Here is a 57,671-nt window from a genome sequence, read left to right as displayed (position 1 = left end):
TTTGATTCAAGTATTGTTCATAATAAGCTCTTAGCATTGTTTGAAATAAATTTTCTGGTATTGTTTGAATTTGTTTAACATAAACTAAGTAGTGTTTACTTTTTTCAACTTGCTTATTTTCGATTAACATACCAATATAATTTAAGAGCAAACTATAAAAAATTGTTTGCATTTCACTGGATTTTTGGTTTAAATCAAATTTTTTTAGTACTTGATCAACCATTAATCCTGCTGATTTTTCATCAAAAAGATGGATAATATTTGTTAACAACGTTAATTTCATTTTATCCCAGTTTTCATGACAAAATAATTCTAATTTTAAATAATCAATTTCTATTTTTGAAAGCAGATCTACCTGATCCAAGAGAATAGCTATAAAAACTTTTGTAAGGGTTGCGCTATATTTTTGCGCTGGATCTTTTGATAGTCTTTTATATACGTCCTTTAATTTGTCGATATCCCCTTGATAGTAGTACAAATGAACATCTTCCGAAATTTTACGATTATTTTTCTTTATTAAAAAAAAATCTTCTAACGAAATCTCATTTTTTTCAAGTAATAACAATAAATCCTCTGCACTAATTCTACTCTCATTATGTTCGACCTTAGAATAAAAAGAAACAGAAATCACTCCTCCACAAAATTCGCTTTGTGTCTTGTTTTTCATTTGACGATAATATTTTAGCGCTTCCCCAATATTCATTCTACTCCTCCTATCTAATTTTCATATATGAAAATTCGGCCCACATCCAACTATTTCTTATTATGATTGATTATAACAACGAATAGGAGGGAATATATATGTCTATTTTTATGAACAATAAGAATTTTCGGCTACTTGCAACATCTAATTTTGTTTCAACAATTGGTGACAAACTATTTTATATTGCTTTACTAACGTATGTAAGTACGTTTTCCAACTCTACTCTGGCGATTGGACTCGTCTCTATCTCTGAACTGCTTCCAACGGTTTTAGCCTCTTATATTGGCTATCGAGCGGATCAAACAAAACGACGTTTTTCAAGTCTTTGTCTAAGTAGTATTATTCGCTCTGGTCTTTATCTTTTGATTGGTCTTAGTTTTGTTTTTGTTAGAGGTGAATGGACGATTTTGCTGATTGCTATCATGTTTAATTTTATTTCTGATTTGTTTGGGCAGTTTACAGCGAGTGCTCTGATTCCTTTGACCGTGATCAGTGTAGGAAAAGAACAGTTTAACGAGGCTATTGGCTTTACAAATGGGATTAGCCAGCTCATTAATTTGTTTGCTCAGTTTTTTGGCGCTAGCTTGTTATTGTTCCTTTCTTATCAAAATTTAGCATTTATCAATTCTGGTACCTTTTTATTTTCACTCATGTTTTTATTAGTATTTTTCAAGCAAAATAAAGCGTTGCGCGTTAATCAGTTACACGAGGTTGATAAATCCGAAAAAATGCCTTTTCTTGCTACTTTAAAAGTAAATTTGATTCGATTGAAAAAGGAACAAACTCTTTTTCCAGTCGTTTCATCTATTATTATTTTAAATGCTTGTTTGACGAGTATTTCATCACTATTGCAAATGCTGATTGCGCTGAATACGTCAATGGTTATTGGTACTTATAGCTTTACAATTGCGATCATCGGTTTTATCACCACAAGCGGCATGGCTTTAGGCAGCCTTATAGGCACGAAACTTTTAAAGAATTTGCCACTGTCAAAACTATTGATTTGGGATTTAACTTTACTGATCAGCTTTTTCTGCTCCCTATTCTTGACGAATCTTTACCTTAGTTTAGGCTTGTTATTCCCGATTACTTTTTTCATCGGTGTTGTGATCCCAAAGCTATCCGCTTGGGTCGTTTCAATTGTTCCACAATCTGAGTTAGGTAATTCGATTGGGATTGTCAATTCTCTACTCACAGCTGCTACTCCTTTGTTTTCTTTGATCATCATTAGTCTAGCAAGTATCTTTAACTTGTATCTCGCGATTGCTTTTGTAATCTGCCTTTCTTTCTTTGGATTAGCTTTGATGATTAGAAATTTAAGAGTTGAAAAAACGATCATCCAGAAAAAAATAAATTGATTCTAATAGTCAGACTCTTTAGCTTATAATCTACTACTTTTGTTACGAGGCTGAGATGTGACTCGCAGAGTTATGGTGCAGCCTCAGAAAAGTAGCTATTTAGTGCCCGATCCTATAGTAACTTTTTTTGAAAGTGACTTATATTTTAATCAAAAAAACGATTTTTACTCTTAGGGCGAAGAATCGTTTTCACTGATCTTTCTTCGAAGTCGAACCGCGCTATTGTTGTCTCACGTCTATTCCTTTCTCTAATAGTATCTTGCATATTAATGAGCACTGATTTTACTATTTCTTTCAATTTAAGGATAGAGGTCTGATTTGCTTTGTAACCTATTCTCAGACTGAGCATAACTTCTGCTACATCTTCATCTGAAAAATCATTCTCGATGATCTCTTGATAGATCGGCTCCAGCTCATAAACTTGTTGCAAATCCACTTTAAAAACAGCTGATTTTAAACAACTTAAAACGATCTTTTCAATTTCTTCAGGTAATTCAGCTAAAAGTTTTTCATAGCTTTGATTTGCCAGCATATTTTTGGCTAAATAATCTGCTTGTCTGTGCTTTTGCTGAATCATATTTTTAGCTTCTTCATACAGATTCACTTTATATTTCGGAATCAGTGACCATTTTTCTTCTAGAAGCTCATCTTTAATAGGCAATGCAGAGATAAACTTGCTTAAATGACTAAGCAGATTTTCTGTATAGGCTTCTGAAACCTGTTGAGCATCTGCTGTCATTGTATTAAACATCAGAAAAGTAAATTGTTCATCGGCAAAATAGGTATAAAAAAAGAAATCACCGATGTCTCGATTGAGCAATACACGTTTCAACAATTGCTTTTGTTGGTCTGTAATGGCGTTGACTTGATTGATTATTTTAGGGAAAAAGTTATCTATACAATAGTACTTTACTGCTCTGATAGCTTCATTTTTATTGATATAGCTATTATATTTTTTACTGCTATTTTCTAACCAGTGCTCAAAATCTTTTTGATTGAACTGCTCATCTTTCAGTAATCTAGCTGGCAGTACCTTATGTGCATAAAATTGCCGTTTCAGCCCATTTTTCTTGAAGTTCAGATAAGCATTATAGCCAACACCTGCTAATAAAAGTGTAACTGCTGTCAACACCAGCCAAAAAACTTGCTTATCCTGTTGTATTTTCAGCTTATTTTCCTTTAGCCTATCACTTTCTTGAACAATCGTAGCCAAGCCTTTTTCAGTATACGCTTTTTCTACATATTGATAGACATAGTCGGATACCTTAATAACTGCTTCATCATATTTATCCGCACTGATCAGCTCTAATAGTTGCTCTTTCAATGCCTTGTCTTCATTCAGTGGTTCAAACAAAGAAGCAAACTTTGCTCCATGGGCAAACCAGATCTTCCCTTGATCCAAAACAAACACAGTCACTATATTTACTGGTGCTTCGCTATTTTTAAAATCGAAATTCCTAAATTTATTTTCTATATGCGTCTCGATTTGATTGCCAGCAGGATCTACATCTCGAGTGATCGATATACCATACTCTGGACTGTCTTCCAAGATCGAAAATTTTTCTTTGTTTAATTTGGTAATATAATCCTTTGTTTCTTGATTGAGTTTTCCTGCTTGGTCTTCGACATATGACTCAGCATACCCGATTTCACTAAGCGAAAAAAATACTGTACTCGTTAAAAATACTGAAAGTAACCAACAACCTGCTTTTTTCATTTAACCCCTGTTCCTTTTTTTACTTTTATTGTAACACAGCCTGACCGTAAAAAAAGATGGTGTGAAACAAAACGCTATTCGTCTTGTTTCACACCAATTTTCTGTAGCTACTTATTGTTGTTTTTCAAACAGCATTTTATTTATTTTTACTATATTCATTCTCTTCAACAAATTCAACCGGCTGAAAAATGGTCTGTCTTTCTTCTTTATGGTCATATTCATCAAATGGTGTAAAGATGATTTTGTTATCGTCCCAGTAGGCTTTGGATGTTGTGCTGAGTATTTCGTCACGTAGTTTAAATTCTTCACGAAATTCATTGCCAGTCATCGTATACCCGAGTATTTGTGGGTCTTCTCCTGGTGGTAACTCTTCCCCAGTAGCACGATTTAATTCGTTTAATGCTTTTCCTGACTGCTTATCAAATGTTATGATTTTCCGTTTTTTGTCTGTAAAAATATGCACCTGTTCAACCGTTGTTTGTATGTCTTCCTCATCCATCCCGATATACAGTAACACCCAGTTATATTTTATCAAATCTTCTTTCGTCACTTGTGGTCCATGCTCTATTTGGATTGGTCTAACTAAGCTATTTTCTTTATATTCAACCACATTTACTTGTGTTTTAGCCTCATCTAGCAATTCCGTTGGACCATCAGAAATTTTATTGGCCTTCGCTCCGCCAGAATCATCTGCTTGTACTTCTTGCGTTGTATGAATAAATTCATAAGAAAAATAGCCAATCAATGTACAGCATATCACCCCCATTATTACGCTAATAAAACCAACTTTGCTTTTATTTTTCATTTTAAGAAGACTTATTTATTAGGTTTGAGCAGTGTCACACTTTCCTCAGCGTATTCTTTTCTATCTTCTGATTTTTGCAGGGAATTAGAAACCGGCCAAAATACAATGTTTTCTCCATCCCAATACATATCTGCACCGACCTTATAGCCGCCATAATTGACTAAAATATGATTTCCGTTGACTTCATAGGTCATCGTTAGCCAACTATCCTCCCCATCGATCTTCTCTTTACGAATAAATCCATCAAAAGTTACCGTACTATTTAGCCCATCATTGCCTTTTATAATGGATGTCCATGAAGAATAAGCTGTTAAATCTGGCTCATTGGCTGGTCTAAGCTTCTTGAGTGATTCTTCTGTATACGGAAAAATTTCTTCGTTGTGAGGCTCTAAAACCAGTCGCTTTACCTCAGATAATTTAGGTTCTAATATCAAGTTCGAGCCGTCCATTGCCACTTGATAGGAATGAAGTTCCGCTATCACCTCATTATTATCATCAATCACTTTTTCATAGATATCCAATTGATCATCTCTAAAGGTATATTTGGGTGCAAACCATGTAAAATAATTGATTATCATACGAACGTCATCATTACTAAAACTATAATATTTGTCTTCATTTGCAATTTTCCAATACTTAGTCGCTTGTAAAATGTTCGCCGGAATTTTTTTAGGTTCCTCAGTTGATACTGAACTGCTTTGATCACTGATTTCCTTCGTCTTTGGCCACATCAAAGTTCCGATAAAAAACAAACATATGACGACTACACCAGATAAGAAAATTTCGCCCCATTTGTAGTGAAATTTACGAACTCTACTTTTTCTTTGATTGGCATCTACATCTAGGGCAGCTAACGCTTCTTCTTCTGGGACTTCGATTTGTCCCATCACTTTTCGCAAAATTTTTTTCTCGTTATCAGACATAATAATCCTCCCCTAATACTGTCTTTAGCGCTTCCCTCCCACGCTTTAAATTCGTTTTGACTGTTCCTTCTGGCATCGTTAAAAGTTCACTGATTTCTTTGACTGAAAAATCTTGGTAGTAAAACAGTTGCAAGACCAAACGATACTTATCTTCTAGTGACATTACGGCATCCAGCACATCGATAGATTGATTTTTATTCTTTGAAAGATCAGTTGGTTCTTCAAATTCGGGATTGTTTTGTAACTCACGGATTTGGATTTTTTGATTGATCAACTTACTTGCTTGTCTGGCCATGATCGTGCAAAACCAAGTTAAAAAATAACTTGGCTCTTTCAATGTATGGATCGATTTTATTGATTGAATCGTCGCTTCCTGCATAATATCCAGCGCATCTTCTTTATTACCGATATAGATATAGGCCATTTTGTATAGATATATATGGTTTTTACGTAAAACTTTCCCTAAAGCAACCTTATCCCCTTTAATTGCTTTTTTGATTAATGAAAGTTCTAAATAACTAAACTTCCCCATTTTCTCACCTCTTCACTCCAATAGTGTAAAAAATTTGCGATTAGGTTTCAATAGATTGATTATTTATTTACAAAAAAAGAAACTAAGCCAAAACTCACTCAGTTTTGGCTTAGTTTCTTTCAATAAACCTGTATTATTTCATTTTTTAATTTTGTTGACTAAATCGTGAGATATTTACCGGAATAAACAGTTTGGGATTGATTTTAAGAAGTAAGAGCAAAACAATTGAGGTCGTAATTGCTGTTGTAATTCCGCTTAACCCATTCATTACAAATGAAAATAGCCATGGATTCATCCCCCACATAGCAAAACTTCCCCAAAAAATAACTCCTGCAATAAAGTGCCAAAAATAGCGCATTAACATACCAAAAAACGAAGCATAAATAATAATTCGACTGCTTTTCCCATATTCTTTATTGCTGATTGCCTGCTGTAGCTGATGACTGTAAACTCCTGCAAAACCTGCAAAACCAAATGCTAAAATATATTCAATAATCACTTGTGCAGGCATTAAATAATACACTTGAGCTAGCGGGAAATGCAGCAATCCCCAGATAAAAGCTGAAAAAAAACCCGCCTTAGTTCCCCTTCTCAAAGCATAAAGCGTGATTGGGATCATACCTAGTGAAACCGAAAAACTACTGCCAATGCTAGTTGGTATCAAAGACAGCACCATTGCGATTGCCGCAACGATCGTTCCTTCGATCCAAATTTGTAATTCTGCTTTTCTTTGCATAAAAAAATCCTCCTTATAGAACGACCGAGTCACAAAGGAGGAGTAAAAGTTGCTATTTACTCCATCACAATTCCTACGCTCGTACTAACGAACAGGTTCGAAGGGTTTAGAGTTATTACTCATTCTCAGCCATGGCTCCCCTTTGTGATGGGTTCTATTTAATTTTTAGTGGCTATCACTCATGATAACAAGTAAAGCGTAACATGTAGTTCAAAAAAAGTAAAGAAACCGCATTTAGAAAAAGGTGGTCTTCTTCCCTATTTATGCGATAAAATAGAATTAGGAAAAGGAGGACTAGCATGAAAAAAAAGGGTAAAAAAATTGGTTCTATTTTAATTTCACTAATTTTAGGAGGCATAGGTGGTTATTTTGGCGGATATCTGATTGGAAAAAATAATCCCCATTTATCAGGATTAGACATCCTCACTTTTATTTTTGCATTGGTTATTTCTTATCTGCTCCATATCATTATCCATGAAGCAGGACATGGATTTTTCGGAAAACTATCCGGTTATAAAATGGTGAGCTATCGCGTTTTCTCGTTTATGTGGGTTTGGCAAAAAGATGGTACGATTGCGTTCAAACGTTTCAAAGTCCCTGGAACACTGGGGCAATGCCTGATGGCGCCCCCAACTTATGTAAAAGGAAAATTTCCGTTTCGCCTGTATTTATTAGGAGGCGTTTTGGCGAACGTAATTGCTTGTGGAGTGATTGGCATTTTATTTGCATTTCATCCGTCAATAGCTACAGCGTTTATCATTGTAGGACTTTTTACAGCCGTTACAAATGCTGTTCCAATAGGGTTTAATGATGGCATGAGCATTAAAGTAGCGTCTGCTAGCGAAGAACAACAATATCTATTATACATGCAATTTGAGGTGAACTATCAATTAAATCAAGGGAACAGTTATCTTGATTTACCAAAGTCATTTTTTGAATTAGTCCCTGCAAAACCAACACACACCTATTTTAATGACTCACAACAATTTTTAAGAGTAGCTCGATTTCTTGAAGAACAGGATTGGACACAGCTAACCGAACAGCTGGAATCATTGTGGTCGCGATTAGACGAGCTGATTTCATTGTATCAAGTTGAACTCAAAAAGGAATTGCTTTTTTGTTTATCTATTACTAAACCAGATGATCCACGTCTTGTCCAATTATGGTCAGACAAACAAGTAAAAGCGAGCTTAAAACAACCTCTGATGGGTAATAAACGGATAGAAGCTGCTTATTATTATTTTGTTGAACACGAGGATAAGACTGCTTTAAATTGTTTAAATGCTGGAAATGATTTGGTAACTAGAGCACCGAATCCCGGTGATGCAAAAGCTGAACTAAAATTGAATCACTGGTTACAAAAGCGCATTCTAAACAATAGTGACGTTTAATTAGATTAATGCTATGAAAAGACTAAAGAAAAGCTTGATGAGTTTTTCTTTAGTCCTTATTTTATAATTTTTTTACTCAATTGATGTGGCTGCCTATCATAAATTAAAAATCTAAACTTAGTACTCACCTTTAATCACAAAGAACGACCCACGGATCGTTCCAGCTAGTTTTGATTTTTGACGGGCAAATTTAAATTTCCCTTCAAATTCAGCCGGAATTTCCATGCCATCAGATAATTTAAACCCAACCGCTCGTTTTCCACCTGGTTCAAGAGTATACATAACATTGACTGCTAAGCCGTTTTCATAAAAGACGTAGGCCATCTTAATACCATCTACTTCAAAACTTGAAATTTCTAATGGTTTATATGGAAATTTCATATCACGTTCTGCTAAAATTTTTTCAACCCACGCTAAGGTTTCAGGATCATCATTTGCGGGTATAGTCACAAATTCATGTTTGTATTTATTCCAATAATAACGAGCTTCATTTGCTCGTAATCCTGCTAATGCTTCAGCTACCGGAGACGTTTCAAGCCCAACTGTTGAAACAGTTTTAAAATCCACTTTATAAGTCATTTTTGCTTCCCCTTTTCTTTTTGTATAGGCATATTATAGGTGAAGTGGGAATTGGTGACAAATAATAAAGACTAAATGATATTCTTCACAAAATATGAGAATTTACTTTTCAATCGTTAGGATTAGGGTGTATATTATAGAAGAGCAGACACTCTGCAGCTCCACAAACGCGGTGAGCTCTGGTGCGCTTGTATTTTAAGGAGGTTTTAACATGAACATTATATATATTTCAATCTCTGGTAACACACGTTCCTTTGTCAAACGTTTAGCGGCTTATGCTGCTGATAAATATGATACACAAATCACCCTTAAGGAAATCCACGAAAATTCCGTTTTTGACGATGAGCATGCTCCTTTTTTCACATTTGTCCCAACTTACTTAGATGGTGGAAATGGAGTTGATAATGGCGATACGGAAATATTGACTGAAACAATGCGGGAGTATTTAGATCATGATGACAATCATCGTTATTGTCTAGGTGTAGTCGGTAGTGGCAATAAAAATTTTAACCATCAATATTGTTTAACTGCCAAACAGTATGCGCAAAAATTTGGTTTTCCATTTTTAGCTGACTATGAACTTCGTGGAACACAGGAAGATTTAGAGCGTGTTTATACTATACTAGCTGAAGCAGTAAAACATTCACCAGCCTCATTTTGAATAGGTTGGTGAATGTTCTATTTATTATTGACACTTTATTGATCCTTACTCTCTGTATTATATAGATTTACCGGTCCTATCTATCACATGGATACTGAAACCTTTAATTGCATAAAAAAAGAGAATGTTATGGCATAACATTCTCTCCAACTTCTCTATAAAAAATTACAATAATTCTTTTCTTAACTCTTCATCGGTCCGATCAGATAAATATTTAGGCGCAATATCTAAAACGGTATATGCCCCAAATTGTTTTTCCTTTGCTAAACGAACACAAGCTCTTGCATAGGCGACTAACACACTCGCAGTAAATTCTGGGTTACTTTCTAGTTGTAATTTATATTCAATCACTTGTTTGGTGTTCTCATGCGTGGTTCCAGTGTGCAGAACCGTTCCACCATGCGGCATTGCTTGATGGTTTTGATCTAATTCAGCCTGAGAGATAAAATGAACCTCTGTATCGTACTCAGCAAAATAATTAGGCATCGAAACAATTGCTTCGCGAATCTTGTCTGCATTTGCGCCATCATCTAGCACCACAAAGCATTCTCTGAAATGTTTATCACGAGTCGTCAGATTTACCTGCTCACCAGCTTTAAGTTTTTCGATTACGTCAGTATTTGGAACAGTATACTGCACTGCATCTGCCACGCCATTGATTCGACGTAAAGCATCAGAATGTCCCTGACTAACGCCTTTACCCCAAAACGTATTCGTTTCTCCAACTGGTAAAATACTTTGCGCATATAAACGATTCAAGCTAAACAACCCTGGATCCCATCCCGTTGAGATAATTGAGGTCGTTTGATTTTCTTTTGCCACTTGATCCACTTTAGCAAAATGTTCTGGAATCTTAGCATGGGTGTCAAAACTATCAATAGTATTAAATAAATGCGCCCACTCTGGTGTTTGTGTCGGTAAATCTGTTGCTGAACCGCCACACAAAATACAAACATCGATCTCACCTTTTTTATCTTTGAGCTGATCCATTGTAAACGCTTGTGCCCCTTCTGTTTGGACGGTTTCAGGCGCTCTTCTTGTATACACACCCACTAACTCCATATCTTTATGTTGTTTTAGCGAACGTTCAACGCCGCGTCCTAGGTTCCCATACCCAATGATTGCCACTTTTATCATACTTACATTCCTCCACTTCTATACATCAGATTATAGCAAAAGAAAAAGCAGTCTGACAATCGGAAGTTGCAAAATAAGAAGTTAAAAGAATCTATTTACGGTATAGCCAATTGGTGTTTTAATTCTGTTATAACTTTTGCCTTTTCTTCATCTGAGATACTTTGATAGGAAATACCTTCTTCGCCTGTGTAACCATCTCCAGTAAATCCTTCACCTTGCATTTGATAACTTTCAATATTCTCTAAAGCTTTCTGATAGTTTTTCATCAATAGCATCATTTGATCCAGCGTCATATCCGTTTGTCCATTTTCCCCAATTACATCAAGCAACTCTTGGTAACGAAGGACATTTTTCACAGAAGTTAATTCTTTAGTAAGCTGAATCGTTACCTCACGCTGTCTTTTTTGTCTGCCATAATCACCTAGTGGATCTTCATAGCGCATTCGTGCATATTGTAACGTTTCCCAACCACCTAAATGTTGCTTTCCTTTTGGATAATGAATCCCTTCGGCGTCAAATTCAAAATCATTATTCACTGTCACACCACCGACAGCATCACTCAAAGCCGCTAAACCGTCCATATTAATGACAAAATAATGATTGATTGGAATCTCTAAATAATGCTCGACGGTTTCGATCATCATCTCATCGCCACCGAAAGAATGTGCGTGATTGATTTTGTCATAAACGCCATCTTTACCGATAATCTCTACATATGCATCTCGTGGAATACTAGTAATCGTTGTTTTCTTCAATTGATTATTGACAGTTGCGACCATTATCGTGTTTGCTCGAAAATCTGTTTTTCGCTTTGAATCATTTGCAATACCTAAAAGTAAAAAACTAACTGGCTCACTCTTGCCTAGCTCTACAGATTTGGTTTCTCGATTTAGTGGTTGATACATTTTATCCGCTGTCTGTTGAACGTTTTTGAACACGTTGGCACCATATACTGAGGCCCCGGCAACGATTAGTAAAAGGAACGTTAAAAATCCTAAAATTGTTTTCTGAATAAATCTTTTTTTAGAATCCGTTGTTGCAAATTTTCTGCTTAGATAAAATCTTTGCAGGCAAATATATGAAAGACTTACCCAAGCATAACTTAAAAGAAAACCGCCAATTACATCACTAGGATAATGCACTCTTAAATAAATTCGACTTAAACCTATCACAAGAGCATAAATGATCAGTCCATTTTTTAATAATCGATAATTTGGGGATTTTGTTTTGTAAATCGCTTGGACACTCAACAGAATCGAACATACCAAGCACATCGCCAAAAGAGAATGCCCGCTTGGAAAACTATAGGACGTTTTTTCAACCAATTGTGTGACATTGGGTCTTGTTCGGGCAACCAGATGTTTGATAATAAAACCTAAAGCACTGACAACTAAGACATTGCTGCTCATCCAAATTGCCAACAATTTATGTTTATTTCGCCATAAACCAAATGAAACGAGCAAACTTATGATAAAAACAGGAACAATCGTTGCAATTTTAGCAAAGACGATCACAAAATCAGTGATTCGCTCATTGGGTTTCCAATCAAATCGATAAATCGCAGCATCTAAATTGTTAAACCATGAGACATTTTTTACCACTAATAAGGTTAGTACTGAAAAGAATACAATGCTTAATATAGTAGGCGTAAATGTTTTTTCTTTCAATTTATTCATGTAATAAATCCCTTCAATCTTATATTCAATCTGATCATAAGCTCACAATTAGTCTACTTGAATATCTAGCAACAATAGTGATAAAGTAAAAACCGCTGGAACTTATTCTCCCAATAAATAGCAGCGAAGTATTCAGCGATTATTTCCGTCAAAGAGCACTCCTAAAAAACGCAGGCAGATAACTAAGACGTTAAAAATGAAGGAAATAGACAGGCTATTTACTAAAATAAAAAAAGTCAAACATTTTTTCCTAAGACGTTTGACTTTCAATCAATCTCATCGTCTGAGTTTTAGCACTATACAACGTAAAGAAAAATTCTTAGCTATTTTATGAAAAGCCTTAATTCGACAATTCTTGTTTTACACATTGGCGTCTTTCGACGTTTCTGCGCAATAGCCTATGTTTGTATAGGAGCCTCACCTAACAAGGTTATTTATCTATTTATTTTGTATAAAGAATACCGCTGGAAAGAGTTTTATTCAAGTTATTTTAAGCGTCTTTATTTTTTCTTAATTTAAAATTAAGTAAATTTATGGCACCATTTTTTTGAGTAAAGAAAAAAGCACTCATCAAAATAATTTTGACAAGCGCTTCTTTTAACTATTTGTTACTCGTCTAACTCTTCAAACTGAGAGTTATAAAGTGACGCATAGTAACCACCTTCAGCAAGTAATTCTTCATGTGTTCCTTGTTCTTTGATATCGCCATCTTGCATATACAAAATCTTATCTGCATCTTTGATCGTTGATAAACGGTGAGCGATAACAAATGACGTACGACCAGCCATTAAGTTATTCATGGCCCCTTGGATCAAACCTTCTGTTCTTGTATCAACAGATGATGTTGCTTCATCAAGAATCAAAATCGGTTTGTCCGCTAAAATAGCACGAGCAATGGTTAACAATTGTTTTTGACCTTGGGAAATATTTGACGATTCTTCATTTAATTCCATGTTATAGCCGCCAGGTAATGTTTGGATAAAGTGGTGAACATGAGCGGCTTTAGCCGCTTCATAAACTTCTTCATCCGTGGCATCTAAACGACCATAACGTAAGTTTTCCATAATGGTTCCTTTAAATAACCAAGTATCTTGTAAAACCATCCCAATATTTTTACGTAAATCTGCACGGTTAAAGTCTTTGATATTATGACCATCGATTTTAATTGCACCCGAAGTCACATCGTAAAAACGCATCAATAGTTTAACCATTGTTGTTTTACCTGCACCAGTTGGTCCAACGATTGCCACTGTTTGGCCTGGATCAACATGTGAACTGAAATCATTGATAATGATTTTATCTGGCGTATAACCAAAACGAACATGTTCAAAGTCGACCATTCCTTTGGCTTTATCGATTTTAACTGGATTTGGTACTGTTTGCGCTTCTTCGTCCTCTTCAAGGAATTCAAAGACACGTTCAGCCGCTGCTGCCATTGATTGAAGTAAGTTAGATACTTGAGCCAATTGCGCAATAGGTTGTGTTAAGTTACGAACGTATTGGATAAACGCTTGGATATCTCCAACTGTAATCGTTCCGTTATAAGCTAAAATCCCACCAAAAATTGCTACCGCAACATACCCTAAATTTCCAACAAAGTTCATGATCGGTTGCATCAAACCAGAAAGAAATTGTGATTTCCAAGCTGATTTAAATAAAACATCATTTTGTGTTTTAAATTCTTCAAGAGAGTTTTCTTCATCATTGAATAAACGTACGATATTGTATCCGCCGATTGTTTCTTCGACTTTACCATTAATCACCCCAAGATATTCTTGTTGTGTTTTAAAGTATTTTTGCGAATTTTTCACAACAATTAAAATCAAGATCATTGAAATCGGTACGATCAAAATAGCAATCCCTGTCATTTGCACGGAAATTGATAGCATCATCACGATAACCCCAATGATGGTAAAGACTGATGTAATCAATTGTGTGATTGATTGGTTTAGGGATTGCCCTAAGGTATCGACGTCGTTGGTGATCCGAGATAACACTTCACCTGTGGTCCGACTTTCAAAATAATTCATCGGCATACGATTGATTTTTTCTGAAATTTCTTTACGCATACGATACGTGATTTTTTGCGAAATCGTCGACATGATCCAACCTTGTATGATTCCGAAGGCTGAAGCCACTAAGTAAAGTCCTAGCATGAAGATTAAGATTCCACCGATTTTATTGAAATCAATACCGCCAGTTCCTTGGTATTTTTTAATCAAGCCATTAAATAATTCTGTGATTGCTTGTGATAAGATTTTTGGACCCCAAATATTAAACACGGTTGAAGCAATTGCAAAGATCATTACAAAGAAAACGGGTATTTTATAAGCACCAATATAGGAGATTAATTTTTTTAGTGTTCCTTTAAAATCTTTGGCTTTTTCCACTGGAGCGCCATTCCCAGGTCCGCGTCCGCCACGAGGGCGATTTTGTGTTTGTTCTGCCATTATTATTCGCTCCTCCCTACTCTGCTTCTTCTATGCCTAATTCAGCATTACTCAATTGTGATTGGGCAATTTCTTGATAGACAGTGGATGATTTCATTAATTCGTCGTGTGTTCCATGATCTACAATACGGCCTTCATTTAATACGATAATATTATCCGCATGAAGGATCGTCGAGATTTTTTGAGCAACGATAATTTGTGTGGCACCTTTGATATTTTCTGATAAGGCCTTACGTAAGGCTACATCCGTTTTATTATCAAGTGCTGAGAATGAATCATCGAAGATCAAGATTTTAGGATTTTTCGCTAAGGCACGAGCAATGGATAAACGTTGTTTTTGTCCACCAGAAACGTTCGTTCCGCCTTGAGAAATTTCACGATCATAACCTTTTTCATTTGAGTCGATGAATTCTTCAGCTTGGGCAATTTCCGCTGCTTTGCGCATTTGTTCATCAGAGATATTGGCATCACCAAACTTGATGTTTGATGCGATATCACCTGAGAAGAGGATGCCTTTTTGCGGCACAAAACCAATGATTTCATGTAATTTGTGCAAGCTCATTTCACGAATATCGATCCCATCAATTGTAATTCGTCCACCAGTTACATCAAACAAACGCGGAATCAAGTTAACGATCGTAGATTTACCTGAACCAGTTGAACCGATCAAGGCAGTTGTTTGACCTGGTTTAGCTACAAAGTTGATATGATGCAAGACATCTTCATCAGCATCGCCATAACGGAATTCTACTGCTTCAAATTTCACTTCACCTTTAAAGTCATGATCATCTTTCGGATGTTCTGGATCTTTGATTGTTGGTTCTGTTTCAAGGACTTCTTCCACACGACCAGCAGCAACATTGGCACGAGGTAGAATGATTGAAACCATTGATAACATCATAAAGGCCATCACGATTTGCATCGTATAAGTGATAAAGGCCATCATATCCCCAACTTGTAGTTGACCGTTATCCATATTATGTCCGCCGACCCAAACGATCAAAACAGAAATACCATTCATCAATAACATCATGACAGGCATCATAATAGACATTGCACGGTTAACGAATAATTGAGTTTTCATTAAATCAGTGTTGGCACCATCAAAACGTTTTTCTTCAAATTTTTCACGAGAAAAAGCACGGATAACAGGTAAACCAGTAATGATTTCACGAGAAACCAAGTTCACTCTATCGACTAAGTTTTGTAATGCTTTAAACTTAGGCATCGTTGTTAATAGTAGACTTCCCACTAAAACTAAAACAGCGGCTACTGCTACACCGACGATCCAGCCCATACCTGTTCCTGTTTGATAGACATTGTAGATCCCACCAATACCTAAGATCGGTGCGTATAACACGATACGCATGATCATCACGATCCCCATTTGCATTTGTTGGATATCATTCGTATTACGTGTGATCAATGAAGCTGGAGAGAATTTCTCCATTTCAGTATTTGAGAATTGTAATGTTCGTTCATATTGACCCACACGCAAATTTCGACCGACTGATGCAGCCACGAGTGAAGCAATCAATCCAACAATAATTGCAGCTACTGCAGAAACAAGGGTTAAGAGAACCATTTTTGTTCCTGTTTTAACCATATAATCAGTTTGAATTTGTTGTGTATCCATGTCTAGTGCTTTGTATTCACCCAGCGTTAATTGAATCCCCACGGTTTTCATTGAATCTGCACCTAGATCACCTAAGCCTTTTTTAGTTGCTTTACGAGCTGCTTCAACTTTAGCTGGCATAGCGTTTGTCGTTGTTTTGATTGAATCAGCTAAAGCTTTGGCTTCAGCACCTTTTGTTTGCGCTTGAGCCGCTAGGTCTTGGGCTTCTTGGCCTTTTTCCATGGCTGTTGCAGCATCTTTTGCTGATGCAGCCACTGCACCGGCCGCTTTAGCTTGTTCGCCTAAGGCTGTTGCTTCTTCACCAAGTTGTTTGGCTTTAGCGGCATCTTCGCCAATGTTTTTATACTCTTCGATGATTGCTTTGGCTTCACTTCCGCTTGATGAATCCTTTGATTGAGAAGTTGCCAGCATCATCATTGGCAGATTAAAAATATCTGCTAGTTTGGCTTCTGTCATACCGTTTTGAAGATTTAACTTATAAACTTCAACTTCTTTTCCATCGATTTTTTCAGTCGTTAGTTTATAGTTGTCTTCAATTGTTTTTTTCTCATCATCTGTCATGAACATTTCAATTCCCTGAAGAGTTGTTTTCCTGATTTTTTCAGGTGTGGAATATTCAAGCCCTCCTTGTTGGATACCGATATCAACGATACCCGATGTTAATTTTGGTAAGCTTAAATCACTATTTGCCTGTACAACTAAAAGCACAAGAACTGCGATGACCGCATACCAGTATTTGCCGAGATATTTAAAAATCTTCACTATTGGTCACCTTCCTCTTTCTGGGAAATTTGTTGGGAGTAATCTACGAATTTCGCAGTCAGCTTAATGAACTGTTTCGTATCTGTTTCTCCCATTAGTTTAAAAATCTGCACAATTTTATCACGCATTTCTTTCTTTTGCAGCTTAGCGGCTTTTTTACCGCAGTCTGTTAAAGTAACGTTGATCCGACGGCGATCATCTGGGTCCATTTTGCGTTCGATTTGCCCTTTTTTTTCTAAACTGCCCAAGACGACAGCAATACGAGCGCTAGACAGATTCAGTGATTCAGCTAGATGTTTGGGACTAGTGGGTTTATTGTATCGTGCGAGAAATTTGATGACAATACTTTCACCTTGATTACTTTTTTCTAGTCTGCTAAATGCACTATGCCGATTTCGAACCATTAGTCGCATCAGTTCTTGTTCAGCCTCTTCTGCGTATGACATATGACTCCTCCTTTTTTCAAAATAATTACTTACACCATTAATAGCTAACAGTGTTAGTAACTAATGCTGTTTGATATTAACGCAAATAGGCTTTAATGTCAATAGAGTTGGTTTAAAAAAATATATGAATGCGGTTTTATTTCAAAAAATTAAAAAAATGTTCAAAATTTACTTTTAGTTATTAGTATTTTGATTAAATAAAAGAGCCTGAGACAAAACTAAAAATCAGTTTTATCTCAGGATCTAAATCCGAATAAACGGCGAGACAAAAGCAGCTCCTTCGGAAATAAGCTGAAATTCACAAAAATTTGAAGAATAATTTCCGTGAATTCCTTCTTATTTCTCGGAGTTAAACGCTTTTGTCTCGACCTCATTTTTTTGCATTCCTAACCACCGAATCTACACTACAACGCGCCCATTTTGAGACTACTTCAATAAATTCTTTTAATCGTTTCTGATTAAAGTGAGCAACAACGAGATAACAGGCATGACCACTTACTTTGTAAAACGTATCAATTTCTTCAAACCTGTTGATCATGCTTTCTATAGCAGAGAACTGATTATTCTCCATAAAAATACGAATGAACTGTTTTTCTGCGTGTTTGATTGTGATTGTATAGTTTTCAATGATTCCATTGTCTTTTAAATAGGTAATCCGTTGACTGACTGCTTGTCCAGTTAGATGTACGATTGCTCCGATTTCTTTATTTGTTAATTTAGCATTTTTAGTTAGCAGTTGTACTATCTGTTGATCTAAATCATCCATTTTGTATTTCCTTTCAGTTTGAAACTAATTGGGTTTTTATTCTTTCACCAGATTATGTCTCTTTCCTTCTAGGCTTATTATAATAGATTCATTATATAAAATCGAGGTGTTAAACGATGAATCAGAGATATTTCAATAGTCAAAAACAAAAAATCGAGGCTTTATCGATCATTGGAAAGCTTGTCGATACATTAACTAAACTAGAACAGCAACCTTTACGAACAGTACTTATTGACCATCAACATAAATTACTTTCCCCACTGTCTGATCCAATTATTTTAAATACGTTAAGTATAAAAATTTCAACCTGTCTCATACAGTATGAAATACTTTTATCCGAATCGGAGAGTTTGCTGTTTAAAGAACTGTTTCAGTTGATTTAGAGCAATGTCGCTGGCTTATTCAATAATGGATTTATTCTGCATTTAATGCTGCCATTGTAATATAGTTATACGGCTGATTAAAATGTGGTAAAAAGAATAGATCTAGCAGTTTCAGTTCATCAATGGTCAGACTTTTTTGGATTGCGAGCGAAAACATGTGAATCGCCATTGAAATATCTGTACGTGATGACATCTGTGCACCAACGATGCGACGAGATCCTTTTTCATAAACGATTCGAATCGCAACCGAATGATTATCGGTCATAAATGCTGGTTTTTGTAAATCGGTGTAATCCGTATATAGCACCTCCAGTTGATGCTTTTGGGCTGCCTCTAATGACAAACCCGTAGAAACCATATTTAAGCCAAATATAGAGATGCCATTTGATCCTTGTACGCCGATTGATGCAAGTGGGGTTCCACCGACATTATGTCCAGCAACAATACCAGATCTTACTGCATTTGTTGCTAAAGCAATATAAGTAATTTTTCTTAATGCGTTGGAGTACAGTGTCGCGCAATCTCCTACCGCATAAACAGAAGGATCACTTGTTTGTTGGTATTCATCAACAAGATAAGCACCATTGCCAAAGAGTTCTAGATGAATTTTCCCTAAGTCATTGTTTGGTAAAAAACCAATCGCATTAATAACTAAATCAACTGCATATTCACCTTTGTTCGTTACAATTGCTTCGACTTTTTTTGAACCTTTATAAGCTGTGGCGATTTCATCGAAGTGCAGCTCAATACCATTTTCTGACAAATTAAGATCCATTTCAGCTGTAAATTCAGGATCATAGTAGCTAGATAACGAACGTGGTGCGCCATCAAAAAGCAAAACGTCTTTTCCACGTCGTTTGATTGCTTCTGCAATTTCAACACCGATATAACCCGCTCCTATAACAGCGACTTTTCTAACAGAAGGTATCCCTACTAATTGGTCAACTGCTTGTCCATCTTGAAACTTCTTTAAAAAATGAATATTTTCTAGAGTATTTCCAGGTATTTGTGGTGTGATTGAAATTGAACCTGTTGCTAAAATCAACTTATCATACTCTTTGCAAAAATGTGTACCATTATTCGCTTTACAAAAAACTTTTTTGGCGTAAAAATCGATTCTCTCAACAGCAGTTTCTAAATAAACTTTAGCTCCTTTGGCCTCAAACTCTTCTTTCGTCGTATAAAAAAGTTGTTCATATGATTCAATTTGCCGTCCTACCCACAGTGCTGTTCCACAGCCTAGATAACTCAGATTAGAGTTTTGATCAATCATCGTGACTTCTTGATCTGGATAGTTTTCTAATAATGTATTAGCCGCCGCAATTCCTGCATGATTTGATCCAATAATAATTGTTCTTTTCATTCGTATCCTCCATATTAAATAAAAAAGGCGAAACACATTATTTCTAGCAGTGTTCCGCCCTTTTCAGAATTTCATTTATTATGCTTGCGAGATAGGCAAGATATTTTCAACTTCTGAGTGTGGACGAGGAATTACATGGACAGATAATAGTTCACCAACACGTTGTGCTGCCGCTGCACCTGCATCTGTTGCTGCTTTAACAGCACCCACATCACCACGTACCATAACGGTCACAATGCCACCGCCAACTAATTCTTTTCCTACTAATGATACATTAGCCGCTTTGACCATTGCGTCTGCAGCCTCGATTGAACCGATTAATCCTTTTGTTTCGATCATTCCTAGTGCATCTGATTTCATTATTATTTCCTCCTAAAATTCTATATGTTATTTTTTTTGATCACGATTTCCATATTGGGTGTTATGCCAAGTGCATTGGCTTCTTCAGTATCAATGTGGCATTCTAAGCCAGAATTCTCAACTGCGCGGATGACAACATTCGATAAGCTGCCGCCCCGTTCCCCTAAAATCTCAACAGTTACTGCTTCACCATCACGGACGCCGAATAAAACGGCTTCTTCTGGCAGCATATGGATATGACGTTTTGCAACGACCACACCTTCACTTATTTCTGCCGATCCTTTTGGTCCGATTAACGTTACACTGCCTGATCCAACTAAATCTCCAGATAAACGCAATGGTGCTTTAACGCCCAATTTAAATGAATCACTTTGTAAAATTTCGACCTGTGTTTGTTTTCTAGCTGGCCCTAAAATGCGAACTTTTTCGATTACTCCCTTAGGTCCGCAAATCATCAAGGTTTCTTTACAGGCATATTGTCCAGGCTGAGAAAGATCTTTTAATTTTGTTAATTGGTATCCATAGCCGAATAATTTATCGATATCTTTTTGGGATAAGTGGATATGACGATTGGAAATACCCACTGGAATTTTTGGGTTACTTGATGAAATTGTTGTTTGACCTTGATTTGTTGCGGCCAGCTTTTCCAACAATTTTGCCAGTAACTCTTCATAATTATCCATCTTCATCACTCCTTTCTCAGTTAATTCATACTTGCTAAAACTTGACGAACCACATTTGCTAGTGTTTCAACATCCGTCTCGTTGATAGACTTTGATTCCACAGTCTGAGAAGATGAAATCGAATGTTCTGTAGGCTCTTGTGCCTCCATCTTTCCATAGGTAAATGTTGGATCATCTTGCACTAAAGTAGTGACATCTTTCAATCCGTATGCAACCTTTTTAATATTCAATAGATGTTTTGGACCAACGTTTTCTGAAACGGAGCTTCCGCCAAAGGTCCCACACCCTAAGGTAAATGAAATCGGTAATCCGGTACTGATCCCTGTCCCCCCTTGACTTCCACCAGTATTGACTAAAATTCGTGATGCGGGTTTGGCTGCAAATTTCAGTACGATATCACGACTATTCGTATGCAAACTCATCGTATGCCCAATGCCATTTTGCAATAGTTCAATACTTAGATCACAGGCTTCTTCCCAATTATTTACAACATAAAAACCTAAAACTGTCGTTAACTTTTCAAACGATAACGGATAGCCTGCACCAACGCCACCTTGTGGACCAATCAAGACTTTCGTCTCAGCAGGTACGGTAATCCCAGCCGCTTGCGCGATGACTGTAGCACTGCGCCCAACAAATTTAGCATTCATTGCGTAACCATTTTTAAATAGTAACTTACAGACTTTATCCGTTTCTGCTTCTGACATAAAATAACCGCCCTGCGCTTTTAACTCCCGAATAACAGCCTCTTTATTGATTTCTTCACAGATGATTGATTGCTCTGAGGCACAAATCGTTCCATTATCGAATGTTTTTGATGCTATGATTTTTGCTACAGCCTCTTTGACATCTGCCGTTCGTTCAATGTAAGCTGGCGAATTTCCAGCACCCACACCTAAGGCTGGTTTTCCTGAACTATAGGCAGCCTTCACCATGCCTGGTCCACCAGTCGCAATAATCAAGTTGACTTCTTTTGCATGCAATAATTCATTAGTGCCTGCCATCGTTGGAATCGACAGACAACTAATGATTCCCTCTGGTGCTCCCGCTGCTACTGCGGCACGATTCAATAAATCTGCAGCTTTTTTTGTACAGTTAACGGCTGTTGGATGTGGTGAAAATACAATGGCATTTCTTGATTTCAGCGCGATCATCGCTTTAAAAATAACTGTTGAAGTTGGATTGGTTGAAGGAATAATCCCTAAAACTAACCCGACTGGTTCTGCAACATCAAATGTGCCCTTTTCAGTATTTTCTGCTATGATCCCGATGGTTTTCTCATTTTTGATCTCGTCATATAGTAATTGTGAGGCCGCATGATTTTTATACGTTTTATCTAAGACTTTACCAAAACCCGTCTCTTCTACTGCCCGTTCGGCTAAGCCAACAGCATATTTACTTGCTGCATTCTTCATGCTTTGTAAAATTTGGTCAATTTGTTCTTCCGAAAAAGTAGCGATTTGATTTGCAGCAACTTTTCCTTTACGCGTCAAATCACGAGCTTCTTGAACAGAACGTAAATCTTTATCGAACATTTCCATTTGTATTCCTCTATTCATTTATTATTAAAATGTCAGTTAATGCTTTTACCAATTTCTCTTTGTTTGTCCGGTGGATATTTTTGTGTGGAATGCTAATATTTGGTTGCTCTTTCGCTAATTTTCTCAATTCTGTCACTTTCATTTGTTGAAGTTCGTGAAGTAATTTTTCCTTTGGATCGGGTTCAATCGTCTCTGTCGGTTCTTTTATTTCGATTGCTTCAACAACAACTACTTCTGGTTCATTTTCCTCTGGTTCTTCCGCTATGTTCCCGGCGTCCACAAAAGCTTTCGCATCGATGGCTGGTCGAGGAATTACATGGGAAGCAGTTAAAAGTCCTTCACCTAAACGTTGAACACTTACAATAGCTGCTTGGATGGCCGTTTCAACAGCTGCCACATCTCCCGTAATCAAAACCGTATTTAACCCACCGCCAACTTGCTTTTTGCCTAAACAATGAACTTCAGAGGATTTTACCATGGTATCTGTGGCTTCGATCAAGGCTAATAATCCTTTGGTTTCAATCATGCCGATTGCTTGATTCATTTTCTACCCCCCACTTTTCAATTTACCTGATAAAATAGTGACTTTGTTTGGAGTAGACCAGTTAATAGCTGAATGCTGCGGGACAAAAATAATATCTCCTTTGTAAGCCTCAAAGCTCGTTTCATCAATAGTCACTTGAAGTGTGCCATCGACCACATAATTTACTGACTCCAACGTGTCTTCTTCATAGAGATGACTATTATTTATTGCTAAAATCCCCAGCTTAATTTCGCCTGCTTGTGAAGATAAAATTTCCTGATAACATACATCTTCATCTGTATCATTTAAAGCAGAGAGCTTAACTGTAGAGCCTCGGATAATTTTTAACCCACTTGAATGAGTTTGACATTCAAACGGCTCCTCTTCAAAGCCTGTGATTCCAGCTTCATTTAACAGATTTTTTAACAAGGTCACTAAATATTCTTTGGTGATTTCCTGTGAATCAAACACAGTATTTACACTTTCAGATTCACTTTTTTTTAATAGCATATGATACTCCTCTGCCAAGTCTTTAGCAGAAGGCGTGATAATCGTTTGTTTATTGATCAAGATAACTTGATCTCCATTGTTATGAAGCGTTTCGATATCTTTTGCACAAATTAGCTTTTTCATTTTGTCACACTTTCTTTAAACAGATTCACAACTTTCATCAATGATCCCTACTACTGCAGCATCTACAGGAACGGTATCATCTTCTAGCATACGTCTGGCCGCTGATCCTGTGGCAATGATGACCCGATCGCCGATGCCTGCGCCGATCACATCACAGACAATCATTCGTTCACCTTCTCTGGAGCCTCCGGTAACTTCTGCGAGCATTAATTTTAATCCGTTTAGTTTTTCTGATTTTCGGGTTGCCCAGATTGTATCCATTAGTTTAGCAGTTACCATAAGCGATCATTTTCCTTTTTTTTGATCTCTTCCATCGCTGCAATAACGGAGGCAGTATCACCGAAAATAGCTAATAAAATCATATTTTGCGGACAACTTCCCCGAATGTCTTCAACGGTCACACCAACGGCTTTTTCAGCGATATCGGCAGCACAAACCATTTCTATTAGTTTTCCTTGAACCAATCCCACTGCATCAGGTACACCCAAATTATCTTTCGACCCTCTTCGACGATTTAAGATCGCTAAGGTTCCTTCGCCTGGCGACTTAATAATACGACAATCCATTTTGATTCCCCCTATGTTAATACTTGATTGGTACAGCTGACAGCAATCCCCAAAGGCGTAACAAACATTGGATTCGTTGGTTTATAGGTTGGGATTCCTGTCGTTTTTTCAATGATCGTTTCAATATTTTTGAGACAAGCTGTACCACCTACCAAATAGATTCCTTCAACGTTATATCCTTTTGTTTGCTGAATAATAATAGAAGAAATCTTCTCAATTACTGGCTTCAAGACCGTCAATAACTCATCATGATGCTGTTCATTTCGTTTATATTTTTCAGCGGCGTCAAATGCGAGCTTATACGCTCCTGCGATCACCAGCGATAAATGTGTACCACCGGTGGCTTCATCAGCTACTTTAACAACTTGGCCTTTTTCTACAATGGAAATGCCTGTCGTACCACCGCCAATATCTACTACAGCGCCGTCGGTTATTTTCAATAATTGATTGGCAGCTGTCGGTTCATCTAACAGATTAGTCAATTCAAAGCCAGCACTTTGGACAACATTTTTGATTGCACCGCCATCCAATTCATCTGTTCCAGGAGGTAATGAAGCTGCAGCATAGATTAGTTCTGTCTTTAGTTTTTGCTCCAATTCTTCTTTAAGCTCACGAACAAGTTCAACAGCGCCAATATAATCAACGACCATCCCATCCCGTACAACATCAGCATATCGATAGGCACCTGCTACTGGTTCATAGTTTTCATCTAACACAGCTAGGACAACGCAAGCTGTTCCTAAATCAATGCCAGTATAGTAGGTTTTTGAAAAATGCTTTTTCGGCTTTTTTATGACTTGTTCAAACTCTGCAACAAATTGATTACAAGCTTTCATTGATTGTCTTTTCATTGGCTTCTCCTACTAATTGTTTCTTTAGTTCATTTATTTTTTGACTAGCATTGATTAAAATTGAGCTATACTCCGGATATTCAGCTTGAATCAAATGAATCATGCCGTAGATTTTCTTTAGCTTAATCAGTAATAAACCCTGTCTACTAAAAATATGAACAGCTTCCAATTGAAATTCTTCTGCTTGTTCTGAAATAAAGTTAGCATCAACCGTTTCTTTTCCCAATACTAGAATCAATTCTTTTTCTAAGTCGATGATTTTTTGACTCATACTCAACTGCTGATCCATTGCTAACAATGCTGCCTCTAAGAGCTCTGAAGATAAGACTTCTTTATAACCAGTCAATGAAGTGAATGGTTGATCGTCGGGGTCCATTTTCTTTTCTAGCTCTGCTTCTGTTACAATTTGAATTTTTTTGTCCAAAAGAAATTGCTTCGCTCCAGGTGTTATACGCAGTTGATTATTTAAACAAAATTGTGTAAATGCCTCGTTCCGAAATTTCGTTCTGAGCTCACTTTCTGTCACAAAATGCATTAATAACCACCTCTTAACAACCTCTTATATATTTGTTCTAATTCTTGGAGGGTTGGTTTTCTCGGGTTTGTGATCGTACATTTATCTTCCATTGCTTTTGCTACCATTTCCGGAATTGCTGCCAAAAATTCTTCTGAATCAATCGCGTGATCTGTAATCAAATTGGCAATTTCTAATTGTTTCAATTGCCGATTTAATCCGTTGATCAATGCATGAACAGTTGCTTTAGGTGTTCCAGCTTGAAAACCTAAATTATTTGCAATTCTTTGATAAATAGTTAAACTAGGTATTTCTTTTTCCAGCTCTAAACCAGCATTGTAGCTAATCACATGAGGTAACAATAATGCATTGGCCCGACCATGAGGAATATGAAATTTCCCACCTAAAGCATGTGCCAAACTATGACAAATCCCCAATGATGCCTCACTAAAGGCAATACCAGCTAAGCAAGAAGCATTATGAACTCGCTCGCGAAGGGCTAAATTTTCCCCATCTTTAACGACCGCAATTAAATCCTGCCAAATGATTTTCATTGCTTTTTCACTCGCCGCATCGGTAAAATCAGTTGCACTTGTCGAGGCTAGCGCTTCTATACAATGAGTTAATACGTCAATACCAGTATCAGCTGTTACGCTTTTTGGTACGCTTACGGTTAATACTGGATCTAAAATAGCTAAATCTGGAACCATACGATCATCTACTAAAGCATATTTACTTTGAGTTGTTGGATCTGAGATTACGGCAAAAGAAGTTACTTCACTACCTGTACCACTTGTTGTTGGCACACAAATTAACTGGACTGAACTACTTTTTTCAACCATGGTGTATATGTGACGAATCACTTTAGCTGCATCCATAGCTGAACCACCACCTAAGGCAATAATGCCGTCAGGTTTCAAATCCATTGCAGCGACTAGACCTTTTGTAACGACATCGATGGTCGGATCAGGAATGATCTCTGAAAAAATGTGGCAACGGACATTTTTTTCCTGTAGTAACTGCATCATTTTTTCCGCAGTTCCATTTTGCTCCATAAATGGATCACAAATAATTAATACTCTTTCAAGAGACAGCGTTTGAATACTAGACAAAGCATCCACACCTGTCACGATTTTTGTTGCCATTTTAAATTGTTTTAGCATCTACGTTCCTCCTTTCACCTAATTTTTTCAACAAAATCCTTTATTTCATCTATGTTATCCAAGTGAAGAAAAAATTGTTCTTTTGAACAACCAATTTCTTCCAGCTGTCTTTTCTCAGCCCTTTGTTCAGCAAGTGTAGTCTTTTCTATTTCAGATATTACAACACCAATCACTGGCACTTGGAACACGTGGGCAAAATTAGGCGGATAACTTCTCTTTCTATTGGGATATGGAACCAAAAAGAGAACCTTACTTGCTTTTTGCTGCATTGAAATAATGTGTTTGTGCATCCAAGGACTTTCTAAATAGGAACTTGGAACAAGAATCGTGTCATTGGTATACATAATATTGGCAACCTTTCGTATCGGTCGCTCGGGTTGCTCAATCGCCTCAGCAATTGCTTGCACATGCTGCCTATTGGGTCCTATAATTAAAATCCGTTTCTTCATGTTTTACTCACAGCAACAACATCATAATTCAACTTTTCTTTTAACACGGTCACCACTGCGTTTAAAGCAACTTCTACGCTTTGTACATCACCATTGATCAATACCGATCCAGTAAATCGATCTAAAAAACCTACACTTATCCCTGCACTTTTACCTGCTATATCGGCAGCAATGATTGCTGTTTCAACAGGGGAGATGGTTAAGATTCCGATTGCCCCTTCTGCTTCAACGCCTAGTGATTCATAGACTTCTGAAATTGGCGAAGCAATCACGTGGGCCAGTGTCACTTGCTTTCCTGGAACGGATTCTTCGATTACTCGCCTGGGAGCATTTTCTTCCATCCTACGACACCCTTTCTAATGACGGACTACTCGAACAGGAAACTCATATTCTTTAATCCAGCCTTCGATCCGATCTAAATCAGACTCTGATAAAGAAGGATCTCCAGCGACTGGATACTCCATGCCTAACTGTCCATACTTGTTTACTCCTAATTTATGATACGGCAATAAATCTATCCCTAGAAAATTTGAATAGTCTTTGTATGGTAGTAAAAAATCAATGATTTGTTGAATTTCTTCTCGGCTATCATTAATCATTTTTAACATCGGCATCCGAATCTGAACTTGATGTCCTGCCTTTAAAATTTCTTGGAGATTGGCTAATATTTTTTCGTTACTTATACCTGTTAATTCGTTATGTCTAACAGGATTCATATGCTTTAAATCAAATAAAAACAAGTTGACATATTCTGCTATTTGCAGGATTCGATCCATTCTTGTATGACCACATGTTTCAATTGCGGTATGGATACCATCTGCTCGACAGGCTTGTAACAAGGCTAATGCCGCTTCTGGCTGTGCAGTACATTCCCCACCACTAAGGGTGACGCCGCCGCCTGATTGTTCATAAAAAGCATCATCTTCATGAATGACTTCCATCAATTCAGAAATTGTTTTGATTTCACCGGTAATATTTAATGCTGCCATCGGGCAGACATCGACGCACGCGCGACAACCGTTGCAGGCAATGTCGCGTCGTACTTGATGCTGATCATTTTCATCCATGTAATGAATACCCATCGGACATACCTCGACACAGGCGCGACAATCACTACAGACGCTTTCTTTATACATTACTTCAAATTTCCGCTCAAGCCCTTCAGGATTCGCACACCATTGGCATCGTAATGGACATCCTTTGAAAAAAACAATCGTACGAATACCTGGACCATCGTATAAACTATATTTTTGTACATTAAAAACCATCGCTTGACGCTCAATTGTCGTGATGTTTTGAGTATTCATTTTTTCATCTCCTACTATCTATGAAAACTTAGTTAACATTGTTCGGCTAATAATCTCATCTTGAACATCTTGACATAATTCAACAAAGAAGGCACTGTAGCCTGCTACCCGAACAATCAAGTCACGGTATTGTTCTGGATGTTTTTGAGCTTCCAACAACGTTTCATTATCTAAATAATTAAACTGCATCTCACCATTTCCAAGGATGCTTGCTGTTTTCAACAACGTAATTAAGCTTTCTTCTCCTTCAGGTGTATCTAATAATCCTGACATAATCTTAAAGTTATGAACCATGCCCATATTCATCGTATCATTGGCCATTTTAGAAATAGATTTTACGATAGCAGTTGGCCCTTTAAAGTCAGCGCCTTGTGAAGGGCTAATACCGTCTGATAATGGAATCCAAGCTTTACGACCATTCGCCGAAGCACCAGTCATTTGTCCCAGTGGTGTGTTATTTGAAATAGACAACGTCCCATGACAAAGTTCTGAGAATAAAGTTTTATATTGACGGTGTTCTGCTTCTGTAAAATGAATTAGCTCGGCTGCAATTAAATCTGCATAGTCATCATCATTACCATATTTTGGTGCATTTAAACAATCGGTACGAATTTGATCATAGCCGACAAAATCAGCTTTTAAGGCACGATTCATTTCTTCTAACGTATATTTTTTATCATCGAAAACTAATTTTTTGATTGCTGCCATTGAATCTGCATAAGTGGCTAAACCTGACCAAACAACACCAGGTCCAAAATTGTACATTGCTCCGCCCTGAGAAACATCTTTTCCATTTTCCATACAGCCTTCGTACATCAAGGACATTAATGGTTTTGGCGCTAAATCACGATGGACTCTTTGCGTAATAACAGTGGCAACAGATGACCATTTTGTTACATATTTAATTTGGCCTTTAACAGCTTCTTCAAATTGCTCGTAGGTTTTGAATTGAGAAATATCGCCCATATCAGGACAGACTTCTTTGCCATACCACAACGGAACACCACGATTTAACACAAGTTCAATGCAAATTGGCCATTGCGTATATGCTGTTGAGGTCCATTGGTATAAGCGTCCTGATTTTTGCGGCTCAACACACCCCATCAAACAATAATCACGCGCATCCTCGATCGATACACCTTTAGCCAGCATCATTTTGATATGTGTATCGTCAAAGTGACAAGCTGGGAAACCGATTCCTGCACGAACAACATCGACAATTTTTTTCAAGTATTCTCGTGGTGAACGATTATGAATCCGACAAGCTAATGATGGTTGATACACTTTAACATGACGAACAGCATCCATTAGTAGATAGGTTAATTCGTTAGTGGCATCGTGTCCTTCACGGGTCACTCCACCAACACACATGTTAACGAATGGCTGATACCCAGCGAAGAATTTAGAACCACCTTCACTTGTGATCCACATCATCTCAGACATTTTGATCAGCATACAACCTGCTAATTCAAAGGCTTCAAATTCGTTCATTTTGCCAGTGTCCAAATCATTTTTGAAATAAGGATACATATATTGATCGACACGTCCGATTGACATCCCTGTTTGATTTTCCTCTACAACAAGCAATGATTCAATTGTCCAAACTGCTTGAATTGCTTCCCAAAAAGTTTCTGGTTTATTAGCAGGGACTTTTGCATTTACTTCAGAAATCTTTTGTAGTTCTGCTTTACGTTTAGGATTTGTTTCTCTTTGAGCTAATTGTGCAGCATATTCTGACATTCGACGTGCATAAATCATGACCCCTTCAGTAGTATCAATTAATGATTTGTAAAAATAAATCTTTTGAATGTCATCAGGATTTTGATAATCAAGTTTTTCTAAATGTTCTTTTGCTTCTCTTTGAATATCTAGCATCCCTTTTTTCATTAAAATGACATCATAACCTGGGTTAGAGTCACCACCACCATTTAATTGATGATAAGAACAATCAGAAACAAAAGACTCGCCAGACAATTCCCAAACGCCAGCTTCACGGAATTGATCTTCACAATATTCATCGATTGATTTTCCTTGCCAGAAAGGAAATAGTTCTTCCCTCATAATTTTTTTATCTTCATCAGAGATAAAAAACGGGTCTTGCGGGCGATTTGAAATGGTCTCAATCTCATCTTCCATCCAACGCCAAGCAATGTCTGGTGAGAATGCGCCGGCACGAGGAGCGCCATTTGGTGCACCTACAATCAACTCATTATCTTGAATAACCAATGGTGCTGTTTCACAACAACGCTTAAATGATTTTCCACGTAAAATTTCTTTAGGCATCCCTGGATTTTCTTTAGCTAATTTTGTAATCACTCGTGCACGATGTGTGGTGATAGTCGGTTTTTGTTTTAAATAATTTGCTTTTAAAGCATCTAAACGAGCCGTAATTCCATTAGGTATCGTCGTTTCGTTATCTGAAGCGAATCCGCCACTTGTGATACTTGTGTCTTTTGTATCATCTGCAACAGTTGCAAACATCTTCATTAATGCTGTACGTTCTTCTGAACTTAACTCTTTAGTTGCCTCGGCTAATTTAGCCGAAAATTCTTTAATGTCCATTTTATTCCCTCACTTTACATCAAATTAGTGTTCCATTATTTTGGTTAAGATTTTTTCTAAAATAGCTGTATCAAAGTCACGTTCCAACTCTGATGGCTTATTTTCAATGAACGAATCATCTGGATAACCAATCTCTCGAATATAGGTTAAATCTGTTGCCGTTATATTTTTAGCGCTAATCCCTCGGCCCGTTGTAAAGCCGCCAAGGATAAATGATACCGGCAACGTCGATTGCAAACCTAAACTTGCAGTACTTGCTGGTGCATTGACAATCATGCGCCCGACCGGTTTCTTTAGAGCAAATTCTTTCAAAACAACTTTGTTTTTTGAATGAATCGCTAGTGTATGTCCGTTATTTTTTTCTTTTAATAAACGAATTGATTTTTCACACGCATGCATCCAGTCTGGTTCCAAGTAAAAAGCTAGAACTGGGCATTTCATCTCATTAGCAAAAGGATCCTCATCATGCATGTAATGTTGCTCTGAAACTAACACTTTTGTTGTAGGTGCTACACTTATTTTGGCCGCTTGAGCTAACCAAAGTGCATCTTTTCCAATACACGTTGGATTTATTTGATTATCCTTTGGCTGTAAAAGCGCCAGTAAGTTGGCTTCTTCATCTTTTGATAGGAAATGTGCACCATGTTGCTGCAACGATTCCTTGACTTTAAAAGCAACAACTCCTTCGGCAATTAAATACTGTTCGGTAGCTGGTAATAATCCGTTATCATAGGAACGACTATAGATTATTGCTTCTACTGCTTGTTTTATATCTGCTGAGCGCTCGATAAAAACAGGAGTTGCACCCGCTCCGCCATAAATGATCGGCCGTTGGTAATTGGCTGCGTTGATATAGTTTTGCTTACCAATGGCTATAATCATTGAAATGTCTTGGCTGGCTAATATTTCTTTTACTCCATTTTCTGTTACATCACTGACACAGCCTAAACATCCTTTAGGCAAACCATTCATTTCACAAATTTCTTTGATCTTTTGAAACACCTGATACGTTGTTTTTTGTGCGTTAGGATGTGGAATCAAAAGCATAGCATTGCCTGATTTTATCCCGATTGTCAGACTATAAATAGCATTTAATGTTGCATTTTCTGCTGGTAATAACACTGGAATTACCCCTAATGGCACTCCGACCTGTAGAATATTCCCCGCTGAATCTTCTACAATATTTCCAACACAATGCTGTTGATCAAGCTCTTCAGATAACGCTTTCAAAAACTGAATACTCAATGTTTCTTTGTCTTTATAGCATCCCATATTTGTTTCTTCAATTTCAGTTGCTAAAAATCGACCAACATCCGCTTCAATTGCTTTAAGTAGTTGTTTTACGATGTTATCAAGGTTCTTTTGCTCGTATTCTTTTACTAGCTGTTGCGCATCTCGTGCCGTTTCAACTAAAATCCGTGCTTCTTGAATAGAGACTAAATCTTTATCTACATATTGCATCTATTATGCATCTCCCTCCTCAGCAGGTAAAAGATTACTTAATTGATAACGATCAATCATTTTATTTAAATCGCCATGAGGACTTGCAATCACGACTGAACTGTAAACTTTTGCACCTAGCTGTTCCACGGCTTTAATACCTGCTTCAACCGCTGACTGGCATGCAGCAACATCTCCTTGTACGATCACAGAAATGTATCCTGAGGCAACATTTTCATACCCAACCAACTCAACATTTGCAGCTTTGCACATTGCATCACAAGCTTCTAAAACAAAAACTAAGCCAAATGTTTCAATTGCACCAATTGCTTCATAGGTCTTCACTCATCTTCCTCCTAATCTTACTGATCAATATCATGAACAGAAACAATATCCCCAACATATGAAATTGGTCGAGGCATCACATTTTGTGCTGTTAAGGTGCCGATCTCATCAGCAGCCTTAGCGCCAGCTGCAACAGATGCTTCAACAGCTGCAATGTCTCCTTTGATCATGACCGTTACTAACGTGGAGCCGATATTTTCATAAGAAATCAATTCCACATTTGCGGCTTTTAACATTTCATCAGCAGCTTTTAGCGCTGGCACTAGCCCAATTGTTTCTACTAACCCTAAAGCTTCTTCGCCACGATATCTCAATGTGTTTCCTCCTTACACTGCACGATATTTTTTATCAACATATTTTTCAACGGTTGCTCTACCTTCATCAGTGATTTTGTAATAAATGACCAATTGATCATTGTCATCTAAATCATAGGTCGCTAACTCCACTAATCCGTTGGCCTCTAGTGCCATCATATGCTCTAAATACATTTTTTCGTTAAACTGTTTCTCCTGCCCGTATTGAGGTTTTAATTCCTCCATAACCTGTGCAACATCTATTTCTCTTTGGTCATACATTTGATTTAATACAGCTGTTCTACTAGGCAAAAGCATATTACTCAGCCCCCTTTTTGAATAAATCTAATGGGTTCATCGTCACTAAAATTGCACCGATCACGATAATAATTGAGCCTATAACCATCGTTGGTGTCAGTGTTTGACCTAAGAAAATAACACTAAATAATACACCCCAAAATGCATAAGTGACATTTAAAGACATACCAATTGCTGTTCCGACCATGGCGTTTGCTTTGTACCATGTTAAAAATGAAACCGCAGCGCTTAGCCCTGACAATACTAACCATAAAACAGGCGTTACTGCAGCTAATGTCCCAAATAGTAAGTTAAATGCACCAACAGCAGGGACAACAATGATTAAAACAACCAGACCAGAAATTAATTGACGTAAGTTTACCGCTACATCAGTATCGATCATAGCACCACCAAAACTTGAAAATACACCTTCTAATCCCCAAGCAATTGCTGCAATCAGCGCACAGATGATTCCTAGGGTAAAATTAGGAGCACCTTCTGGTTTCACCATGTTAATTGTAATTGCCCCAGCAACCACAACCACCATCCCTAATACGATACGAGCTGTTGGCTTTTGCTTTAAGAAAATCCATGAAAACAAAGCACCAAATAAACTGCAAGTAGCTGAGATTGGAATCGCATAAGCTCCAGCCATTGCTAAACCGACTAGATAAGCACCATTTGCAATAGGTCCGCCTAACAGAAAGCCTATCACCAATAATTTACCTGGTTTTGTATGCAAGGTTCTGGTTAATTCTTTTAGCCTACCTTGTTTTGCGTTATAAAATAAAAGTAAAATTCCTGCGAAAAAATCATTTAACCCGGAACAAACAAAGGGTGCTGCCAAAAATCCTGCCGCACTAACCAGTGGATCATAACCACTTGCTACCACGACTAATGTTGAATAAATACCATAGGTGATCCCAGAAATAATCCCATTACTGATTCCTTTTACGCGGAAGCCTTTTTTAGCTTGTTCCATTTTAACGTCTGCACTAGTACAAGAAATATTTTTTCCACTTTCCATGTTTATTTCTCCTCAATTGTTATTTTCAATTATCTATTTGGCAGAATATTTTCAACTTCACTATGTGGACGTGGGATTACGTGCACAGATAACAATTCACCCACACGTTCAGCAGCTGCTGCACCAGCATCAGTTGCAGCCTTAACAGCTCCAACATCACCTCTAACCATCACTGTTACAATACCGCCACCAACTAATTCTTTTCCAATTAGTGAAACATTTGCAGCTTTCACCATTGCATCCGCCGCTTCGATTGATCCAATCATTCCTCTTGTTTCTACCATTCCTAATGCATCATGTTTCATGTTTTTCTTCCTCTCATTATTAAATTAAAAAACGCTTTCTTTATGACAGCACCATCATATCCGATGACCTTAAGGGCGTAGTCAATCTATTTTTTTAATTCTTTTCTGTATATAACACAGTTCCATCTGTACTAATACAAAAATTATTCTCAATTGGCTGTTCTAATTAAGAATATTCTTTGCTATTAACGCTACAGCATTTATTTAGTTGGAAGTGATAATTATTATTATTCTAATTCCTTATTTTAATAACAGAATTTAAATTGATACACTTCATGCTCATTTTTTCACATTAAGAATCATTTGTAACCTTATAAATCCCCATTACCTGTCTTAACTATGTGTGCTTCTAATTATTCAATAACAACAAAAAAGTAAAATGAATGAATATGCATGATCATAACGACTATTTTATAACATAAAAAAAGGTTACCCTATAGGACAACCTTTTGCATTTTTATTCACAATAAAAAAACAAGCGATCATCTGCTATTACGACCACTTGTTTCTCTTTATACTTATGTTCTGATTTTTTCTGCCGGAATCAATAACTCAACAACAAAATTATCCACATTCATCGTTGACCAATAGTCAATGACATAACGCTGATACACTTCGTTTTTGCATTGATAGTTGTTCTTCTTGGCCCAAGCTTGCATCTTTTTGTATTGTTGAGCAATTTTAGTTAAATCACCAATATGATAACTAGACAAAAACATTTGGCCGCCTATCATTCGTTTTGGCATCTTAGAATTCGGTATGCCAATAGGTTTTTGCATGATCATCATTTTTGAGCATTGAAAATCACCTGCTTCACAATCTTCAAATCGAAGGATGACAGGTCCGGTTATTGCACAATTCTGTTCTTCTAAGTAGTTTACCCAAGGGATATTGATCACCGCATCCATGTAGTTGTGACAAAACTCTTGCTCTAAAAATACGTAGTTTTCCTGCTCAAAATATTTAACATTCACACTTTGCATTCTGTTCTCGCTGGCTAAAGTGCCTTCTCTGATCAAACCCAACCAATCTGATACAGCAGTATAGCTATTTCGGATCCTTCTTTCTTCAAGCTTTAACTCCTCTAATTTCGTTAAAAATATATTTTCTTGATAGAAATAGTCCCCTGACTGTTGAACCCCTTTCATTTCCTGCAACTTAAAGCCCATCTGTTTATAGTATTTAATGACAGGAATGCTATTCATTGTTGCTTCCGTATAATACCGATAACCATTTTCGACGCTTACATGATCCGGCCTCAACAATCCTAATTGCTCATAAAAACGTAACGTTTTGCGGGAAACATTACATAATTTCGCAACTTCACCAATAGAGTACATTTGATTAGTCTTTTTACATATTTTTGTATTATTCATTAGACATCTCCATTACTCGCAGCCACTTATATTATTGAGAATATCCGCACAATTGTCAAGTGAATCTCGAAAATATCTTTTTTTTAGTGTGCTTTAAATAACAATCGGAATGTTATGATACGCTAACATTACTTTATTACAAACATAGAATCAATAGCTTTTACTTTTTTCTACTTATTTCCCTCGCCATTATCAAACGATTGATATGAACACCTAAATATACAATTTAAGTTTCTGGTATTTTGGCGTAAGAGGTTTGATCAACTTATTTTTTCACTGCTGTCTCTTTGTAATTCATTATAATTTCCCCCTTAACAAGTAGTTACGCAAAATCGGCCAAAATCTACGCGAAAAAACAGACAAAAACTAAATAAAACATCCAACAGAGTAACACGCTTTCTGTTGAAAAATGCTTTATTTAGATCCTGCCTACCTTTCCAATCACATGCCTGTTATTAATTGTCTTTACATTAGTACAGTTTTTTTGTAAGCGAAGCCCAAAAAATATTTACTTTTGCGATTCATTTCGCTGGGAAATTTTCATTCTAGCAAACAGCTCTTTTTTTCTTCAATCCATTTCGACCTGAATCCAGTGACTTATGAATTGCGTCAGATGCAAGGGGAATATTACACGAAATGTCCCCAAATGATCCTGTAACTACTCCTATTGCTTCTGCTGTTTTTTGCGCTTCATCTAATAAAGGCAAATAATGTGCCCCAACATAGATTACAAATTGATTCATACAATAACGCACACTTTTTGGTGAATGATGAATTGTTTCTTTTACGATATTTAAAAGATTTGCCACTTCTTCGTAATCGATTTGGTCGTTGGGCGCAATAGAAATGTATTTCCCATAGCAACACCAGCCAGTATCTTCAATCAACTCATCGGTCGATTTTAACCATTCTTGAGCTAGTTCCACTGCAAATGGACTTTCAGCCGCAACACTTGCAACAATCGCTTCACTGATTGCAGACCAGTGAGACTTTTTAGCCCAATCCTGCAGCTGCTCTTTCGTTAGTTGTTTAGGTCGGATCGACAATCCTGCTAGATATTGAGCATCTGAATTACCAGTATCAAATAATGCTAACGCTAAGTTTTGATCTTTTTTTACTTCTTTTACAAGATACTTTTTCAAATCTCCTATTTTTACACCGTAAAACGGTTCCGTTGCACCATATTTACGTAAAGTCTTCTTAGTCTGTTCCGTTCCTAGTTCTTCTAGTCGGCTCATGACTTGCTCTATATTCATTTTTATCCCCTTTTCAGAGTATTTAAATCCAAAGATCAGTTTATAATTAAATTATAAGTCAATTTAAAAGCAATATCAAAAAACAGATAAAAACTAGCTGATTCACCACAAAAAGACCAGCAATAAATCGGATTTATTACTGGTCTTGATCGTTAATTTACTTAACTACATTCAATCTATTTACATTAAGCTGGCGGTATGAATTGAATAATTTTTTTATTAAAATGTGAGTAACCACAAGCAATGGACATAACAATTAAGATCAATTCTAATTCATATCCGCCAACAAAGCCACTGCCAGATTTTAACATAAAAATAGCTGAGCCTAGAATCGCAATAAAACCCAGTGACACTAAAGGTACCAACAGACCGATGATCATAAAAATACCTCCACCCACTTCTATCAGGGCAATAATCACTGGCATAAATGCCAGCAGACCCAAGCTAACAAAAAATTCAGTTGTTCCCTTCAAATCAGAAAACTTTGCGATACCATGGATTGCCATCGTAATCCCTAAAGTTATTCTGAGTAATAAAAGACTCGTGCTTGTTGCGTTTTTTAACTGCATTAATTTTGTACCTTCCTTCAATTGATGATTAATTATATCATACAGTAAATTAACTTACAATAAGTAAGTGAAATGTTTTTAACTTATAATTTAAAAAAACACCCTACAACTTGACTAAATTCCCGTTGTAAAGTGTTTAATAAGTAGCATAATAAATAATGAAAGTACCTGTTTTAGCAGAACTAATAATGATACTGTTTAAAAAATTTGCTGGAATAACTAGCTTAGCAACGGAGTTTTCGGTTTAACTTGAACATCTACATCAAAGATATCGAAACGACATATCAATTCTCGTTCAATCATTTCAGCGATTCGTTCACCTTGTTCAATCGTCATTAAAGGATCAACTTCGATCGTTACATCCACTGTCACAGCATCACCAAACCTTTTTCTAGTAAACGTAAAGTTTGGTAACAAAAAATGTCGAGTATCTCTTAATTCAAACGATTACTCAACTTTATACTAATAGTCCATTTTTTATAGAAAAAAACACCTAGCTAAACGACTAAGTGCTTCATTACAATTCCTATCTTATTGCCTACTTCTCACCAGTTAATAGCTCCATCAATTCAAATCCAGTGTTCATTTTAGAATAAATCGAGCAAACGACAAAAAGTTCTTTTCCTGCGAATTTTGTCATTTTATATCGTCCAGCAGATGCTGGTATCTGATGATGACCATGAATAGCGCCAATTATATTATATTCCTCAAATAACGTTTCAAGCTGGGGTTGTGAACAAACATAGTCTTTGTTATACGCTGGACTTTCTGGTGAAAGCATGCTTAGTTCATTAAATAAAGGTGCATGTGAAACGATTACAGTCGGTACATCGTATTCGTTGTTTAATAGCTGGTCTAATGTCTTAAGGATAAATTTTTGTTGCGCTTTTTTTCGTCTTGCTAGTACAACTGGTATGGTCAATCCAATGTAGCGAATACCATTATGAATAAGACTGTCATTATTTAGCACGCTTATTTTAGGGAATCGCTTTTCGAGTTCATTTTTGACATATTCATAATAAAGATGATTTCCTATCGGCAACTTGTACCAAGAATCTTCTGGATTGTGGATTAACGCTTTAAACCATTCATTTTTAAAAAAGGGTTGCCATTTTTCCCACTCTTTCCCTTTTTTATTCTGATCTTTTGGCAATATATCAACTAAATCATGATTGCCTATAACGTATAATCCTTCAATATCTTCGTTGACCACACGAGAATCCGAAATATCACCAGCTAAGATATTAAAATGTTTATTTGTGAAGGCAAGTTTTCCGTCTATCGTCTGAATATCAGAAACAACATTTACTAAATTTGTATTTTCTGTTGGAAGAACATTTTCAAAGTATTGCTCTATTTCTCTAGGATCAACACTATGTGCAACATAATTTTTCCTGACCTTAGACAATTCTTTGCCAAACTCTGATCGTAAAAGTAGCTTGTTATTTGCTGGTATAGCTTGTTTTGTAGCAGCAATCGATTGTTTTATCGTTTGTTTTACTTCTTGAGGAAGTAAATTTAAGCCTAGTTTAATATCAGATTCTAACGATAATTGTTTATCTGAAGGAAGAACACCTTGTAGGTTTGATGATACTAGTTGTATATTTTTCCCATCAGACTTGAGTGGCAAGGTCTGGGTAAGCTGAACAATAAATTTAAGATATTCTGAAACGTAGCCTGATATTCCAGTTTTCATATTTTCACTAAATAAAAACTTTCCTGCAAGATTAGCAGAAAGTGCCCCCGTTTCATCATGTTGAAGTAAACGTCCTAGAATTTGAATCTCAAATAAGGGATCCTCAAATATAGCAGCATATGCTTTAATAATTTCGGAAGAGTCCTTATTCACTCGTTTGTTTGTTGTTTGAAAAATACTAAGTATCAGATAAGTTTCTAAATTGGCTTTATGTGCTTCGATATACTGACGAACTTCTTCTGGGTGTAATAAATACTGAATTGCGGCACGTTGGATATAGTTTCTAGCGGTATCATATGGGATCGCTGAATAGACAAGATTTCCTCTAGAAGATACGTTTAATACATTTTCTTTCAAATTATAGGTCAATTGAAAGTACTCACTTCTGAAAACTGTTTTATTGACTGGTCGCCGCTTATTTTCTGGATAAAGATCAAGACGGGCAGCAAGTTCTTGAGGCAATATGGCCTCTGTTTCTGATGACGACAACGATGTTTGGTTACGTGTAACAGGGAAATCTTTCTCTTTATTCATTTTCAATACAGCGCCTCCTTTTGAAGCTAGCAATTAATTCTTACAGTGATTAATTGTAGAAATAGCTATGACTCTTGACAATTTGAGTGTATCAATTTAATGAGTACAATTCAATATCTTTTCATAAGATCAATAAAACCAGTCATAAACCAGTCCAGTATCTAGAGCTGAAATGGTTTTATTTCTGAGTCATTAATTCTTTTAAACGACTTTACGTTTTAATTACTTAGAAAACCTCTCTGATAAAATGTTTATATATACTTTAGTGTAATCTTTTGATCGAATTACTTATGCTAAAAATAAAAAAGCTAAGCCCGTCCGAATTGCAAACGTGACTCAACTTTATGACCATCAACAATCAGCACTGTATAATCTAAGTGGTTTCATATACCCAAATCCTAGAGTCCTGTGTTATTTGATTTCTCTGCCAACTCTTTTTCTTCTACTAATCTCTTTTGCAGTTCCTTATCATAATTTCTAGCTGCTGGTATCATAAAATTGATGACACCGCACACAAGTGCACCGATTCCAGCAATCAAAAACATCTTTTCCACGCCAATTTTATCTGCTAATGGTCCTGCAAATAGTAACCCTACCGGCCCTGTAATACTCATCAAAGAATTCAATACGCCTAATACTCTTCCCAAAACATTTGATTCATAACTTTGCTGGATCATCGCCATTAGCAACGTATTAAAATAAGGTGTAGCAAAACCTGCAATCGAATTCAAAAGAACAAAATAGAGAAATCCTTTGTTGGTTGGAGGCAATAAACCACTCAAACTGATCGTTACACCAATCACAGCATAAGCAAAAAAGATCAGATTCATTCGATTTTTCCAATTCCCAAAAATCCCGATCACAGCGCCTCCAATTAGCATTCCAACTGAATAAACAACTTCTACAAGTCCTGCCTGACCAACCGATCCATTAAAATAATTCATCGTCATCAAAGGATATAAACTCGCTGCTGGCATAAACAACAGCATAAAGATTGCTCCAACGATTGTAATGTACCAAAGTCCTTTATTTTCAATCAACTTTTTAAAACCAAATTTAGTATCTGCTAAAAGATGAATTGGCTCCCCTTCTGAGGTAATTCTTGGGATTGTGACTAACAGAAGTAAGCCAACACCAAAAACTGCGCCAAGGACATCTAGTAAAATCAAGAAATTCATTGGAACCATAGAATAAAGCACAGCACCTAGCGCTGGGGCTATAATAAAGTTTGCTGATTGGACCATACTAAATTGTCCGTTGACTTTAGTCAATTCCTCTTCTGGCACCATCGTAGGCAAAATGGACTGGATCGTCGGCATTTGAAAGGTCTGTGCAATTGAGCGAACCAATAATGAGACAAACACTAGCCACAAGGGAAACTCCGGAGAAATCGTGCCTGCGATTGATAAAATTACTGCAAAAATTGCTACAATGATATCGGTCACAATCAGCAACGTTTTTTTATTCCAACGATCGATCAAAGGCCCTGCAAATGGACTTAATAGAACCATTGGTAACATCCCCAATAACATTGCCAGACTCAATACAGTGGCTGAACCTGTTGTTTTTGTCAGGTACCAAATAATCGCGTACTGTACGACCATACTTGTGATTCCAGATAAAAATTGTCCTGTCAGAAACAGATAAAAATTTTTCTTCCAATGGACAGGGTCAAATATAGTAGGATTTTTAGACATACAAACACTCCCTAAATTAGTATTTAATTTCTAGCATTATATATTTTCTCAAACTGATTGGGTCGATACCTGCTCTCATTTTATAGATCATCACCTATTTTTTCTTAGTCAAATGTTTATAACTTGATTTTAACTGACGGATTCTTTTCAAACAAATAATTAATCTAGAAGGTTCGACTGTTCAGTCTTCAACCTAAATTCCATCAAGTTGCAAGTAAATGTCAAAAAAAAGTTGAGTAAGCTCTGATTCGAAGCTCACTCAACTTTCTAAAAATCAAATAGTTTGTAGTCAATTTCAATAATGAATAAACCACTTTCTCTATCGATAATTTAACTATAAACACATGAAAATCAGCCTTTCAATTTATGAAGAAACGACTGTCCATTTTGCGGCATTCTAACATCAAAAAATTCTGCTGCTGTAGCTGCAACATCTGCCATTGTTTCTCTTTCACCAATTACTTTCCCTACAATCCCTGGACTATAAACCAACAAAGGAACGAATTCTCGTGTATGTTGGCTATGACCGATTGTTGGATCATTTCCATGATCAGCCATCACGATTAATACATCATCTTGCTTTAAAAGCGGAATTAATTCTGCTAGTTTCTTATCGCTGACTTCTAACCGATCCGCATAACGTTCAACATTTTCTGCATGTCCAGCTAAGTCCGTTTCCTGAATATTGATAAAGAATAATCCATTTTCAGTTGCTTTTACTTCTGCAATCAGCTGGTCGTAAAGTTCTTCTGTATCTACACCTGGAAATAGCTTGTCATTTGATGTTTGAATAATGTCAGCAGCTTTCCCAAATAAGGCTACAGGAATCCTTGCTTGATCTAATATCGTAGGAATTTGGACATTGGGATCGATCCCGTAGCCAAGATGAATAACATGATAATCATTAATGTAGACACCTGATTTTGGCGCATCTACTCCAGCAAATGTTCCAATCACGGTTCTTGCTGCTAATAAATCAGTTAAATGAATCCCATGCCCGCCAAATGTAATCACTCTAGACACTTTCACTACTTCTCGAACAGCTTTGCCTAACGCTGTCACCTCTTCAAATGACATATCATCCAAGGCTGCCGATACATTAAAAACCTGACCTAAATCTGTTTCTAAATTATCGCCAACGGTCGCCACTTCGTTCACGACTAAAATCTTAGGTTCATCTCTTGCGCCTACATAGCGAACTTGGTACCCTTTGGCCATTAAATGCTCGGCGACTTCATCAATTACTTGATTAAAGGCTTGATTTAATGGATCCTTCGGTGTCGTTCCGGAGATCTCCTGATGTCCTAAAAATGAATCGGCACCATGATGGGTTAAGTTTGCTTTTCCATAATTTGCTTCTGGCGAAAATTGCAGTTGTTCTGTTTCAAATTCCAGAATATTCATCAATCCAAGTTTTTCTAATGTAGGGATCGCAATGGTAGGAACCTTTTCTATAATATGCTTCGCTGTGTTTGATCCATTATCTGCCGGTCTGACAAGCGGCACATCATTCATTGCCCCTACACCAAAACTATCTAAAACATTAATAATAAATCGACTCATTTTTTAAATCCTTCTTCCTTGACTATCAAAAATCCCGACTATTTCTGGCTTGCCTTCACGAATTCCTTTTACAACAGCCACATTGCTTCTTGTGACAAAAATTTGCGTACGAAAAGCTGCAATCACGGTTGCCCCAACGTTATGCTCAGCTGAGGTGGAAAGATAATAATCGATACTTTCATCTGAAAAACGATCCACCTGATCCTCTGTACGCATGCTTGAGCTATCAATCAGCACTGAATTTAAATGGCCTCTACGATAATAACCGCCACCATAAAAATAAGCTTTCTCTTTAAAATTATGAGATATTTCACTTACATAAACTATAGCTGGTTTTTCTGGTTGTACCTTATAAGCATGCAACGGCGTCGTTCCCGTCAGCGCATGTCCTGGTTCAGCTTGCGTTCCACCAATTTGTTTTATAAAGGGAAAGGTTTCGCTACACGATGCAGAAGGCACATTTAATTCAGGTACTGCAAACCCTGCTTGACGCATAATAGCTCTGGCTTTTTCGATTGTTTCTACATTGTTTGTTTGCGCTAATGTGGTGTACGTTTCGTCGAATAAAAAACAGGGAAAAGAAGTAATGCCACTAAATTCAATGGCATCGAATTCCTGAAAACCTTTACTTATTTCAGCAAGCTCTGCTAATAAAAATCCGCCGAACTGTCCTTCATATAATTGATCATCTTCTGCAACGACTTTTAATAAAACCTTTTGCTTGATTCCTATTTTTTTTGCCATAGCATTGATCTGCTCCAACTTTTCGACAGAAAAAACAGTGATATACTCCGCACCATAACTCATGATTTTTTCTAAGAGTTGGTCTGGAATTTGAACTAAGTGACCAACATTACATAGTGGAATCTGATTTTCCATCATGACCAATGCTTCTTTAAAGTCGACCACTACCGCGCCTCTGTACCCAAGCGCCATTAATTCTTTGGCAATCAGTGGATTTCGACCAATTTGTTTTAACATAAAAAACAGTTCAATCCCGATTTCCTTGGCACGTTCTAACATCACTGCGCCATTCATCCGAATCGTATCCAAATCTAAAATGTAAGTATCGGGAAGAATTTGTCCGGTCTGGTGTAAATAAATTCCTGCGTCGATCAACTCAGGATTTTCTTGTTTCAACATTGGTAGAAACAAATGAATCCCTCCCTTACTGCTCTTTCTTCAATAGATTAATAATATGCATGTAAATAAACCACAATTCCTCTGAACTAAACTCTGTAGCGGAATATCGTGATAATTCTTGCCATAACGCCTTTGATTCTGCAAGTTTCTCATCTTGTTGAATCTCAGATAAAATCAGTTCATCCATACTGATTACAGGTTCATTCTTTTTCTGTCTGGCATCGGCCATAGCAATGTGCGTTAAAAACATATCGAGATGTTCTTCATTATCGATCACCTTTTGTTCCAGCAAATAACTATTCACAGCTAATACAAACTGTTCTGTTTCTTCATCTATCAAGTTTGAGTCTTTTAAAATTCCTAGTTTTTTTCCAATCATTTAAATCGTCCTTTTAATAATGAGGGATCATTTTACCTTCTATCACTTGCTTTTGAACCGATAAAATTTTTGTTTCCTCTATCACACTCATCAATATTTTTTTTAATAGCAGATTGTCCTTATGCAGCACGCAAACTGCTGTACTGGATAAATCATCTTCCACACTGCCTTCAAGAAATTGATAGTTCAAATGATCTAATTTTCGATCCTTGATTTCATCGTAGTTCCAAATTCCCACATCGATCATTCCTTGTTCCAACGAATAAATCAATTGATGACTTGGGACTTCGATAAATTCAACTTTTTTACCAGCAGTCGCATTTTCAGTTAGAATCTGTTGATCGTACGAATTGTGGTCAATTCCCACTCGCATATGATCTTCGATTTTCGCGCTTTTTGGATTTGAAAAGATCATTACGTGGTTAGACAAATAGCTACGAGGGCCAAAATCTTTAAAAATCTCCAACTCACTACCTGCTTCAATTGCTTGCAGTGCAGCTAATTTTGAGACAATCGAAAAATGCATCGTTTTTTCACTCGTCAAATCCATCCGATCTTTAGAACCTCTTACATAAGCCATGCTTAAAGGAATTTCTGCACGTTGAAACACTTCATACAAACCGGTAGCAAAGCCTTCATATGTCTTGGAATAAGGTAACGGCATCGTCCCGCGAATCGGACCTTCAATCACAATTTTTTGTAATCGTTGATAATCAATTGTGGTCAAAATTGTTCCTTGACGCCCCTGACTTACTGTATGAATCATTTGTTCCTCTTTTAAGTAATTCAAAGCGTTCTGAACTGTTCCGCGAGACATCCCATATTTTTCTTGAAACTCTGAAATCACAGGCATGCGGCTACCTTCAGCTAGTAAAATTAAATCTCCCGATAGTTGTTGAATTGCTTTTCCCGTTTTATTTAGAAATTCCTCTTGCATTGGCTTTAATTCCCCTCTATTGACTCTTTTATAATTCTAATGATCGTATCTGCACCCGCTCTCATCGGATTGATTCGAATCATTGTTTTGGTACTTTCTGGTGATGCCGCTCTAAAGGTTCCCGAAAGTCGATAAAACATCGGTACAAATTCATATTTTGATTCAGCGCCTACTGGATTTGGAGCTGCTCCTCGTTTTTCTGCTTGTTTTAAAACGTCAGCTGCTATCGGCTGATCAAATTCTACGATAATCACTTTTGACTGAGCATTAGCAATAAACGCCTGTTTCACGCCACTTACTTCCCCGGCATTTAGACGCGTTTTCACTTCTTCAGAAACCTGAGCTGAAATCGCTAAAGCAACAGGTGCATAAATTAGACCTTGCAACACTGCGATTGCTTCAAATCCTTGCACCTGCAGCCCGCCAGAATAATTTTCTTTGCGTAACACTTTGATCAATTCGGCGTCTCCTACAATACAGCCTATACCTTCTGGACCTAATAACTTGAAGGTTGAAAAACAAGAGAGATCTGCGCCGCATTCTACACCGATTTTTGGTACTTTTAAAGTAGAATAGTTGTCGTCCGTGATGATCACTATATTTTTATTTTGTTTTTTTATTTGTTGAATAACGGCTTCTGGTTGATAAGCGTCATCTGGTTTTTGTCTTGTAAATTGAACGATTGCCAATTGAATATCCTGTTCAGCAATCACACTTTTAATCGCTTCTGGTTGATTAAAATCAGCCACAACTGTATTTAACCCAAGCATCTCAATCGATGTTTGTGTCGTTGGATAGACAGGTGCATCGTGAACGAGTATCGTTTTTCCGTATTTTTTACTAGCCGCATAGAGTGACAGACGAATCGCCATGGTTCCTGCACCACGCACCAACATTGCGGCATCCGTTGTAAATAATTCTTTCATCACATGCTCTACTTTATTGGTTGTAATTGGCTGATTATACCCAGGTACAACGCCTAAATCGCCACGTGTTAAGATTTCTGAACCTTCAAAATTTCTCGTAACACAATCAACGATATGAAATTGTTTCTTTGTCGCTTCTTCTAGATTCATGGTTTCTAAAGGGAATGTTTTCATGCTCATCTCACTCCTTGTCCAAAGAAAGTCAGTGGATTATGAATCAGCATTTTTTCAACTGTATCATTCGAAATCCCTGCTTCTTTCATCATTGGTACAAATGTATCAAGTAAATACGAATAACCAATGCCATTTTTAAATTTCATATTTGATTTCCGGGTAATATCCATTGATAAAAAGACTTGATCAGCGAGCCCTCTTTTTTCGATTTCTTTTAACATCGACACACGGAGTGCATCGGGTTGATAGTTTTCTTTTCCGATTGTATCAAATTCTACATAGACACCCTGGTCTAACATTTTTAAAATGTAATCCAAATTGCCACTTAAATCAACATGTCCGATGACAACGGATGCCAAATCAACGCTATTTTCTTTAAAGAATTGAACTTGTTCATGACCATTCGTGCCAAGTGTGGTATGGGTGGTAATTGGCACGCCAGTTTCTTGATGTGCAATCACAGATGCCTCGAAGACTTTTTTCTCATTTGCCGTCCAACCATCTTTACTTGAACCGATCTCACCGATGATTTCAGCTTTAATCTCTGTATCTGCGATACCATGTTGAATTTCCTTGATCATTAATTTTCCTAAATCTGCAACTGACCAATCTGCTACAATATCAGGTAAAAATTTTTCAGTGTAAAAACCTGTTGCTTGGACAATATTGATGCTCGATGCTTCTGCCACTTTTTGAACATATAATGGATTTCTTTTCATATCTAAATTTGTGACGTCAACAATATTACGAACGCCTTTATCATAAAGTTCTTTATATTCTTTGACTGTTTCTTCAAAACAATTTAGATTTGTATCGTCGATATTTTTTATGCGAGACAAATCAATTGTCGTATGTTCATGCATATAGGTTATTCCATTTACTAAGCTCATTTCGTTGTCGTCTCCTAAAATTTTTAAAGTCCTGGTGGTGTCATTAGATTAAGCAATACTAAAATATTTGAAATCACGCCGACTAATAAGGCACCAACTGGTCCAATAGCTAGATCGACCATTTTCTTTTTAAATGTGCCATTTAATACGTAGAGTCCAACAACGAATAAACCACCCCACGCTGGAGCAATCGCTGTTGCTGCAATCACACCACCGACAAGTAAAGCAATTTCCAAGACTTTTGTGATTGCTGTTCGAATATTATCGCCAGCATCACGCATTCCTGGGAATCGATCCAACAACACGGAGAATTTCGTTAATAGTAAAACTTCGATCGACATCCAAATACCGCCTGCAACAAACGCTAAAAGTGGTTGTCCCATTGCCGCTCCGATCGAGCCGATCACAAAAACCATCTTGATACCAGCAGGTGAATACGTTCCTGTAGCAATTCCTGTTGTTACAACTAATGGAATAAATCCAACAACTCGTGCTAATTCGGTCAAAGCAGCTGAATTAAATTGACCTTCTTGGTATAATGGAGCTGAGAGTGCAGATTCCGTTACAATTGACATCGAAGCCGCCAAAGCAATCAATGCGCCTGATAAAGCAAATAAGTACCAATACTTCTTAATTTGTTTTACTCGTTCCGCAAAGATATTTGCCAATTGTGCCTGAGAATCTGTTCTTTCTCTTTTATCATTCATCGCATAACTGATCATAAAGATCATCCCAACCAGTAACGCAATCGCATTGGCATTAATGACGATCGTATTGCCATTGGCTAAATTAAACGAACCAAATTGTGTCGTCACCACTTGGGCCAACACCGTTGCTGAAAATGTGATCATTCCTTTTTTCCAACCATATTGAAGAGCGACAACTAACGCTGGGAAAACAGCAAAAGCCACTAAAACAACAGACGATACTTGACCAAGACTATCTAGGAAATTATAAGGAAGAATTTCAAATACTTTTTGAATCGTGCCTAGACCAGCCCCCATCACAACGCCATAAATCCCACCTACTGCTCCTGCAATCCAGATGGAGTACTTCTTATCATCTGGCAAATAACTGCCAATAATATCTGTTCCTAATAAAACAACATGAATAATGATAACACTGGATGCAATAGACTGTGGAATAAACCCAACAATATAGCCAATACCAAACGCTAACGCTGTGGTGCCTAATGCTGATTTTGTCACTCGTTTTTCACGATATTCTAAAACAATCGGTCTTAGCGCATCGTTAAAAACAGCAATTTTCGTATTCGCCATAATCGTTGTTACAGCACATAACGCTGCCATGATTACTATGTTTAATGCCATTTCATTACTCCCCCTTAGCTTCAAGCGCTTTCATCACATTTGAAATAATAAACTCCATATCTTGTGAAGTGAAACCAAAAGCAATTTTCCCAGCAGCAACACTTTGAATGATTTCCTCTTCCGTTGCGGTTGTCCCTGGCATGCCTAATGTTGCTGTTTTATCTCCGCCTAACAAGGCAATTGCCATTGCTAATGCTCCGCCGCCTCCGGTGTTGCAAGCACCAAAATAGTAGTCTGCTGCACCACTTTTTAATGCCATTGCCGCATCGATATCCGTTTTTACGGTGATTTCGTAGTTCCCCTTTCCATACTTTTGTAGCAGTTCTTCGATTGTTGCTTTTTCGATTTGTCCGCCTATAACGATCTTTTTCATGATAACTCTCCCTTCGTACAAAATTTTGTATATTTAAAATGAAAATAAAAATACAAAATTTTGTATTTTTATTTTCACGGTTATTATAGCATCTTTAGTTTTGGATGTAAACCCTTTCTGGAAGTTAGCCTGTACTGGAGATTTATTTATAGCTAACATATTACTATTATATTTTTAACCACTGTTTCTTAGTATTAATGAAATAGGTTCGATTCAGTCTTCTAGCTCTTTTTATTTGATTTTTATCGATAGCTTTATTGAATTCACATTTTACTTCAACTTTTATCAACTAATGTTTTTCTGAATACTTACGCTAAAAATGACTGTACAATAGTCTTTTTTTCTTTGACTAACTCTAGTTTAGATCCCTCCATAGATACTTTATTCGATATTTGCTATAATAAATCAAAGTAGTTTAGAATTAATCTTAAACATAAAATAAAGTATTTAATATAAAGGGACTGGATATTATGCTTCAATTATATTGTATAAACATCACTAAAGATTTTAGTGATGATAAAATTCAAAATTTACTTCGTTATGTTTCTAATGAAACAAAAGAACGATTTCACAAATTTCATTTTATGGAAGATTCACTAAGAACCTTATATGGAGAAATATTAGTTCGATATATTAGTAGGACACAATTTAATTTTGACACTCAGCAAATTATTTTTACTAAAAATAAATACGGCAAACCCTACATAAAGGACAATCCTTTATTTTTTAATATATCTCATTCTGGGGAATGGGTAGTATGTGCCTTCTCTTCTTCTGAAATAGGAATAGATATTGAAAAAATCGAAAAATTGAATACCAACATTGCTGAAAACTTTTTTTCTGAATATGAGTACGAAACTCTTTTAAATACTGAAAACAAAAAACAGTTGGACTATTTTTATGATATTTGGACTCTAAAAGAAAGTTATTTAAAGTGGTTGGGAACTGGTTTATCCACACCTTTGAATTCTTTTCATTTTCATTTAAATGAAAAAAATATAGAACTCAATAACAATAAAATCAAAAATAATTTATATTTCAAGCAATATCCAATTCCGGAATATAAATTATCCGTATGCTCTGAAAATAATCATTTTCCTAAAATAGTAAAAGAGATTAGTGTAAAAGATATCAAATTTTAAGCAAACTTTTATAATCACCTACTAACCTCATTTCAAACTAAGGTAGTACCGATAGCATTCTTATTACTACTTTTTCAATCTTTAAAATCCGATCTAGTATCTTTTCAAAAAAAGAGTTCGAAATGTAGTATCATCAGCACTTCGAACTCAAATCACCTTGCTATCCACCTATTCTACCGCCTCATAAGTTCCAAAAGCTTACAAATACCATCAGTTGAACATCTGTTATTTTGAGAGATTGGTATTAGTAAGTTACAACCGTTGAATTTTTTTAATGACTAAAATCTCCTTATAGACAGTTTGTGATTCTCATAAAAGCCCATATAGGCATCAAACTACTTACAGTTCATAACTCGATTATTTAGTTTTAAAAAATTTTGACCACCCTCAAATTTCAAAAAACTATTCATCCAATGCAACAAATATCCGTTGTGAAACCAAATCTTCACTAGGTAAATAAAGAATTTCTTGTTTTTTATTTTGCTCTAATATCAGTTTCTGAGATAATTCTCCAATATTCGAATCCATTGATGTTAACTCAGACAGGCTCACAAGATTGTTGATCTGTTCTAACCGTTCTGGATGTTTTAGTAAATATTTTTCTCCAAATTTTCTATATCTTTCTCTAACAATAGGTCTATACTCATCTATGATGAACTCAGCAATTGTCGAATTAAAGCTAGAATCACAATGCTCTTTCATTTGATTTGTCAGCTCTTGAATAAGTGCAATCTTATCACCCAACTTCATTCTGATGGCAATCTCAGAAAGTTCAGCTTGTATACTTAGTTGCTCAGCTTCATACACTATTTTAGTCGTAAAATTAATTTCCTTTATTTTTTCTTCAAGTGCTGTAATTTTGTCTTTTACAAAGAATACTTTTGGTTCGAAATTTGCTAATGCATCACATTGACGCGATAAACGAACTCTGTATTCAGAGTATACATTCAAAGAATCTTTCATGAGAGCACGTACCTCTCCTATATCATGAATATCAACATTTTGTTTATTAGCAATCTTTAATAAACGCTCTTTAACAGTCAAAAGCAAACCAATTCTTTCGTCATTATGATAATCAATAAGCTCATCCAACTTTTCAGATATACTATCTAATTGTACATTTATTTGATGCAAGTAATATTGTCCAGATATTGCAGCTGCTGCTTGAGTGTGGTGCAAATAGTGGCCACCTTCTAAAATATTTACCTCAGACTTTTGACTATCTCTTATTATATCTTCATGAATTGGAACCCATTTATCATGATGAAGCTCACTCGTTAAATTCTCAATTGAACTTACTTTATCCGTATCATCACTTACCCCATGTTCCACAACGACAATCTGATATTCTTTTGATAAACTCATTCACTAGTGGTTGAAAATCAAATACAGGAGAACCTAGTAACAACACAATGTTTCTTCAACTTTCCCAGTCATTTGAACACGTAGAGATTTGTTACCTACTTTCACTTCTGAACCATAAGGGATAATTTTTTTAGTTGAATTTTATTATTTGCGTATATTCCGATAAAAACAAGAAGCACAACCACTAATAAAATTCCCACTAAAATACCTAAGATCTTAACTACTTTTTTCATAGTCATTCCTCAAACCTGTCAGTTTTCCAAAAATTTTGTTGTTTCTTTTACGATTGTTTCCATTTGCGTATGGTGTAAATAATGGGCACCTGGCAATTGAATCAAGTCTCCTTTATCTAACCCTCTCACCTGATCTTGATGCATCTCAAGCCAATTTTTTTGATTCCTATCATTATCTGCAACAAATAATAAAACAGGCATATTTTTTGGATACGTTAAGCCACGAGAATCAGCGAAGCTATTGCTTAATTCTTGAAGTTCATCTTTCATCGCAGGACTACTCATGTTCTTCATCGTCAATAACTTAATCTGTTCAAAGTCAGGGTTATCTTGACTCACGCCTAAACCCGTTTCTGGATTCACTTTGATCAACGCTCGAAAAACACCTGCTGTTTTTAAGAAATCAAAGACTGACATATCAATGCCAGGCCAAGGTTGTTCTGGTGTGCTAGAATCAATTCCCACAAAGCCTTCCAGCAGAAAGTTAGCTTTTTCTGAAGGCTCTAAGGGGCTCTAAACGTTGATATAACAGTATTCTATTTTTCTAGTGAATACTGTTGTATCCCGTTAATTTTTGCCAATTGTAGTTAGTTTTGAGTTAGTTTCAAACTGTTTCACTAAAAAATTATGGATATTTTTTTAATTTTAGTAGTACGATTTCTATTATGCGAGCTAGAATAAATACTAAAATTTATTGACTACATTCAAATATTCAAAGTTCAAATGTATACAATTTTTTAATTCAAACCAAGTTTCAATCAAGTAAAAGATTACTTGTAACGTTAATCCAAAAAAAGTAAGTAATTTATTATTCATTTGTTTCAGTCTTTCAAGACGACATCGATAAATAATTTAATCTAGTAGAATATGGAACAGATTATTAGAAATACTTATTTAATTTCATAATAATTCTCAAAGAACATACTCCAGTATAGAGCATGCTCTTTTTCTTGGTTAAGCGCGATTTGTTATGAGGCTCAAAAATGAATACAATTATATTAAATAGTGTTACTTAAAAATTCTATTGGATTTTCATATTTTTCATAGACCCCTACTGTTCTGAATAATTCTTGCAGTAAGGTTTCTTTTAGTTCAGAATTTCTTTTAATTTCAACAAATAAACACAATAGTTGAGTAGTTGAAATAAGACAATGCTCTCGTTTCATTGAGTAATCCAACATTTGTTTAGGAAATATAGCTTCGTTTCTTTCGGATATATCCTTTTGACGAAAACCATTTACAATAAGAACTGCTTTAGGCATTACTTCATATTTTTCGAAAAATTCAGAAACCCATTTTTCTAACTGTGCAGCATGCTTTTCCCCTGCGCTTTTAGACACACCTTTTATTTCAATAACAAGTCTTGTATCTTTATAAATAAAAATACCATCAGCTCTATTAAAATCAGTTTCTCTACTTTCAAGTCCTAGTTCAATTAACATTTGAGATACTATAGTTTCCAATTCTTTTCCACTTGATACGAGAGCTAGTTTGTATTTTTGAATACTCATCAAGGAAGTTTCAAGTTTTTCTTTCTGAATTTCTAAATTTTCCATCTTTTTTGTTACTGAATCTATTTCAAACTCTATCTTTTTCTCTTCCAATATATTATATTTTTTTGTCCATTTTGGTAAATCAAATTCTTCTAATGAATAGTTCAGTTCTTCTTGTATTTCATCCATCACATGTAACAAACTATTTATTATATCTCTGTATTTTTTTTCATTTGGATAAATTTCACTATCAAAATTTACTGGAAACAATATTAGGTGGCCTTTGTCATAACCATAATCTTGAGATACTACTTTTTTTGTATTTTTAATATATCCCAAATCAATTTTATTTTTTGATTGTGTGTCAAAATAGTAATGATATTCAAAAAGCAAACCATTCACATTAAATAATTTTTCATATATGTCATGAGTGACCACTTCCATTGATTCTCCTGAACCAGAAACCGGACTAATTCCATCTGGTAATAACGAAAATAAGCTTATTTGTTTTTCTTGCTTAAATTTACCTGCATAAACAGAATACAGAGAATCTTTAGGAGGAATAATATACACTGTTTTCCCCATAGCTAATAATTTTAAAATTTCTTGTTTTCTCCTATTAAAGTCTTCTATAAGAGCATATGAGTCCACTTCATCAAATAATGGTTTTCCTTTAAAATATTTATAACCATCATTTGAAAAATGATCGTTTTCTCTTCTATATTCCTTTACTATACAATTGAGATCAATCATTAAAATATCAAAATTTAAAACAGAATGATTGGACCTAAAATTATATAAACTAATATTTCTAAAGTCCATATATGAAAATTCCATACCCAGTCCAACAATTTTATTTTTCATTATATCATCCCTTCATGCCCTATAATTCAACGTTGTTTAATTTAATAAGATTCTAAATCACTTAATTAGTATTATACCATGCCATCAAATAAATGGTTTTAGTAATGATAAGTTTATAAACTAACATTTAACAGCTTGGATATCCATATAAAGATAGGTAAAATATAAAACTGGATAAACTACACTTAAAAGTTACTACATTTTTTGCAGTCACGCTTATTTGTTCATTTCTCTGCCACTACTTTTGTTATTACTAAAAATTATTGGAAACACTCTAAATATTTTTAATATAGTCTGACAATATACTTTCAGTAATCTCCCAAAATACATTTTTTCACCAAGATAAGTAGGAACCTTTGTTCTCATTGTGATATAATAGGTGTATAATTTTTATTTGGGAGGTAACTATTTGAGACAAAAAATAGCTGACAACGTAACTAATACAATTTTTCAAACTATTGATAGTATCCCATATTTAGGGTATGAGAGTAGAGAAGCCCAAGAAGATATGATGTTAAACATCACAGATTCCTATAGAAACAAAAATAATTTATTAATAGAGGCTGGAGTTGGTATTGGAAAATCTTTGTCCTATTTAATCCCAGGTATATTAATTTCAAGATTATCTGGTAAGCCACTGATAGTTGCAACATCATCTATCCAGTTAACTGAACAATTGGCACAAGATATTGACTTAGCAAAAAAAATACTCAATATTAATGTTGATAAAACTATTGGAAAAGGGCAAAAAAATTACCCCTGTATTCAAAGAATTGCCAAACATTTCGAAACTACAAAAGATGAAAAATATACACGTTTTCTTAACTCTGTAGAAGATGGTGTGGACAAGCAAAATCCCCAAAATTTAAATATCAACGAGTGGGATGATATTTGTGTAGATGGTTGTTCTTTTAATTCGTGTAAATACAAGTCTGAATGTTACTTTTTCCAAACCAGAAATAGACTAAAAGAGCCATGTATAAGAGCGGGATTTATGGGTGACTATATTCCAAAAGTAATCATTGTTAACCAAGATTTATTGATTAGTCATTTGTTTAAATTAAAGAACACTTCTAGAGGAATTATTTATGACGACCCTTGCCTTTTGATTATAGACGAAGTTCACAATATTGAGGAAAAAACAAGAAGTGCCTTAACAAATGAGATAAGTATAAATTCAATTAACAAAATAATGAATGACTATCTTAGTTTTATTTCTCAAACTTCTAATAGTCAAACCTCAACAAATACCGCTAAAGATTGTTTTAAACAAATAAAAGAATCTTTTAATTTAATTTCAAAAGAATTAGTCAAAGAATCTAAAAAAATAGATTATGAAGGAACTATCGATCGGTTATTTATTAGAAATGGAGATTTTGATATATGTAAAAATATATGCACGAATATTAACCAATGTATCGAAAACCTTAATATTGCTGCTACTTTCAAAATGAATGATCGTCTAGAAAATCTTTATGATACTTTGGAGTCTCAATTAAAAGAGTTAATTACTTTTTTTGAAACCTACGGAAAATTACATGATAAAAATTTGATGTGGGGTACTATTTTGAAAAGAGGAAACAAGATTGTAATCAATTACTGTCCGAAAAGAATTGATAGAGTGTTAAACCAGCTAATCTTTAAAAAGAAATATCCTACGATTGGTTTATCAGCAACAATAACTGTCAAAGAAAAAAGCAGAGATTCATATGAATATATTAAAACAAATATAGGCTTTGAAGGAGAAGTTGATGAGGTTAGGAACTCTCCATTCAGTTATGGAGAAAGTAGATTATTCATTCCTGAAATTCTCCCTAATTTTAGAGATAGAAACGATAACTATTTTAATGAAGTTTCACTTATAATAGAACATATCATTCAACATAATATTGGTGGCATGTTAGTTCTTTTCACTGCAAAAGATGATTTAAAAAAAGTTGGAATTATTTTAAAAAAACACTTATCATGTAGCATTTACGAAGATGGTTCTGGAATGAGTCAGAAAGAAATATTAAAGCAATTCAAGGAAACCAGCGGAATAATTCTTGGTACTGGGGTATTTTGGGAAGGAATTGACTTAAAAGGAAAATTTTTAACCAGTGTAGTTATTGTTAGGCTTCCATTCCCGGTTCCTGATCCAGTAATTGATTATAAAATTAGTGAGTCTGGTAACAACTCTGATAAAGTATTAATTCCTGAAATGATTACAAAATTAAAACAAGGTAGCGGCAGATTAATTAGATCAATGACAGATAAAGGTGTTTTGTCTATTTTAGATTCAAGATTGAATTCTGATAATTATAAACATAGAGAACTTATTTTTGATTCTTTGCCTATAAAAACCAGAATTAAAACTCTTCAACAGTTAGAAGAATTTCAAAAGTTTTTGTAAAATATAAGATACAAAAATAAATTAATTCGTGAAATAAGAAAGACCATTCTCGACAAGCAAACTATGTCTTTTCCCTTAAAAACTTCAATATTTCAAATATTATTTAGATTCTTACTATTATTTTAATTTTCATATGGAGGATTACCTATGTTCGATAAAATTTCATTAAAAAAATTGAAAAATAATACAGGAAATACATCAATTAATTTAGATGTTGATTATTTCATTAAATATTTTTTTACAAATATTATGTACATCAATCTTAAAGGAGAAATTGATTTACGATATATATCAAATAGTAAAGATACCTATTTACCTATTTTTCAAAAATATGGTTTCACTGAGTTATTCACTAATTTCGATACTCAATTAATTCACACAAACTTAATGGAAGCAATTGAGGTAAATACACTCAACGATCTTAATATAAAAAAAGAGAAGTCTAATTTAGAAAA

General features: G+C 35.8%; 59 protein-coding genes and 2 riboswitches (2 of these 61 cut by a window edge). Of the genes, 7 read left to right on the top strand and 52 right to left on the bottom strand.

Annotated elements, in window-relative coordinates; genetic code table 11:
• A protein-coding gene (locus RV15_RS09355; RefSeq protein ID WP_071877787.1) for a helix-turn-helix domain-containing protein crosses the window boundary here: on the bottom strand, positions 1–703 show its 5' portion. 107 nt of this gene lie to the left of the window's left edge; 703 of the gene's 810 nt are visible here — the first part of the coding sequence; its start codon is at positions 701–703; the stop codon falls past the left edge of the window.
• Positions 704–801: 98 nt separating this feature from the next.
• Between RV15_RS09355 and RV15_RS09350 the strand changes: the two genes are divergently transcribed.
• Entirely contained in the window at positions 802–2,061 is a 1,260-nt protein-coding gene (locus RV15_RS09350; RefSeq protein ID WP_071877786.1) for an MFS transporter, read from the top strand.
• A gap of 145 nt (positions 2,062–2,206) precedes the next feature.
• Here RV15_RS09350 and RV15_RS09345 read toward each other — a convergent pair whose 3' ends face one another.
• The 5 genes from RV15_RS09345 to thiT form a co-directional block, all read right to left on the bottom strand.
• The gene (locus tag RV15_RS09345; protein WP_071877785.1) at positions 2,207–3,778 is read right to left on the bottom strand and encodes a hypothetical protein; all 1,572 of its coding nucleotides are present in this window, start codon (positions 3,776–3,778) and stop codon (positions 2,207–2,209) included.
• A 136-nt stretch (positions 3,779–3,914) separates the two neighbouring features.
• Positions 3,915–4,583, bottom strand: coding sequence for a hypothetical protein (locus RV15_RS09340; RefSeq protein ID WP_139243005.1), 669 nt, complete (start codon positions 4,581–4,583; stop codon positions 3,915–3,917).
• A gap of 11 nt (positions 4,584–4,594) precedes the next feature.
• The gene (locus tag RV15_RS09335; RefSeq protein WP_071877783.1) at positions 4,595–5,506 is read right to left on the bottom strand and encodes a hypothetical protein; all 912 of its coding nucleotides are present in this window, start codon (positions 5,504–5,506) and stop codon (positions 4,595–4,597) included.
• Positions 5,499–6,038 (bottom strand): sigma-70 family RNA polymerase sigma factor, encoded by a 540-nt coding sequence (locus RV15_RS09330; RefSeq protein WP_071877782.1) that lies wholly within the window; start codon positions 6,036–6,038, stop codon positions 5,499–5,501. Before RV15_RS09330 ends, RV15_RS09335 begins: the two co-directional genes overlap by 8 nt.
• Before the next feature lie 145 nt (positions 6,039–6,183).
• Positions 6,184–6,774, bottom strand: coding sequence for an energy-coupled thiamine transporter ThiT (gene thiT, locus RV15_RS09325; protein ID WP_071877781.1), 591 nt, complete (start codon positions 6,772–6,774; stop codon positions 6,184–6,186).
• 53 nt (positions 6,775–6,827) lie between these two features.
• Positions 6,828–6,926: riboswitch (TPP riboswitch) on the bottom strand.
• A gap of 147 nt (positions 6,927–7,073) precedes the next feature.
• Between thiT and RV15_RS09320 the strand changes: the two genes are divergently transcribed.
• Positions 7,074–8,165: a M50 family metallopeptidase gene (locus RV15_RS09320; RefSeq protein ID WP_071877780.1), complete on the top strand. Its 1,092-nt coding sequence runs from the start codon at positions 7,074–7,076 to the stop codon at positions 8,163–8,165.
• Positions 8,166–8,282: 117 nt separating this feature from the next.
• On the opposite strand, the gene RV15_RS09315 is transcribed toward RV15_RS09320, so the two are convergent.
• Positions 8,283–8,744, bottom strand: coding sequence for a phage tail protein (locus RV15_RS09315; RefSeq protein ID WP_071877779.1), 462 nt, complete (start codon positions 8,742–8,744; stop codon positions 8,283–8,285).
• A 211-nt stretch (positions 8,745–8,955) separates the two neighbouring features.
• Here RV15_RS09315 and nrdI point away from each other — a divergent pair, with 211 nt between their 5' ends.
• A complete protein-coding gene (gene nrdI / locus RV15_RS09310; RefSeq protein WP_071877778.1) occupies positions 8,956–9,405 on the top strand; it encodes a class Ib ribonucleoside-diphosphate reductase assembly flavoprotein NrdI in 450 nt (149 codons plus the stop codon).
• Positions 9,406–9,570: 165 nt separating this feature from the next.
• Here the strand turns inward: nrdI and RV15_RS09305 are convergent, their stop codons facing one another.
• From RV15_RS09305 to RV15_RS09280, 6 genes are all read right to left on the bottom strand, one after another.
• Complete coding sequence (locus tag RV15_RS09305; protein WP_071877777.1) at positions 9,571–10,542, bottom strand: diaminopimelate dehydrogenase; 972 nt, start codon at positions 10,540–10,542, stop codon at positions 9,571–9,573.
• Between the two features lie 95 nt (positions 10,543–10,637).
• Positions 10,638–12,218, bottom strand: coding sequence for a phosphatase PAP2/LCP family protein (locus RV15_RS09300; protein WP_071877776.1), 1,581 nt, complete (start codon positions 12,216–12,218; stop codon positions 10,638–10,640).
• Positions 12,219–12,486: 268 nt separating this feature from the next.
• Positions 12,487–12,654: riboswitch (M-box (ykoK) riboswitch) on the bottom strand.
• Between the two features lie 172 nt (positions 12,655–12,826).
• A complete protein-coding gene (locus RV15_RS09295) occupies positions 12,827–14,668 on the bottom strand; it encodes an ABC transporter ATP-binding protein (protein WP_071877775.1) in 1,842 nt (613 codons plus the stop codon).
• 16 nt (positions 14,669–14,684) lie between these two features.
• Positions 14,685–17,066 (bottom strand): ABC transporter ATP-binding protein, encoded by a 2,382-nt coding sequence (locus RV15_RS09290; RefSeq protein ID WP_071877774.1) that lies wholly within the window; start codon positions 17,064–17,066, stop codon positions 14,685–14,687.
• On the bottom strand, positions 17,066–17,512 hold the full coding sequence (locus RV15_RS09285) for a MarR family winged helix-turn-helix transcriptional regulator (protein ID WP_071877773.1): 447 nt from the start codon (positions 17,510–17,512) through the stop codon (positions 17,066–17,068). The genes RV15_RS09290 and RV15_RS09285 overlap by 1 nt, the downstream gene beginning before the upstream one ends.
• Before the next feature lie 370 nt (positions 17,513–17,882).
• On the bottom strand, positions 17,883–18,278 hold the full coding sequence (locus tag RV15_RS09280; protein ID WP_071877772.1) for an Lrp/AsnC family transcriptional regulator: 396 nt from the start codon (positions 18,276–18,278) through the stop codon (positions 17,883–17,885).
• 116 nt (positions 18,279–18,394) lie between these two features.
• On the opposite strand from RV15_RS09280, the gene RV15_RS09275 reads away from it, so the two are divergent.
• Positions 18,395–18,661, top strand: a complete 267-nt coding sequence (locus RV15_RS09275; RefSeq protein WP_071877771.1) for a hypothetical protein — start codon at positions 18,395–18,397, stop codon at positions 18,659–18,661.
• Positions 18,662–18,692: 31 nt separating this feature from the next.
• Here RV15_RS09275 and nox read toward each other — a convergent pair whose 3' ends face one another.
• The 35 genes from nox to RV15_RS09100 all read right to left on the bottom strand — a co-directional run bounded on the left by nox (position 18,693) and on the right by RV15_RS09100 (position 49,727).
• Complete coding sequence (nox, locus tag RV15_RS09270; RefSeq protein WP_071877770.1) at positions 18,693–20,024, bottom strand: H2O-forming NADH oxidase; 1,332 nt, start codon at positions 20,022–20,024, stop codon at positions 18,693–18,695.
• A gap of 78 nt (positions 20,025–20,102) precedes the next feature.
• The gene (gene eutM / locus RV15_RS09265; RefSeq protein WP_071877769.1) at positions 20,103–20,384 is read right to left on the bottom strand and encodes an ethanolamine utilization microcompartment protein EutM; all 282 of its coding nucleotides are present in this window, start codon (positions 20,382–20,384) and stop codon (positions 20,103–20,105) included.
• 20 nt (positions 20,385–20,404) lie between these two features.
• Positions 20,405–21,067, bottom strand: a complete 663-nt coding sequence (gene pduL / locus RV15_RS09260; protein ID WP_071877768.1) for a phosphate propanoyltransferase — start codon at positions 21,065–21,067, stop codon at positions 20,405–20,407.
• A gap of 20 nt (positions 21,068–21,087) precedes the next feature.
• The gene (locus RV15_RS09255) at positions 21,088–22,608 is read right to left on the bottom strand and encodes an acetaldehyde dehydrogenase (acetylating) (protein WP_071877767.1); all 1,521 of its coding nucleotides are present in this window, start codon (positions 22,606–22,608) and stop codon (positions 21,088–21,090) included.
• 10 nt (positions 22,609–22,618) lie between these two features.
• Positions 22,619–23,152: a BMC domain-containing protein gene (locus RV15_RS09250; RefSeq protein ID WP_071877766.1), complete on the bottom strand. Its 534-nt coding sequence runs from the start codon at positions 23,150–23,152 to the stop codon at positions 22,619–22,621.
• Positions 23,153–23,155: 3 nt separating this feature from the next.
• Entirely contained in the window at positions 23,156–23,764 is a 609-nt protein-coding gene (locus tag RV15_RS09245; RefSeq protein WP_071877765.1) for a cupin domain-containing protein, read from the bottom strand.
• A gap of 15 nt (positions 23,765–23,779) precedes the next feature.
• Positions 23,780–24,043: a EutN/CcmL family microcompartment protein gene (locus RV15_RS09240; RefSeq protein ID WP_071877764.1), complete on the bottom strand. Its 264-nt coding sequence runs from the start codon at positions 24,041–24,043 to the stop codon at positions 23,780–23,782.
• Positions 24,037–24,330 (bottom strand): BMC domain-containing protein, encoded by a 294-nt coding sequence (locus RV15_RS09235; RefSeq protein WP_071877763.1) that lies wholly within the window; start codon positions 24,328–24,330, stop codon positions 24,037–24,039. The genes RV15_RS09240 and RV15_RS09235 overlap by 7 nt, the downstream gene beginning before the upstream one ends.
• Positions 24,331–24,341: 11 nt before the next feature.
• On the bottom strand, positions 24,342–25,181 hold the full coding sequence (eutJ, locus tag RV15_RS09230) for an ethanolamine utilization protein EutJ (protein ID WP_071877762.1): 840 nt from the start codon (positions 25,179–25,181) through the stop codon (positions 24,342–24,344).
• Positions 25,153–25,716 (bottom strand): hypothetical protein, encoded by a 564-nt coding sequence (locus tag RV15_RS09225; RefSeq protein WP_071877761.1) that lies wholly within the window; start codon positions 25,714–25,716, stop codon positions 25,153–25,155. The genes eutJ and RV15_RS09225 overlap by 29 nt, the downstream gene beginning before the upstream one ends.
• The gene (locus tag RV15_RS09220) at positions 25,716–26,858 is read right to left on the bottom strand and encodes a 1-propanol dehydrogenase PduQ (protein WP_071877760.1); all 1,143 of its coding nucleotides are present in this window, start codon (positions 26,856–26,858) and stop codon (positions 25,716–25,718) included. The genes RV15_RS09225 and RV15_RS09220 overlap by 1 nt, the downstream gene beginning before the upstream one ends.
• A gap of 14 nt (positions 26,859–26,872) precedes the next feature.
• A complete protein-coding gene (locus RV15_RS09215) occupies positions 26,873–27,307 on the bottom strand; it encodes a EutP/PduV family microcompartment system protein (RefSeq protein WP_071877759.1) in 435 nt (144 codons plus the stop codon).
• The gene (locus tag RV15_RS09210; RefSeq protein WP_071877758.1) at positions 27,304–27,648 is read right to left on the bottom strand and encodes a BMC domain-containing protein; all 345 of its coding nucleotides are present in this window, start codon (positions 27,646–27,648) and stop codon (positions 27,304–27,306) included. The genes RV15_RS09215 and RV15_RS09210 overlap by 4 nt, the downstream gene beginning before the upstream one ends.
• A gap of 15 nt (positions 27,649–27,663) precedes the next feature.
• Positions 27,664–28,614, bottom strand: a complete 951-nt coding sequence (gene cutD, locus RV15_RS09205; protein WP_071877757.1) for a choline TMA-lyase-activating enzyme — start codon at positions 28,612–28,614, stop codon at positions 27,664–27,666.
• 18 nt (positions 28,615–28,632) lie between these two features.
• Positions 28,633–31,176: a choline trimethylamine-lyase gene (cutC, locus tag RV15_RS09200; protein ID WP_071877756.1), complete on the bottom strand. Its 2,544-nt coding sequence runs from the start codon at positions 31,174–31,176 to the stop codon at positions 28,633–28,635.
• 24 nt (positions 31,177–31,200) lie between these two features.
• Positions 31,201–32,637 (bottom strand): aldehyde dehydrogenase family protein, encoded by a 1,437-nt coding sequence (locus RV15_RS09195; RefSeq protein ID WP_071877755.1) that lies wholly within the window; start codon positions 32,635–32,637, stop codon positions 31,201–31,203.
• A 3-nt stretch (positions 32,638–32,640) separates the two neighbouring features.
• Positions 32,641–32,961: a BMC domain-containing protein gene (locus RV15_RS09190; RefSeq protein WP_071877754.1), complete on the bottom strand. Its 321-nt coding sequence runs from the start codon at positions 32,959–32,961 to the stop codon at positions 32,641–32,643.
• A gap of 17 nt (positions 32,962–32,978) precedes the next feature.
• Positions 32,979–33,275 carry a BMC domain-containing protein gene (locus tag RV15_RS09185; protein WP_071877753.1) on the bottom strand — a complete coding sequence of 99 codons (297 nt, stop codon included), beginning with the start codon at positions 33,273–33,275 and terminating at the stop codon, positions 32,979–32,981.
• A gap of 12 nt (positions 33,276–33,287) precedes the next feature.
• The gene (locus tag RV15_RS09180) at positions 33,288–33,572 is read right to left on the bottom strand and encodes a hypothetical protein (protein WP_071877752.1); all 285 of its coding nucleotides are present in this window, start codon (positions 33,570–33,572) and stop codon (positions 33,288–33,290) included.
• A 1-nt stretch (position 33,573) separates the two neighbouring features.
• Entirely contained in the window at positions 33,574–34,578 is a 1,005-nt protein-coding gene (locus tag RV15_RS09175) for a DMT family transporter (RefSeq protein WP_071877751.1), read from the bottom strand.
• Between the two features lie 29 nt (positions 34,579–34,607).
• Positions 34,608–34,883 (bottom strand): BMC domain-containing protein, encoded by a 276-nt coding sequence (locus tag RV15_RS09170; RefSeq protein ID WP_071877750.1) that lies wholly within the window; start codon positions 34,881–34,883, stop codon positions 34,608–34,610.
• 518 nt (positions 34,884–35,401) lie between these two features.
• Complete coding sequence (locus tag RV15_RS09165; protein WP_071877749.1) at positions 35,402–36,259, bottom strand: MerR family transcriptional regulator; 858 nt, start codon at positions 36,257–36,259, stop codon at positions 35,402–35,404.
• Positions 36,260–36,804: 545 nt separating this feature from the next.
• Complete coding sequence (locus tag RV15_RS09160) at positions 36,805–37,515, bottom strand: DNA alkylation repair protein (protein WP_071877748.1); 711 nt, start codon at positions 37,513–37,515, stop codon at positions 36,805–36,807.
• Positions 37,516–37,700: 185 nt separating this feature from the next.
• Entirely contained in the window at positions 37,701–38,084 is a 384-nt protein-coding gene (locus tag RV15_RS09155) for a DoxX family protein (RefSeq protein WP_071877747.1), read from the bottom strand.
• Between the two features lie 219 nt (positions 38,085–38,303).
• Entirely contained in the window at positions 38,304–38,501 is a 198-nt protein-coding gene (locus RV15_RS09150) for a cation transporter dimerization domain-containing protein (RefSeq protein WP_071877746.1), read from the bottom strand.
• Between the two features lie 121 nt (positions 38,502–38,622).
• Positions 38,623–40,314 carry a metallophosphoesterase family protein gene (locus tag RV15_RS09145; protein ID WP_071877797.1) on the bottom strand — a complete coding sequence of 564 codons (1,692 nt, stop codon included), beginning with the start codon at positions 40,312–40,314 and terminating at the stop codon, positions 38,623–38,625.
• A 398-nt stretch (positions 40,315–40,712) separates the two neighbouring features.
• Positions 40,713–42,011: an MFS transporter gene (locus RV15_RS09140; protein ID WP_071877745.1), complete on the bottom strand. Its 1,299-nt coding sequence runs from the start codon at positions 42,009–42,011 to the stop codon at positions 40,713–40,715.
• 351 nt (positions 42,012–42,362) lie between these two features.
• Positions 42,363–43,574, bottom strand: a complete 1,212-nt coding sequence (locus RV15_RS09135; protein ID WP_071877744.1) for a phosphopentomutase — start codon at positions 43,572–43,574, stop codon at positions 42,363–42,365.
• Positions 43,575–43,577: 3 nt separating this feature from the next.
• Complete coding sequence (locus RV15_RS09130; RefSeq protein WP_071877743.1) at positions 43,578–44,729, bottom strand: YhfX family PLP-dependent enzyme; 1,152 nt, start codon at positions 44,727–44,729, stop codon at positions 43,578–43,580.
• A 13-nt stretch (positions 44,730–44,742) separates the two neighbouring features.
• Positions 44,743–45,096: a PRD domain-containing protein gene (locus RV15_RS09125; protein WP_071877742.1), complete on the bottom strand. Its 354-nt coding sequence runs from the start codon at positions 45,094–45,096 to the stop codon at positions 44,743–44,745.
• A 13-nt stretch (positions 45,097–45,109) separates the two neighbouring features.
• Complete coding sequence (yhfZ, locus tag RV15_RS09120; protein WP_071877741.1) at positions 45,110–46,033, bottom strand: GntR family transcriptional regulator YhfZ; 924 nt, start codon at positions 46,031–46,033, stop codon at positions 45,110–45,112.
• A 5-nt stretch (positions 46,034–46,038) separates the two neighbouring features.
• Complete coding sequence (locus tag RV15_RS09115) at positions 46,039–47,133, bottom strand: aminotransferase class V-fold PLP-dependent enzyme (protein WP_071877740.1); 1,095 nt, start codon at positions 47,131–47,133, stop codon at positions 46,039–46,041.
• A 2-nt stretch (positions 47,134–47,135) separates the two neighbouring features.
• A complete protein-coding gene (locus RV15_RS09110; protein WP_071877739.1) occupies positions 47,136–48,023 on the bottom strand; it encodes a phosphotriesterase family protein in 888 nt (295 codons plus the stop codon).
• 23 nt (positions 48,024–48,046) lie between these two features.
• On the bottom strand, positions 48,047–49,354 hold the full coding sequence (locus RV15_RS09105) for a YhfT family protein (RefSeq protein WP_071877738.1): 1,308 nt from the start codon (positions 49,352–49,354) through the stop codon (positions 48,047–48,049).
• Positions 49,355–49,358: 4 nt separating this feature from the next.
• On the bottom strand, positions 49,359–49,727 hold the full coding sequence (locus RV15_RS09100) for a DUF2620 domain-containing protein (protein ID WP_071877737.1): 369 nt from the start codon (positions 49,725–49,727) through the stop codon (positions 49,359–49,361).
• Between the two features lie 470 nt (positions 49,728–50,197).
• Between RV15_RS09100 and RV15_RS09095 the strand changes: the two genes are divergently transcribed.
• Positions 50,198–50,869, top strand: coding sequence for a 4'-phosphopantetheinyl transferase family protein (locus RV15_RS09095; protein WP_083429144.1), 672 nt, complete (start codon positions 50,198–50,200; stop codon positions 50,867–50,869).
• A 402-nt stretch (positions 50,870–51,271) separates the two neighbouring features.
• Here the strand turns inward: RV15_RS09095 and RV15_RS09090 are convergent, their stop codons facing one another.
• The 4 genes from RV15_RS09090 to RV15_RS09080 form a co-directional block, all read right to left on the bottom strand.
• Positions 51,272–52,201 (bottom strand): hypothetical protein, encoded by a 930-nt coding sequence (locus tag RV15_RS09090; protein ID WP_217265812.1) that lies wholly within the window; start codon positions 52,199–52,201, stop codon positions 51,272–51,274.
• A 134-nt stretch (positions 52,202–52,335) separates the two neighbouring features.
• Positions 52,336–52,467: a hypothetical protein gene (locus RV15_RS19070; RefSeq protein WP_281246830.1), complete on the bottom strand. Its 132-nt coding sequence runs from the start codon at positions 52,465–52,467 to the stop codon at positions 52,336–52,338.
• Between the two features lie 18 nt (positions 52,468–52,485).
• Positions 52,486–52,932 (bottom strand): hypothetical protein, encoded by a 447-nt coding sequence (locus tag RV15_RS09085; RefSeq protein WP_245791305.1) that lies wholly within the window; start codon positions 52,930–52,932, stop codon positions 52,486–52,488.
• Between the two features lie 533 nt (positions 52,933–53,465).
• Entirely contained in the window at positions 53,466–54,824 is a 1,359-nt protein-coding gene (locus RV15_RS09080) for a hypothetical protein (RefSeq protein WP_071877735.1), read from the bottom strand.
• A 409-nt stretch (positions 54,825–55,233) separates the two neighbouring features.
• On the opposite strand from RV15_RS09080, the gene RV15_RS09075 reads away from it, so the two are divergent.
• Positions 55,234–57,216 (top strand): ATP-dependent DNA helicase, encoded by a 1,983-nt coding sequence (locus RV15_RS09075; RefSeq protein ID WP_071877734.1) that lies wholly within the window; start codon positions 55,234–55,236, stop codon positions 57,214–57,216.
• A 147-nt stretch (positions 57,217–57,363) separates the two neighbouring features.
• On the top strand, positions 57,364–57,671 hold the beginning of the coding sequence (locus RV15_RS09070) for a hypothetical protein (RefSeq protein WP_071877733.1). 1,420 nt of this gene lie beyond the right edge of the window; 308 of the gene's 1,728 nt are visible here — the first part of the coding sequence; it begins with the start codon at positions 57,364–57,366; its stop codon lies off the right edge, out of view.

Origin of the sequence: Enterococcus silesiacus (assembly GCF_001886225.1) — a bacterium.
GTDB classification, from domain to species: Bacteria; Bacillota; Bacilli; order Lactobacillales; family Enterococcaceae; genus Enterococcus_L; species Enterococcus_L silesiacus.
The sequence above is the reverse complement of the archived record's forward strand: the minus strand, read 5'-3'. Positions and strand labels throughout refer to the sequence as shown.

Bases quoted from the DNA above. Each gene is read 5' to 3' on its own strand.
- RV15_RS09350 (WP_071877786.1), top strand. From the start codon at position 802: ATGTCTATTTTTATGAACAATAAGAATTTTCGGCTACTTGCAACATCT.
- RV15_RS09345 (WP_071877785.1), bottom strand. From the start codon at position 3,778: ATGAAAAAAGCAGGTTGTTGGTTACTTTCAGTATTTTTAACGAGTACA.
- RV15_RS09340 (WP_139243005.1), bottom strand. From the start codon at position 4,583: ATGAAAAATAAAAGCAAAGTTGGTTTTATTAGCGTAATAATGGGGGTG.
- RV15_RS09335 (WP_071877783.1), bottom strand. From the start codon at position 5,506: ATGTCTGATAACGAGAAAAAAATTTTGCGAAAAGTGATGGGACAAATC.
- RV15_RS09330 (WP_071877782.1), bottom strand. From the start codon at position 6,038: ATGGGGAAGTTTAGTTATTTAGAACTTTCATTAATCAAAAAAGCAATT.
- thiT (WP_071877781.1), bottom strand. From the start codon at position 6,774: ATGCAAAGAAAAGCAGAATTACAAATTTGGATCGAAGGAACGATCGTT.
- RV15_RS09320 (WP_071877780.1), top strand. From the start codon at position 7,074: ATGAAAAAAAAGGGTAAAAAAATTGGTTCTATTTTAATTTCACTAATT.
- RV15_RS09315 (WP_071877779.1), bottom strand. From the start codon at position 8,744: ATGACTTATAAAGTGGATTTTAAAACTGTTTCAACAGTTGGGCTTGAA.
- nrdI (WP_071877778.1), top strand. From the start codon at position 8,956: ATGAACATTATATATATTTCAATCTCTGGTAACACACGTTCCTTTGTC.
- RV15_RS09305 (WP_071877777.1), bottom strand. From the start codon at position 10,542: ATGATAAAAGTGGCAATCATTGGGTATGGGAACCTAGGACGCGGCGTT.
- RV15_RS09300 (WP_071877776.1), bottom strand. From the start codon at position 12,218: ATGAATAAATTGAAAGAAAAAACATTTACGCCTACTATATTAAGCATT.
- RV15_RS09295 (WP_071877775.1), bottom strand. From the start codon at position 14,668: ATGGCAGAACAAACACAAAATCGCCCTCGTGGCGGACGCGGACCTGGG.
- RV15_RS09285 (WP_071877773.1), bottom strand. From the start codon at position 17,512: ATGTCATACGCAGAAGAGGCTGAACAAGAACTGATGCGACTAATGGTT.
- RV15_RS09280 (WP_071877772.1), bottom strand. From the start codon at position 18,278: ATGGATGATTTAGATCAACAGATAGTACAACTGCTAACTAAAAATGCT.
- RV15_RS09275 (WP_071877771.1), top strand. From the start codon at position 18,395: ATGAATCAGAGATATTTCAATAGTCAAAAACAAAAAATCGAGGCTTTA.
- nox (WP_071877770.1), bottom strand. From the start codon at position 20,024: ATGAAAAGAACAATTATTATTGGATCAAATCATGCAGGAATTGCGGCG.
- eutM (WP_071877769.1), bottom strand. From the start codon at position 20,384: ATGAAATCAGATGCACTAGGAATGATCGAAACAAAAGGATTAATCGGT.
- pduL (WP_071877768.1), bottom strand. From the start codon at position 21,067: ATGGATAATTATGAAGAGTTACTGGCAAAATTGTTGGAAAAGCTGGCC.
- RV15_RS09255 (WP_071877767.1), bottom strand. From the start codon at position 22,608: ATGGAAATGTTCGATAAAGATTTACGTTCTGTTCAAGAAGCTCGTGAT.
- RV15_RS09250 (WP_071877766.1), bottom strand. From the start codon at position 23,152: ATGAATCAAGCAATCGGCATGATTGAAACCAAAGGATTATTAGCCTTG.
- RV15_RS09245 (WP_071877765.1), bottom strand. From the start codon at position 23,764: ATGAAAAAGCTAATTTGTGCAAAAGATATCGAAACGCTTCATAACAAT.
- RV15_RS09240 (WP_071877764.1), bottom strand. From the start codon at position 24,043: ATGGTAACTGCTAAACTAATGGATACAATCTGGGCAACCCGAAAATCA.
- RV15_RS09235 (WP_071877763.1), bottom strand. From the start codon at position 24,330: ATGGATTGTCGTATTATTAAGTCGCCAGGCGAAGGAACCTTAGCGATC.
- eutJ (WP_071877762.1), bottom strand. From the start codon at position 25,181: ATGAAAAGACAATCAATGAAAGCTTGTAATCAATTTGTTGCAGAGTTT.
- RV15_RS09225 (WP_071877761.1), bottom strand. From the start codon at position 25,716: ATGCATTTTGTGACAGAAAGTGAGCTCAGAACGAAATTTCGGAACGAG.
- RV15_RS09220 (WP_071877760.1), bottom strand. From the start codon at position 26,858: ATGCTAAAACAATTTAAAATGGCAACAAAAATCGTGACAGGTGTGGAT.
- RV15_RS09215 (WP_071877759.1), bottom strand. From the start codon at position 27,307: ATGAAGAAACGGATTTTAATTATAGGACCCAATAGGCAGCATGTGCAA.
- RV15_RS09210 (WP_071877758.1), bottom strand. From the start codon at position 27,648: ATGGAAGAAAATGCTCCCAGGCGAGTAATCGAAGAATCCGTTCCAGGA.
- cutD (WP_071877757.1), bottom strand. From the start codon at position 28,614: ATGAATACTCAAAACATCACGACAATTGAGCGTCAAGCGATGGTTTTT.
- cutC (WP_071877756.1), bottom strand. From the start codon at position 31,176: ATGGACATTAAAGAATTTTCGGCTAAATTAGCCGAGGCAACTAAAGAG.
- RV15_RS09195 (WP_071877755.1), bottom strand. From the start codon at position 32,637: ATGCAATATGTAGATAAAGATTTAGTCTCTATTCAAGAAGCACGGATT.
- RV15_RS09180 (WP_071877752.1), bottom strand. From the start codon at position 33,572: ATGCTTTTGCCTAGTAGAACAGCTGTATTAAATCAAATGTATGACCAA.
- RV15_RS09175 (WP_071877751.1), bottom strand. From the start codon at position 34,578: ATGGAAAGTGGAAAAAATATTTCTTGTACTAGTGCAGACGTTAAAATG.
- RV15_RS09170 (WP_071877750.1), bottom strand. From the start codon at position 34,883: ATGAAACATGATGCATTAGGAATGGTAGAAACAAGAGGAATGATTGGA.
- RV15_RS09165 (WP_071877749.1), bottom strand. From the start codon at position 36,259: ATGAATAATACAAAAATATGTAAAAAGACTAATCAAATGTACTCTATT.
- RV15_RS09160 (WP_071877748.1), bottom strand. From the start codon at position 37,515: ATGAATATAGAGCAAGTCATGAGCCGACTAGAAGAACTAGGAACGGAA.
- RV15_RS09155 (WP_071877747.1), bottom strand. From the start codon at position 38,084: ATGCAGTTAAAAAACGCAACAAGCACGAGTCTTTTATTACTCAGAATA.
- RV15_RS09145 (WP_071877797.1), bottom strand. From the start codon at position 40,314: ATGAATAAAGAGAAAGATTTCCCTGTTACACGTAACCAAACATCGTTG.
- RV15_RS09140 (WP_071877745.1), bottom strand. From the start codon at position 42,011: ATGTCTAAAAATCCTACTATATTTGACCCTGTCCATTGGAAGAAAAAT.
- RV15_RS09135 (WP_071877744.1), bottom strand. From the start codon at position 43,574: ATGAGTCGATTTATTATTAATGTTTTAGATAGTTTTGGTGTAGGGGCA.
- RV15_RS09125 (WP_071877742.1), bottom strand. From the start codon at position 45,096: ATGATTGGAAAAAAACTAGGAATTTTAAAAGACTCAAACTTGATAGAT.
- yhfZ (WP_071877741.1), bottom strand. From the start codon at position 46,033: ATGCAAGAGGAATTTCTAAATAAAACGGGAAAAGCAATTCAACAACTA.
- RV15_RS09115 (WP_071877740.1), bottom strand. From the start codon at position 47,133: ATGAAAACATTCCCTTTAGAAACCATGAATCTAGAAGAAGCGACAAAG.
- RV15_RS09110 (WP_071877739.1), bottom strand. From the start codon at position 48,023: ATGAGCTTAGTAAATGGAATAACCTATATGCATGAACATACGACAATT.
- RV15_RS09105 (WP_071877738.1), bottom strand. From the start codon at position 49,354: ATGGCATTAAACATAGTAATCATGGCAGCGTTATGTGCTGTAACAACG.
- RV15_RS09100 (WP_071877737.1), bottom strand. From the start codon at position 49,727: ATGAAAAAGATCGTTATAGGCGGACAAATCGAAAAAGCAACAATCGAA.
- RV15_RS09095 (WP_083429144.1), top strand. From the start codon at position 50,198: ATGCTTCAATTATATTGTATAAACATCACTAAAGATTTTAGTGATGAT.
- RV15_RS19070 (WP_281246830.1), bottom strand. From the start codon at position 52,467: ATGAAAAAAGTAGTTAAGATCTTAGGTATTTTAGTGGGAATTTTATTA.
- RV15_RS09080 (WP_071877735.1), bottom strand. From the start codon at position 54,824: ATGAAAAATAAAATTGTTGGACTGGGTATGGAATTTTCATATATGGAC.